At 46.4% G+C, this 41,431-nt stretch carries 35 protein-coding genes; 18 read left to right on the top strand and 17 right to left on the bottom strand.

What is annotated here, in order from left to right; translation table 11 throughout:
• Window positions 1–458 precede the first annotated feature (458 nt).
• Complete coding sequence (locus ACO0K1_RS16260; protein WP_423027589.1) at window positions 459–713, top strand: DUF1272 domain-containing protein; 255 nt, start codon at window positions 459–461, stop codon at window positions 711–713.
• A gap of 208 nt (window positions 714–921) precedes the next feature.
• On the opposite strand, the gene ACO0K1_RS16255 is transcribed toward ACO0K1_RS16260, so the two are convergent.
• Complete coding sequence (locus ACO0K1_RS16255; protein ID WP_423027587.1) at window positions 922–1,593, bottom strand: hypothetical protein; 672 nt, start codon at window positions 1,591–1,593, stop codon at window positions 922–924.
• Window positions 1,594–1,813: 220 nt separating this feature from the next.
• Here ACO0K1_RS16255 and ilvD point away from each other — a divergent pair, with 220 nt between their 5' ends.
• The gene (gene ilvD, locus ACO0K1_RS16250; RefSeq protein WP_423027585.1) at window positions 1,814–3,691 is read left to right on the top strand and encodes a dihydroxy-acid dehydratase; all 1,878 of its coding nucleotides are present in this window, start codon (window positions 1,814–1,816) and stop codon (window positions 3,689–3,691) included.
• Window positions 3,692–4,154: 463 nt separating this feature from the next.
• Window positions 4,155–4,787 (top strand): GTP cyclohydrolase II, encoded by a 633-nt coding sequence (gene ribA, locus ACO0K1_RS16245; RefSeq protein WP_423027583.1) that lies wholly within the window; start codon window positions 4,155–4,157, stop codon window positions 4,785–4,787.
• Window positions 4,788–4,910: 123 nt separating this feature from the next.
• Here ribA and ACO0K1_RS16240 read toward each other — a convergent pair whose 3' ends face one another.
• The 4 genes from ACO0K1_RS16240 to zwf form a co-directional block, all read right to left on the bottom strand.
• The gene (locus ACO0K1_RS16240; protein ID WP_423027581.1) at window positions 4,911–5,756 is read right to left on the bottom strand and encodes an HDOD domain-containing protein; all 846 of its coding nucleotides are present in this window, start codon (window positions 5,754–5,756) and stop codon (window positions 4,911–4,913) included.
• Between the two features lie 254 nt (window positions 5,757–6,010).
• The gene (locus ACO0K1_RS16235) at window positions 6,011–6,904 is read right to left on the bottom strand and encodes an SIS domain-containing protein (protein WP_423027579.1); all 894 of its coding nucleotides are present in this window, start codon (window positions 6,902–6,904) and stop codon (window positions 6,011–6,013) included.
• Window positions 6,905–7,014: 110 nt separating this feature from the next.
• Complete coding sequence (locus ACO0K1_RS16230; protein WP_423027577.1) at window positions 7,015–7,683, bottom strand: 6-phosphogluconolactonase; 669 nt, start codon at window positions 7,681–7,683, stop codon at window positions 7,015–7,017.
• A 15-nt stretch (window positions 7,684–7,698) separates the two neighbouring features.
• Entirely contained in the window at window positions 7,699–9,159 is a 1,461-nt protein-coding gene (zwf, locus tag ACO0K1_RS16225) for a glucose-6-phosphate dehydrogenase (RefSeq protein WP_423027575.1), read from the bottom strand.
• Window positions 9,160–9,510: 351 nt separating this feature from the next.
• Between zwf and edd the strand changes: the two genes are divergently transcribed.
• The 6 genes from edd (at window position 9,511) to ACO0K1_RS16195 (ending at window position 17,999) form a co-directional block, all read left to right on the top strand.
• The gene (gene edd / locus ACO0K1_RS16220; RefSeq protein ID WP_423027573.1) at window positions 9,511–11,352 is read left to right on the top strand and encodes a phosphogluconate dehydratase; all 1,842 of its coding nucleotides are present in this window, start codon (window positions 9,511–9,513) and stop codon (window positions 11,350–11,352) included.
• Between the two features lie 27 nt (window positions 11,353–11,379).
• Window positions 11,380–12,021: a bifunctional 4-hydroxy-2-oxoglutarate aldolase/2-dehydro-3-deoxy-phosphogluconate aldolase gene (eda, locus tag ACO0K1_RS16215; RefSeq protein WP_423027571.1), complete on the top strand. Its 642-nt coding sequence runs from the start codon at window positions 11,380–11,382 to the stop codon at window positions 12,019–12,021.
• A 131-nt stretch (window positions 12,022–12,152) separates the two neighbouring features.
• Window positions 12,153–13,787 (top strand): glucose-6-phosphate isomerase, encoded by a 1,635-nt coding sequence (gene pgi, locus ACO0K1_RS16210; RefSeq protein WP_423027569.1) that lies wholly within the window; start codon window positions 12,153–12,155, stop codon window positions 13,785–13,787.
• A gap of 295 nt (window positions 13,788–14,082) precedes the next feature.
• Window positions 14,083–16,869 (top strand): phosphoenolpyruvate carboxylase, encoded by a 2,787-nt coding sequence (ppc, locus tag ACO0K1_RS16205; protein ID WP_423027567.1) that lies wholly within the window; start codon window positions 14,083–14,085, stop codon window positions 16,867–16,869.
• Window positions 16,870–17,144: 275 nt separating this feature from the next.
• Complete coding sequence (locus ACO0K1_RS16200; protein ID WP_423027565.1) at window positions 17,145–17,360, top strand: YjfB family protein; 216 nt, start codon at window positions 17,145–17,147, stop codon at window positions 17,358–17,360.
• A 195-nt stretch (window positions 17,361–17,555) separates the two neighbouring features.
• Window positions 17,556–17,999: a hemerythrin domain-containing protein gene (locus ACO0K1_RS16195; protein ID WP_423027563.1), complete on the top strand. Its 444-nt coding sequence runs from the start codon at window positions 17,556–17,558 to the stop codon at window positions 17,997–17,999.
• 26 nt (window positions 18,000–18,025) lie between these two features.
• On the opposite strand, the gene ACO0K1_RS16190 is transcribed toward ACO0K1_RS16195, so the two are convergent.
• Window positions 18,026–18,244: an RNA-binding S4 domain-containing protein gene (locus ACO0K1_RS16190; protein ID WP_423027561.1), complete on the bottom strand. Its 219-nt coding sequence runs from the start codon at window positions 18,242–18,244 to the stop codon at window positions 18,026–18,028.
• A gap of 386 nt (window positions 18,245–18,630) precedes the next feature.
• Between ACO0K1_RS16190 and ACO0K1_RS16185 the strand changes: the two genes are divergently transcribed.
• The 4 genes from ACO0K1_RS16185 (at window position 18,631) to ACO0K1_RS16170 (ending at window position 21,193) form a co-directional block, all read left to right on the top strand.
• A complete protein-coding gene (locus ACO0K1_RS16185; RefSeq protein WP_423027559.1) occupies window positions 18,631–18,885 on the top strand; it encodes a DUF2282 domain-containing protein in 255 nt (84 codons plus the stop codon).
• A 34-nt stretch (window positions 18,886–18,919) separates the two neighbouring features.
• Window positions 18,920–19,795 carry a DUF692 domain-containing protein gene (locus ACO0K1_RS16180; RefSeq protein WP_423027557.1) on the top strand — a complete coding sequence of 292 codons (876 nt, stop codon included), beginning with the start codon at window positions 18,920–18,922 and terminating at the stop codon, window positions 19,793–19,795.
• On the top strand, window positions 19,795–20,592 hold the full coding sequence (locus tag ACO0K1_RS16175) for a putative DNA-binding domain-containing protein (RefSeq protein WP_423027555.1): 798 nt from the start codon (window positions 19,795–19,797) through the stop codon (window positions 20,590–20,592). The genes ACO0K1_RS16180 and ACO0K1_RS16175 overlap by 1 nt, the downstream gene beginning before the upstream one ends.
• A 139-nt stretch (window positions 20,593–20,731) precedes the next feature.
• Complete coding sequence (locus ACO0K1_RS16170) at window positions 20,732–21,193, top strand: DoxX family protein (RefSeq protein WP_423027553.1); 462 nt, start codon at window positions 20,732–20,734, stop codon at window positions 21,191–21,193.
• A gap of 26 nt (window positions 21,194–21,219) precedes the next feature.
• On the opposite strand, the gene ACO0K1_RS16165 is transcribed toward ACO0K1_RS16170, so the two are convergent.
• The 3 genes from ACO0K1_RS16165 to ACO0K1_RS16155 all read right to left on the bottom strand — a co-directional run bounded on the left by ACO0K1_RS16165 (window position 21,220) and on the right by ACO0K1_RS16155 (window position 26,273).
• Window positions 21,220–24,294 carry an ATP-binding protein gene (locus ACO0K1_RS16165; RefSeq protein WP_423027551.1) on the bottom strand — a complete coding sequence of 1,025 codons (3,075 nt, stop codon included), beginning with the start codon at window positions 24,292–24,294 and terminating at the stop codon, window positions 21,220–21,222.
• An 18-nt stretch (window positions 24,295–24,312) separates the two neighbouring features.
• Window positions 24,313–25,125, bottom strand: coding sequence for a substrate-binding periplasmic protein (locus ACO0K1_RS16160; RefSeq protein WP_423027549.1), 813 nt, complete (start codon window positions 25,123–25,125; stop codon window positions 24,313–24,315).
• Between the two features lie 332 nt (window positions 25,126–25,457).
• Window positions 25,458–26,273 carry a mechanosensitive ion channel family protein gene (locus ACO0K1_RS16155; RefSeq protein WP_423027547.1) on the bottom strand — a complete coding sequence of 272 codons (816 nt, stop codon included), beginning with the start codon at window positions 26,271–26,273 and terminating at the stop codon, window positions 25,458–25,460.
• Window positions 26,274–26,574: 301 nt separating this feature from the next.
• Between ACO0K1_RS16155 and ACO0K1_RS16150 the strand changes: the two genes are divergently transcribed.
• Window positions 26,575–27,075 (top strand): Dps family protein, encoded by a 501-nt coding sequence (locus ACO0K1_RS16150; RefSeq protein ID WP_423027545.1) that lies wholly within the window; start codon window positions 26,575–26,577, stop codon window positions 27,073–27,075.
• 22 nt (window positions 27,076–27,097) lie between these two features.
• Here the strand turns inward: ACO0K1_RS16150 and phnE are convergent, their stop codons facing one another.
• The 8 genes from phnE to prpR form a co-directional block, all read right to left on the bottom strand.
• Window positions 27,098–27,919 (bottom strand): phosphonate ABC transporter, permease protein PhnE, encoded by an 822-nt coding sequence (gene phnE, locus ACO0K1_RS16145; protein ID WP_423027542.1) that lies wholly within the window; start codon window positions 27,917–27,919, stop codon window positions 27,098–27,100.
• Window positions 27,916–28,761 (bottom strand): PhnE/PtxC family ABC transporter permease, encoded by an 846-nt coding sequence (locus tag ACO0K1_RS16140; protein WP_423027540.1) that lies wholly within the window; start codon window positions 28,759–28,761, stop codon window positions 27,916–27,918. The genes phnE and ACO0K1_RS16140 overlap by 4 nt, the downstream gene beginning before the upstream one ends.
• A 12-nt stretch (window positions 28,762–28,773) precedes the next feature.
• Window positions 28,774–29,643, bottom strand: a complete 870-nt coding sequence (locus ACO0K1_RS16135) for a phosphonate ABC transporter ATP-binding protein (RefSeq protein WP_423027591.1) — start codon at window positions 29,641–29,643, stop codon at window positions 28,774–28,776.
• Between the two features lie 8 nt (window positions 29,644–29,651).
• Window positions 29,652–30,548 (bottom strand): putative selenate ABC transporter substrate-binding protein, encoded by an 897-nt coding sequence (locus ACO0K1_RS16130; RefSeq protein ID WP_423027538.1) that lies wholly within the window; start codon window positions 30,546–30,548, stop codon window positions 29,652–29,654.
• A 123-nt stretch (window positions 30,549–30,671) separates the two neighbouring features.
• Complete coding sequence (locus tag ACO0K1_RS16125) at window positions 30,672–31,676, bottom strand: diguanylate cyclase (RefSeq protein ID WP_423027536.1); 1,005 nt, start codon at window positions 31,674–31,676, stop codon at window positions 30,672–30,674.
• Window positions 31,676–32,287, bottom strand: a complete 612-nt coding sequence (locus tag ACO0K1_RS16120; RefSeq protein WP_423027534.1) for a chemotaxis protein CheC — start codon at window positions 32,285–32,287, stop codon at window positions 31,676–31,678. Before ACO0K1_RS16120 ends, ACO0K1_RS16125 begins: the two co-directional genes overlap by 1 nt.
• Complete coding sequence (locus ACO0K1_RS16115) at window positions 32,287–32,649, bottom strand: response regulator transcription factor (protein WP_423027532.1); 363 nt, start codon at window positions 32,647–32,649, stop codon at window positions 32,287–32,289. The genes ACO0K1_RS16120 and ACO0K1_RS16115 overlap by 1 nt, the downstream gene beginning before the upstream one ends.
• A gap of 99 nt (window positions 32,650–32,748) precedes the next feature.
• Window positions 32,749–34,386 (bottom strand): propionate catabolism operon regulatory protein PrpR, encoded by a 1,638-nt coding sequence (gene prpR / locus ACO0K1_RS16110; RefSeq protein WP_423027530.1) that lies wholly within the window; start codon window positions 34,384–34,386, stop codon window positions 32,749–32,751.
• A gap of 391 nt (window positions 34,387–34,777) precedes the next feature.
• Between prpR and prpB the strand changes: the two genes are divergently transcribed.
• The 4 genes from prpB to prpF all read left to right on the top strand — a co-directional run bounded on the left by prpB (window position 34,778) and on the right by prpF (window position 41,295).
• Window positions 34,778–35,668 carry a methylisocitrate lyase gene (gene prpB, locus ACO0K1_RS16105; protein WP_423027528.1) on the top strand — a complete coding sequence of 297 codons (891 nt, stop codon included), beginning with the start codon at window positions 34,778–34,780 and terminating at the stop codon, window positions 35,666–35,668.
• Window positions 35,669–35,880: 212 nt separating this feature from the next.
• Window positions 35,881–37,035, top strand: coding sequence for a bifunctional 2-methylcitrate synthase/citrate synthase (gene prpC, locus ACO0K1_RS16100; RefSeq protein ID WP_423027526.1), 1,155 nt, complete (start codon window positions 35,881–35,883; stop codon window positions 37,033–37,035).
• A 225-nt stretch (window positions 37,036–37,260) separates the two neighbouring features.
• Window positions 37,261–39,855: a Fe/S-dependent 2-methylisocitrate dehydratase AcnD gene (gene acnD, locus ACO0K1_RS16095; protein ID WP_423027524.1), complete on the top strand. Its 2,595-nt coding sequence runs from the start codon at window positions 37,261–37,263 to the stop codon at window positions 39,853–39,855.
• 249 nt (window positions 39,856–40,104) lie between these two features.
• Window positions 40,105–41,295 carry a 2-methylaconitate cis-trans isomerase PrpF gene (prpF, locus tag ACO0K1_RS16090; RefSeq protein WP_423027522.1) on the top strand — a complete coding sequence of 397 codons (1,191 nt, stop codon included), beginning with the start codon at window positions 40,105–40,107 and terminating at the stop codon, window positions 41,293–41,295.
• The last annotated feature ends 136 nt before the right edge of the window (window positions 41,296–41,431 follow it).

Here is a 41,431-nt window from a genome sequence, read left to right as displayed (position 1 = left end):
TTGGGTGAGATGTGTGTAGTTCATTATGCAATTTCGACTGGCCGGTCAAAAAGGCACAAATGCTATCGCATCTTGCCCTCATTAACCGGTACCGTTCATAAATTGCACTTCATCCTAGAATTCGCCCGATTAAATAAAATATGAAATATGAAATTTGAAACACGATTTTAGGCAAAATACTAAGAAAGACTTGTCAGCGATATGAAGCGTCTTGTGCTTATGTATCTTGGATTCCAGCCACATCACTGTAATTTGGTTCAGAGCGCTTGTATTTCCGAATGTCCTAGCCCCTGATTTGCCAATCAGGAACCTGTTCTGCAATAGTATCCTCCGGATACTTTAGCCCCGTTGATTTTTGACTTCGTGACTTTGATTCAAAATGACGATTTGCGTGGCTATCGAAGGCAAACCTTTAAGCGGCTTTGAACTACTTTTTATGACTTTGTGGGAGATTTAAAATGCTCGAACTCAGACCCAACTGCGAATGCTGTGACACCGACCTTCATGCTGATTCTACCGACGCCAGAATTTGTACCTTTGAATGTACTTTTTGCGCGACCTGTTCTGAAGAAATACTTCATAATATCTGCCCCAATTGCGGTGGCGAGTTACTGCAAAGACCCAGGCGTCCATTAACTAAACTGCAGTCATCGCCGGCATCTACAAAGCGGGTATACAACCCTGAGTTGCAGAAAAAATTTCGTCAAAATTAGAGAGCAAGAAGTGAAATATTAGCCAGTTCTCATCAGATTTTTTGCTGTTTTTGTGAATTCGAATGACAAGAAAAACGTCTGATAAGAATTCTTATACCCGATCTAAATGCGTTCTTCGTGGCGCGCTGCCCCAGTGCCCCAATGCCCCAATGTATGTTTTCAATTTCATCATCATGGCATGAGCCAACGAGGGCTAATTCATTGGGTGTTATTGTGCCCAGCTTGAATCACTCAAATGTTCGTCCATGGCTTTCTCGGGTGCACATTCTTTTGAAAAGTAAGCGCCTGCCATTCCGCCACTTTTGCCGCGGCGCTGGTATTCGCCAAGATAGTAATTTTGCGCATTTGTTTTTGCGATGGAATCGGGAACTCCCAGTATTTTTGCTGCACGATAATTTCTTTGTACTGCCTGGCATTCAGTTTTTGCTTCATCGTATTCGCCGCGTACATGCATACTTTCATGAGTCAAAATATTGAGGCTGACGATCTCTTCTCGATTTGCTTTATCGGGATGATCCAGATAAGCACCCAGACGTTTGCACCATGGATACTGGAAAACAATGTACCCGGTTTTTGGATCTGCATGGCCTGCGGCCAAATAGTTGGTGTCGAGAAAGGTATCAAAGATGGTGTTGCAGTGCACCTTGGCGGGGTGAAAATCAGCGATTTCGGTGGCCTTCACCGAGAGGAATCGTTCAAAACGCCAGTCCTGAAATGGTGTCCAGGCAAATGCTAAAGTAAGACTCGTGTAGAGCACTAAAAGGGGTATTGATATATTTTTAGAAAGAGGTCGATCGTAACCTGTCGGCGTGATAATCGTGCTGAACAATTCGCGTAGTCCCATCCAACAAAAAAACAAGGAGCCGACTAGCCAAAGCATATTTTGCTCTCCCTTATTCAGTTTTCTGGGGGAATTTGATTATAGAACTTTGCGTGAATTTCAGCGACGATATTAATTGATATGTAAAAAGTATGAATAAGTGACTATATTCATATTTGACATATGATTATTTGCAAGGCAAAGTAAGCCATTATTACTTTATTGCTCAATATTGCTCAAGATTGCTCAATGTTGAGCAAAGCTAAAACAGGAGTCACACATGCCCGTCTATCGTTCACGTACTACCACCCATGGCCGCAATATGGCAGGTGCACGCGCTTTATGGCGCGCCACCGGCATGAAAGATGGTGATTTCGATAAACCTATCGTTGCCGTCGTAAATTCTTTTACGCAATTTGTACCAGGTCACGTGCATTTAAAAGATCTAGGGCAAATGGTTGCACGTGAAATTGAAGCTGCTGGTGGCGTTGCTAAAGAATTTAATACTATTGCGGTGGATGACGGTATCGCGATGGGACACGGTGGGATGTTGTATTCGTTGCCATCAAGAGAATTGATCGCAGATTCGGTTGAATACATGGTCAATGCGCATTGTGCTGATGCGATGGTGTGTATCTCTAATTGCGACAAAATTACGCCTGGCATGTTAATGGCGGCAATGCGCTTGAATATTCCGGTGGTGTTCGTCTCGGGTGGTCCGATGGAAGCGGGTAAGGTATTAGAAACGCTACATCCCAAACAAACTGGCGAACAAAAAATCATGAAAATCGATTTGGTCGATGCCATGATTAAAGCGGGTGACAGTAAAGTCAGCGATGAAGAAATAGGACGTATAGAACGCTCTGCCTGCCCAACTTGCGGGTCATGTTCGGGCATGTTTACGGCCAACTCCATGAATTGTCTGACTGAAGCATTGGGTTTGTCTTTACCAGGAAATGGCACCATTTTGGCTACGCATGCTGATCGTAAAGAATTGTTTTTGCGCGCAGGTCGCCTGATTGTGGAATTGGCTAAACGTCATTACGAACAAGATGATTATTCAGTCTTGCCACGTACCATTGCGAACAAGGCGACCTTTGAAAATGCCATGGCGTTGGATGTGTCGATGGGGGGCTCAACAAATACAGTCCTGCATTTGCTGGCGGCAGCGCATGAAGCAGGTGTTGATTTTACGATGGCGGATATTGACCGAATTTCGCGCAAGGTGCCGTGTCTGTGTAAGGTCGCGCCAATGACAGATAAATACCACATTGAAGATGTGCACCGTGCTGGTGGCATTATTTCTATTTTGGGTGAATTGGCGCGTGCTGGCTTGTTGGACACCTCCAGACCGACAGTGCATAGCGCTAGTATGGCTGACGCGATTGCACAAAATGACATCGCCGTATCGAATGATGAAGCGGTAAAAACACTGTTTTTAGCGGCACCTGGTGGCGTGCCGACGCAAACTGCATTTTCGCAAAATAAACGTTTTGATAGCCTTGATACGGACCGGGTTGCGGGTTGTATTCGCGATAAAGCGCACGCCTATTCACAAGATGGTGGTTTGGCTGTGTTATACGGCAATCTGGCAGAAAAAGGTTGTATTGTGAAAACCGCTGGTGTCGATGAAAGCATTTTGAAGTTCACCGGTAAAGCGCGCGTATTTGAAAGCCAGGATGCGGCCGTGGAAGCGATTTTGGGCGATACGGTACATGAAGGCGATGTCGTGATTATCCGTTACGAGGGGCCCAAAGGCGGACCAGGTATGCAAGAGATGCTGTACCCGACTTCGTATATCAAATCCAAAGGTTTAGGCAAAGCGTGCGCTCTATTTACTGACGGTCGTTTCTCGGGTGGATCATCCGGTTTGGTGATTGGTCATGCATCACCAGAAGCCGCGGAAGGCGGTGCGATCGGATTGGTGGAAGAGGGCGATATCATTGAAATCGATATCCCTGAGCGCCGTATTCATTTGAAGGTTACCGATGCTGTTTTGGCTGCACGACGTGTTGCGATGGATGCCCGTGGCGACGATGCTTGGCAACCTGTAAATCGTGATCGCTATGTATCTCAGGCCTTACAAGCCTATGCCGCATTGGCCACCTCGGCGGATCGCGGTGCAGTAAGGGATATTACGCAATTGAAACGGAAATAAGTCTTGGCGTTGTAGCTGTCGTCAACCTTCTCCCTTGACCGGGAGAAGGTGAGGAATGGGCAGCTTGAGCAATGGAATATAAGTTCGCCAGGACGGTGAAAACCTTTGTTGATGCCATTTTTTGAAAAAATTGGCTATTACACACCCGCCTTACAAAAAATCTCCTGCAAAGTCTGCTTCTCGTCGGACAGGTGTAAGCCTCCAAGCCAGAGCGTAAAACCCGCGTGTGATGTCCTTAATTGCCCGTATGGAGCGGTCTCGTGCTCGATATTAGAGCTAAGTGTCAAGCAAACCAGTAAGTTTTTCGCAGGTCGTTTATACTTCTCGTTTTGGTGATACACTTTTTTATCATCTTTACCATTTTTAATTCCAACAGCATCCTCTTTCAGGCGTACCGTATTGCACTTTTGTCAGTGCGCTGGCGACCAAAAGGCCTGTTAAAAAAAGAATTCGCGAGAACAGTATGTCAAGCAACAACCCACCTGCTGAAAATAATGCGCAGGTTTTGGAATTTGTCGATTCCTGCCAATTACCTACCACTTGGGCCAATTTTCGGATGCATGCGTTCGTCGAGCCTGCAACGGGAAAAGAACACATTGCTTTGACGCTGGGTGACGTTGCTGATGGTGAGCCCGTATTGGCGCGCATTCATTCTGAATGTTTGACGGGAGACGCCTTGTTTAGTCAGCGTTGTGATTGTGGTCCGCAATTGGAAATGGCACTGCAAAAAATTGCCCTGGAAGGACGTGGCGTTTTATTGTATTTGCGACAGGAAGGTCGCGGCATTGGCTTGCTCAACAAAGTGCGAGCCTATCATTTGCAAGATGGCGGTGCTGATACTGTTGAGGCCAATCAATTATTAGGATTTGCAGCAGATTTGCGCAATTATGGGCTATGCGACCCTATGCTTAAGCATCTTGGGGTGCATTCTTTGCGTTTAATGACGAACAATCCACGCAAGCTGGCGGCAATGGCAGGCCTGAATGTGAATGTGGCAGAACATGTGCCGTTGATTATCGAACGTAATCAATACAATAATCGTTATCTCAATACCAAAGCGAGTAAGTTAGGACATTTGATTCAGCCCGATTTGTAAACTATGTCGTATTTAAAAAGCAGAAAAATTTGAACTGACCCCATTAGCTGGTCGGTTTAATTCCGGGGCTGATTGGGGTTGATCGGGGCTGATTGCGTTTGATTGCGTTTGATTGCGTTTGATTTAATACGCGTCGACATTTTCTTGCAATGCGTTAAATTCCTTACTCGCTTCCGCTAAGACCCCATCCAGCGATTCCTGCGTCAGGCCGAGACTTTCCCAGGAAAGGAAGGTGATTTCTGGCGTGCTGTGATCTGGTGCGCCAGTAATATTCAGGGCATGAGTAATGCCATTCGCGACGTGGACGATGGTTGCCAGAAATCCCAGGCTTGGTTTTTCAGGCTGATGATGCCCGGCGATGGCGTTGGTCATTTGTTCAGAGAAATTCCATTGTCGTGCAAGCGCCTCCCCGACTGCGGCGTGGTTTATCCCGATGACCTGTCTTTCAGCCTCGTACTGAGTGCATTGATGCTCTGCTTGCCAGGCGATGACTTGTTCATAATCGCTACTATGATAAGTCACTAACACAAGGGTACCGATGTCATGCAATAAGCCTGCGGTAAAGGCGACATCCTGATTGCAATTTAAACGACGTGCCAATAATTTGGCAACAATTGCGACCACATTTGAATGTTTCCAAAAATCTTTATGACTGAAACCCCGACAGTTATTTTCTGGAAAACAACCAGTCAAAGAGGCTGTAACAATAATCTGGCGTACGGTATCGAGACCAAGTAAGGAAATCGCCTGTTGTATCGTCGTCACCTTGATCATCGTAGAGTAATACGCCGAATTGGCATAGCGCAAAGTTTTTGCCGTTAATGCAATATCATGTGTGACTTTTCTGGCCAACTCATGGGTATCAACATTTTCTTTGTCGATATTATTGAGGATTTCCATCACCACGGCGGGTAAGGTCGGTAAATCTTTTACTTCTTCGACGATTTGTTGTATCGCAATGATCGACATGTCTTGCTCCTTGATTTGCGCATTTTGTGCTTTTTTGACTGATGAATTTGAATATCATTTGTCGCATGTCTTAGTATTGCCTAAAACGCGCGTCAGGAATGCGATGTTCGATGTTTTTGTAGTTTTTATACCATGTTGTTGATGGCGTGTTGCAGAGAATGCAGTGGGTGCAGTGGGTGCAGTGTGATGCGGGCGGTATCCCGGGTGACAGCAAGTGCCAGAGAGTGTCGGTGAGTGCCGCCTTCGGGGTGAGATTAAACTTTTGAATCGATGCGCTTCTCGCTGATGCTGATTTTTGCGCGCTCTAACATATCAATGGCTGCCGGCCCCCGCAATAAGGTTACGGCAACGGCAAGGGCATCAATGTAGGTCAGATGTGCCAGGCGAGATGTCATCGGGGTATAGATATCGGGATCTTCTTCGACATCGACGCTGATATGGACATCGGCATAGTCTGCTAAAGCGCCACCACTCGCGCACAATACCAGAACTTTAGCACCTGCTTGTTTTGCGAGTTGCACGCTATTGATGAGGTCGCGCGTCCGACCAGTGCGTGAAAAGGCGACAACAACGCAATCACTATTGAGCAGAGAGGCGGACTGCGCTTGTAAATGGGCATCGCAAAATACGGTGGTTGGAATGCCGAAACGGAAAAATTTGAGTTGCGCGTCAATCGCTAGCGCACCCGAATAGCCGAGGCCGTAACATTCAATACGTCGCGCGCGCGCCAATAAATTGACAGCAGCTTCAAAGCTTGCAGTATTCGCGTTATTGCGGGCCTCCATCAAAGTGGCGATGGTACGATCAAAGACTTTGGGGAGGACGTCGCGTACATGGTCGGCTTGATTGACGTCTAAATGCAGGTAAGGAATGCCAGTTGCCAAACTTTTGGCGAATGCGAGTTTGAAGCTTTTAAATCCATCAAAACCCAGACTTTGTGAGAAGCGTGCCACGGTTGGTTCGCTGACATCACATGCTTGGGCGAGCACGCGAATTGACATTTCGAGTGCGTCGTGCGGCTTTTGCAATAAAAATTCCGCGACCTGACGTTCTGCGCGACTTAAGGCTGTACTCGCTGTACGAATACGTGCCAAAAGCCCTTTCTCAGAAGGCGATGCTGATTTGGTGTCAGAAAAAGGATTAGCCATAGTGTACGTTTCGCGATCAGGACTGGTTCATAAAATAAGCGGCTCTATACAATGATGTACCAGCCCTGATGTGTTTGTTGATGCAAACTCACTGTCAACGACAATCGTAATCAAGGGCACCAAAAAACATCAATGGCGCAACTTGCTTCGCGGATGAGTGCGGCTACAGGCAAATTTTCTTGTAGCGCGTTTTCTAACACTTGTCGTTTTTCAGCGCCAGTAATGACCAGCCAGATCCGTTCCGTATTGAGCAAGCGTGGCAAGGATAATGACATGCGGCTCTGACGCGTTTGCGGGTGCACGGCTGCCAGACAAGTCAAATGATCATGCTGCGTGGGGGCTCCGGGAAACAAAGACGCAATATGACCATCCGCTCCCATCCCTAACAACACCGCACTAAATGGATGCGGTAGTTGTGTTTGGAGGCGATCGTCAATCGCGTCTGTCGCAACCTCAGGCGAGGTGCTGGCGTTTTTTAAAGAAACCAGTGTCCAGCTTTTTTGTGGCCCTGATTGCTGCAGGCTGCGACGGAATAAACCTTCATTGCTTTGTTGGTCAGCATCGCTGACCCAACGTTCATCGGTGGCAACCAGTTTGATCGGGTTTTGATTTTTGGCTTGAACAAGTAAAGTGTCGAGTCGTTGATAGATAGGTGCCGGTGTGGAACCTCCTGCTAACGCAAAACTTGATCCCGTCGGTGATGATTGAATAATACTTAACCACTGCTGGCTAAGTGCATCCGTAAGGTCACTGAAATTGTCGAATGTATGATAATTCATGTTAGCCATTGTCGATTAATTCTCTACGTATTCTTCGCCCCACGCTGCACCGTGTTGCGCAAGTAAAAAGCTTGACGCAGAAGGTCCCCAACTGCCGGCGATGTATGATTTTAAGCCTTCGTGATCGTTCTGCCATGCACTCATAATAGGGTCAATCCATGCCCACGCAGCACCTAATTCATCGTCACGTACGAAGAGTGTCAGATCGCCATGCATAGCGTCCAGTAACAGTCGTTCATAGGATTCAACGCGGCGAGAATTCGATGCTTCGGCAAAATCCAGATTCAATGCGACATCAGACAACCGGATGCCTTCGCCTGGTTCCTTTGCTTTCATAAACAATTGCACGCTTTCTTCAGGTTGTAGCGAAATGACCAGGCGATTGGATCGCATAGGGCCTTGTGCCTGACCAAAAATTGAGTACGGAATTGGTTTGAAATTGATCGTGATTTCTGCACTGCGTGTCGCCATGCGTTTGCCGGTGCGCAGATAAAATGGTACGCCAGCCCAACGCCAGTTATCGATTTCGGCGCGGATTGCGACAAATGTTTCGGTACGGGTTGCTGCTGGAACGCCAGGTTCCGCTTGATAACCGATGACTGGCTGGCCGTCCACGGCACCAGCGCGATATTGGCCGCGTACCGTTTTTTTGCTGACTTCGTCCGGTGTAAATTTATGCAGGGCGCGTAACACTTTTACTTTTTCATCGCGAATTGCATCCGGATTGGCATTCACCGGTGGTTCCATGGCGACGATGGAAACCAATTGCAATAAATGGTTTTGTACCATATCGCGCAAAGCACCAGTGTGGTCATAAAAGTCACCACGAGATTCAACACCAACTTGTTCTGAAATAGAAATTTGTACATCCTGAACCCAAGAGCGGTTCCACAAGGGTTCGAGGAATGAATTGGCAAAACGCAGTGCCAATAAGTTTTGCACCATTTCTTTACCAAGGTAATGATCAATACGATAGATTTGATTTTCGTTCAAATAAGTTCGCAATGATTGATTGATTTCTTTCGCCGATTGCGCATCGCGGCCGAGCGGTTTTTCGACCACAACACGGGCATTACCTTCAACTAATCCGTGTTTGGATAATTGTTCCACCACCGGAATAAAAATATCTGGCCCGGTTGCCAGATAAAACAATGTGGCGTTGGTTTCAGAAGTATTGAGTGATGACTTTAATGCTTCGAAATCTTCCGGTACCCGCGCATCAATTTTGGTGTAATGGGTTAGTTCCAGGAATGCAGCGACTTTCTCAGACGTAGAGCCACTTACTTTTGCAGCATATTCAGCAACACTGCTGCCAACTCGTGAACGATAATCTTCGTCGGTCAAACGTTCACGCGCAGCACCGATAAATTTGAAATCTTTATCTAGCCTGCCATTGACAAATGCGCTGTATAACGCGGGAATGATCTTGCGCTTTGCCAGATCGCCTGTGCCGCCAAATAAGACAAAAGTGGTCATGCTGACTCCGTGATGTTTTTCGAGTTTTCTATTCCGAATTTAATTTTCAACGTGTCCAAATGCAGCGGGAAGGGAACCGGTTTATTTGTTCACGTTTTATTCAAATTCCTTGAAGGTACGCTTTAAAAGTAAGAAATTTAAATTTTCGAGCAATTTAATTATGCCAGAAAAACTTCAAAAATGTAGTTTCATTACGATAAATTTGATTGTTTTGCATAAAAAAACAGCTTTTTAATAAAATTCTGAAAGTTTGTTACGGAAACTTCCTGAATTATGCTATCTTTCACGCTATCGAATAAGTATCTTTGACACGCTTTATTATTTCAGCCCATCAGGGTAACAGGTGAGTTTATGACGACATCTCCTTCCGTAGCGCTGCATCCGGTAATCAACCAGGTGACCCAGCGTATTATCGAGCGCAGCAAACATCTTCGCAGCGCTTATCTTTCTCAGTTAGAAAAAATGCGTGGTCGCGGTCCGCGCCGGGCAAGTTTGTCTTGCGCTAACCAGGCGCATGCGAATGCCGCCATGGATAGCGGGACAAAAATCTGGCTCAATCAGGCACAAAAGCCCAATATCGGGATCGTGACAGCTTACAACGATATGTTGTCAGCACATCAACCTTACGAATCGTATCCGCAGCAAATCCGTCAAACTGCATTGCGCTTTGGTGCCACTGCGCAGGTAGCCGGTGCCGTGCCAGCGATGTGTGACGGTGTAACACAAGGGCGTCCAGGCATGGAGCTCTCTTTGTTTTCACGCGATGTAATTGCGCAAGCCACGGCAGTTGCGCTCACGCATGATGCATTTGATGCCACACTTTGCCTTGGTATTTGCGACAAAATCGTCCCGGGCTTATTGATTGGCGCATTGGCGTTTGGTCATTTGCCGACCATCTTTGTTCCAGCTGGCCCTATGGGTTCTGGTTTGTCGAACAAAGAAAAAGCCGCAGTACGGGAACGTTACGCGCAAGGTAAAGCGACCAAAGAAGAATTGCTGGCGGCTGAGAGCGCTGCTTATCACAGCGCCGGTACATGTACATTTTATGGCACTGCGAATAGTAATCAGATGCTACTCGAAGCGATGGGCTTACATTTGCCAGGCGCCGCATTTGTACATCCATCTGATCCTTTGCGTGGAGTATTGACCGATGCAGCGGTTGAGCGCGTTCTTCAAATGACGGAGCAGAGTGGTAATTACAAACCGATCGGTCAGCTAGTCAATGAAAAAACCATCGTTAATGCTGTTATCGCATTATTGGCAACAGGTGGCTCTACGAATCATACGATCCATTGGATCGCAGTAGCGCGTGCCGCTGGCATTTTGATTGATTGGCAGGATTTTGATGAGTTGTCCGCCGTCATTCCATTGTTGACGCGGATTTATCCAAATGGTTCGGCAGACGTTAACGCGTTTGAAGAGGCGGGCGGCCCGACGTTTGTCATCCGTGAATTGTTGTCCGCTGGGCTGATGCATGGCGATGTGATGACAGTGTACGGTGACCACGGACTGCATTCACATACGGCGCGCCCTGTATTGACTGAAACTAATCAGGTTCAATGGCAAGCTTTGCCGGCGCAATCAACCGATACGTCCGTTGTACGTAACGTGACTGAGCCATTTGCTGCGACTGGTGGTCTGCGTTTATTGCAAGGCAATCTCGGTCGTGCGATCGTTAAAGCCTCCGCGGTACCGGAAGAAGCATGGATAGTGAAGGCTCCTGCCAAGATATTTGAATCCCAGGATGCCCTGGTGAAAGCATACAAGGCCGGTGAGCTCAATATGGATTTTGTCGCCGTGGTGATTTTCCAGGGTCCAAAGGCCAATGGTATGCCAGAGTTGCATCAGTTCACGCCAATTTTGGGGAGTTTGATGTCGGCCGGTTATAAAGTCGCTTTGGTAACGGACGGTCGCATGTCTGGGGCTTCTGGTCGCATTCCGGCGGCGTTGCACGTGAGCCCGGAAGTGGCGCAAGGTGGTCCATTAGGGAAGGTACGTGATGGCGATTTAGTTGAACTCAATGTCCATACGGGTGAGTTGCGTGCCTTGGTTGATGAGCAAGAGTGGGATCAGCGTGCGGTCAGAGAATTGAGTAAAGAACCAACCTTTGGCTATGGTCGTGATTTGTTTGCTGCGCAACGCCGCGTCGTTACTGCACCAGAACACGGTGCATCAACGCTGTTTATTGATTAATTACTGAATAATTTTGGAGACATTACTATGAGTTTCAGCAAGCAAAGCATCATCACACAACTTGAACAACTGCGCGTATTGCCAATTCTGGTGACGGATGATGTTGATCAAGCGATTCGCTGCGTAACAACTCTCGCTGAAAATGGTTTGCCAGCAGTCGAAATTACATTGCGCACACCAAATGCGATGACTGTCTTACGCGAAGTCGTCAAAGCCTGCCCAACTGTGACGGTCGGCGCAGGTACTATTTTGACGCAAGCACAATTGGATGCTGTTAAAGAAACCGGTGCGGCGTTTGGCATTAGCCCTGGCATCACACCAGCGTTGGCGAAAGCGGCTGCGGAATCTGGCTTGCCCTATTTCCCTGGCGTCGGCGGCGCGAGTGATTTGATGCTGGCTTTGGAACATGGGTTTGACGTGGTAAAGCTGTTCCCTTCCGATATCGTTGGTAGCACCAAAATGGCAAAGGCCTTGGGTGGTCCATTCCCGGATGTACGTTTCTGTTTGACGGGTGGTGTGACCGTGGAATCAACCCCAAGCTTGCTGCAACAATTTAATGTTTTGTGTGTTGGTGGTTCTTGGATGTGCCCTGCGTCGCTGATTAATGCGGGCGACTGGACTGCAATCGCTCAACTTGCAGCCGCAGCAGCACAGGCCGCGAAGAAGTAATTTATTCGGGAATATACTAGGGTGGAGTATTTTAAGAGACGCCAGTTTTTATATGGATATATGCCAGTATAAATGGCCATACTCCCTCTTTTTCGCAAATAATCAAAATTTCAAAGTGTAAAAGCAAGATCATGGCTACTTCTGTTTCCCGTACTCCGCTCTGGTGTTTGTTGCAGCAACGTGCAACGAATTTACCTAATTTGAAAGAATTATTTCGTGCTGATCCACAGCGCTTCACGCATTTTTCGGCGTCAGCATGTGGCATTCTGCTCGATTATTCTAAGCAGCGCATTGATACGACTGCGAAACTGAATTTGCTGGCATTAGCACGGCAACAGGATGTGGAATCGCGACGCGATGCCATGTTGCGTGGTGAGGCAATTAATCACACAGAAAACCGAGCTGTCTTGCATACGGTCTTGCGCTTGCCTAAAGGCGAATCATTTGATTTGAATGGTGTCAACATCGCTGCCGATGTGCACCAGGTGTTAGCGCAAATGCGCACTTTTAGCGATGCTGTGCGTGAAGGTCGTTGGCTCGGTTATACCGGCAAGGCGATTCGCACTATCGTAAATATTGGTATTGGCGGTTCTGATCTCGGGCCACAAATGGCTTGCATCGCTCTGGCGCCATGGTCGCAAAAAAATCTGTCCTTGCATTTTGTCTCCAACGTAGATGGTCGTCATGTAGCCGATGCGCTTGCCAACGCGGACCCTGAAACCACCTTGTTCGTGGTGGCCTCAAAAACCTTTACGACCATGGAAACCCTGACCAATGCGCGTACTGCCCGCGACTGGATGTTGGCGCATGGTTGTCCTGTGGATCAAATTCGTCAGCATTTTGTGGCCTTGAGTACGAATGTGAAAGCCGCTTCAGAATTCGGGATTGCCCCTGAAAACGTATTCCCATTCTGGAACTGGGCCGGGGGGCGTTACTCGATGTGGAGTGCGATCGGCCTGTCGATTGCGTTGTATGTCGGAGCAGATCGTTTTGAAGAAATGTTGGCCGGCGCACATGAAATGGATTTGCATTTTGCGCAGGCGCCTTTAGAACAAAATTTACCTGTATTGATGGCCTTGATCGGGGTGTGGAATATCAACTTCCTTGGCCTGCAAGCGTTGTCCATCGCTCCTTATCATCAGCGAATGACCCGTCTGCCAGCGTATTTGCAGCAATTGGAAATGGAAAGCAACGGTAAGTCTGTCACGCGTGAAGGTCATCGGGTTGATTACACGACGTCCCCTATTTTATTTGGTGAGGCGGGTACCAACGGGCAGCACGCGTATTTCCAATTACTGCATCAAGGTGCAACGATTATTCCGACGGATTTCATTGTCGTTGCAGATGATGATGCTGGTTTGCCGGGTCACAATCAAGCCTTGCTGGCGAATTGTTTTGCACAATCCAAAGCGATGGCATGGGGAAAAAGTCTGGATGAAGTGCGCGCTGAATTGGGCGACTTGCCAGAGAAAATGCTGGCGCCACGCGTGTTTGAAGGCAATCGTCCAACCTCAACAGTATTGCTCAACGAACTGACACCACGTTCACTCGGTGCCTTGATCGCTTTGTATGAACATAAAGTGTTTGTACAGTCGGTAATTTGGGATATCAATGCGTTTGATCAATGGGGTGTTGAATTAGGTAAGTCATTGGCGCAGCAATTGATCAGTCTTGACCCCGCAGCCGTCAAAGAAGAATACGATAGCTCGACGAAAGGTTTGCTCTTGGCTGTCAAGCGCAGTCAAAAATATAAAAACGCAGCATAGTGTCAATCAGTTGTAGCTGTCGGCGATTGATGTAGAAAAATATCATCACACTGAAGTTCTGGCATCAAAAGGTAGTCTGAAAAAACTACCTTTTGAGACTGTGCTCGTCTTGCTCGTCGTGCTCCTCTTGTTCGTTTGTTGCTGCCGTGTGAATTGTTGTATGTAAGCCTCATGTCAATTCCTTGTTTTATCCTGTTTTTATTGAGAGTTCAAGGCGTGTAATTACCTTCAAGACGGCAATGCATCAAGATTTTTCATCTTTCTTTGTTTACTCATACCGTAGAATTTCGTCAGCATGAATACTCACCTCCATCCCCAACTTAAAATGAACGATAAAGACGACGATAAAGACCAAAGTTTGCGTGAAGACATCCGCCGACTGGGACGCCTGCTAGGTGATACTGTAAGAAATCAGCACGGCGATGAAGTATTTGATCTGATTGAGCAAGTACGACAAAACTCAATTCGCTTTCGACGCGACGCTGACGAAGCCGCACGGACTGAATTAGAAACGACGCTTGATGGTCTGACCAACGACCAGACCACGCAAGTGATTCGTGCTTTCAGTTATTTTTCGCATTTGGTGAATCTGGCGGAGGATCAGCATCATATTCGTCGTACCCGTGCTCATCAGATCGCTGGTTCAGCACCACGCGCAGGTAGTCTGGCGCATACGATTGAGGCCTTGTACAACACTGGTCATAGTACGCAACAACTGCTTGATTTTTTTCAGACTGCGCAAGTTGCACCTGTGTTGACCGCCCATCCGACTGAAGTGCAGCGAAAAAGTATTTTGAACTGCCAGATGGTGATTACCCGCTTGTTGGATGAGCGCGATCGTATGCAGTTAACCCCGGAAGAGGCCGAGGCGAATGAAGAAGCCTTAGGGCGCGCAGTCTTGACGCTGTGGCAAACACGGATGCTGCGCACCTCCAAATTATCGGTGCTCGATGAAGTTGAAAATGGTCTGAGTTTTTACGATTACACGTTCTTACGTGAATTGCCGCAGTTGTATGCCGGGCTAGAGGATTTGTTGGTCAGTAAAGATGCCTCATTTAAACAAACGGAATTGCCTAGTTTTATGAAAATGGGCAGCTGGATCGGTGGTGATCGTGATGGCAATCCATTCGTGACAGCCACGATTCTCGAAAAAACGTTGGCAATGCAAAGCACCTGTGCATTTAAGTTTTATCTTGATGAACTGCATACGCTGGGTTCGCAATTGTCAATGGCGACGTTGCTAGTCAACGTATCCAATGATTTGCAGGCCCTCGCGCAACGTTCGCCAGACCATTCTCCGCATCGATCTGACGAGCCATATCGTTTGGCTGTTAGCGGTATCTATGCGCGCGTTGCAGCAACTTATACGCAATTACTGGGTTTGTTGCCAGCGATTCCACCGAGTGGTGACGCCGCGGTTTATGCAACTGCCGAAGAGCTTGCCGCCGATCTTGATATCATCCACCAATCTTTGCTGGAAAATGGCTCGGCAGCGATCACACGTGGCCGTTTGCGTCATCTGCGTCGGGCAGTGCGCGTGTTTGGCTTCCATTTGGCGCCGGTGGATCTGCGCCAGAATTCCGACGTGCATGAACGTGTTGTTGCTGAATTATTGAAGGCGGCAAATCCTGAGATTCGTTATTTGGAAATGACAGAAGATCAGCGTATTGATGCTTTGATTGTGGAAATTAGTTCTGCCCGCCCATTGGCTTCACCTTATTTGGTGTATTCCGAAGAAACACAATCCGAATTGGCAATTTATCGCGCAGCCGCAACAGCTAAAAAACGTTATGGTGATGGCGCTGTACCGAATTGTATTATCTCGAAAACAGATGGTGTCTCGGACATGCTGGAGTTGGCTCTGCTACTCAAAGAATCCGGTTTGCTGCATCCGGCAGAAGGTCGTCTGGATGTGAATATTATTCCCCTGTTTGAAACCATAGGTGACTTGCAAAATAGTGCGCCAGTGATGGATAGACTGTTTGCTATTCCCGCCTATGCTCGTTTGTTGACTAGCCGCAACAATGCACAAGAAGTCATGTTGGGTTACTCCGATAGTAACAAAGATGGCGGGTTCCTGACTTCCGGTTGGGAATTGTACAAAGCAGAATTGGATCTGGTACAAGTGTTTGCTCGACACCAGGTTCGACTACGCTTGTTCCATGGCCGTGGTGGTTCGGTTGGTCGCGGCGGTGGTCCAAGCTATCAGGCGATTCTTGCGCAGCCGGCAGGTGCAGTGCAAGGGCAAATTCGTTTGACTGAGCAAGGCGAAGTGATTACGGCCAAATACGGTAACCCGGAAGTAGGGCGCCGAAATCTGGAGGTTTTGGCAGCGGCAACGATGGAAGCTAGTTTGTTGTCGCACACCGAGCAGCCGCCACGCCCGGAATTCATATCCGCGATGGAAGAACTATCTGCACATGCATTCCAGGCTTACCGCGATCTGGTGTATGAAACAGAAGGCTTTGAACAATACTTTTGGGAATCAACGGTGATTTCAGAAATCGCAGGGCTGAATATCGGTAGTCGTCCTGCTTCCCGGAAAAAATCGACGGCCATTGAAGATTTACGTGCCATTCCGTGGGTATTCAGTTGGTCGCAATGTCGCTTAATGTTACCTGGTTGGTTTGGTTTTGGCGTTGCGGTTCAGCATTATCTGAAAGCCCATCCAGAAAACGGCCTGCAAACCCTGCAAGCCATGTTTAAGGAATGGTCATTCTTTTCGACTGTATTGTCGAACATGGAAATGGTGTTGGCAAAGAGTGATATCGGAATCGCTAGTCGCTATGCTCAATTGGTGAAAGATGATGCGTTGCGCTCACGTATTTTCCCGCGTATTGAGGCTGAACATGCGCTGACGATCGATGTCTTGAAAGCAATATCAGGTCAGGATGAGTTGCTGGCCGCCAATCCTTTGTTGGCACGTTCTATTCGTAATCGCTTCCCTTATCTGTCGCCATTGAACCACGTTCAGGTGGAGTTGCTGGAGCGTTTCCGAAATGGCGACGAGGATGAACGGGTACGGCGCGGTATTCATTTGTCAATTAATGGTATCGCTGCCGGTTTGCGGAATAGCGGCTAAGTTTTTCGTATCGCGTGCCAAAAAGAACCGCATGACTGTGAGGTCTGCGGTTTTTTTACGTCGTTAGATTCATTGTGAGTCACATTAACATTTAAGTAAGGCTGAGTGTCTTTATTTTCATTAAAGCAATATTCGTAGGTAAATAATAATGAATTTTTTTAAGTCGTTGCGTGAAAACCAGAGTATTTAAATAAAAATCAAAAAATCTCCGTAGTAAACTAAAGAACCACCAAATCTCTGCCGTTAATGAAGACAGATAGATAAGGGGAATTGTCATGGATGTTACCGGCATTGCTAATTTAGCATCAACTCTGGCTCAAGTTGGAACAAGCCAAGCGGTGAATATCGCGGTTCTAAAAAAAGCCAATGATCTTCAAACAGAAAATGCGACCGCTCTAATCGCTGCGATTCCGGATAATACGCCCGCGTCGAGCGCACCAGCGTCAAATCTGCCCACGCATCTTGGGCGTCATGTCAATACGACGGCTTGATAATATTTTGATAATGAATGTGAGCCTATCCTTTTTGGTTTGAATTATTCAGAGTAAAGCTTCGTTCAAATTTAGCAAATCTGAGAAGAAAAGCGCACTTATGTGCGCTTTTTTGTGTCCGGAATGATTTTCAGCAAGCAAATTTTTTACTGATCAGCCATAATCTTGGCACTTTTATTGCGTTAGGAAAGAAAAATGAGCCAAGATTCATGGGGTTGGTCTGATCGACTGAGTTTAAGTTATGGGCCAATGGATGAAACACACAAGGAATTTGTCACGTTTTGTGCAGCTCTCTCTGACGATAATCCAGCGACCTTTGTACAAAGATTAGACGCCTTGATAGAACACTCAATCGCCCATTTTGAGCAAGAAAACAAATGGATGGTTGACAATAATTTTCCGCCGGCAGGATGTCACAAGCAAGAGCATGACGCTGTGTTGGAAGTGATGCAAGAAGTGCGGCAGCGCTTTTTGAATGGTGACGTTGATCTGGCACCTAGACTCGCGGAAGAGTTACCGCATTGGTTTGAGCATCACGTCGACACTATGGATAATATGTTGGCACGATTTATGGCTGCAAATGAAGAGAGTATGACAACATCTGCAACCCAAGGTGCAGAAAATTCTCTTCCAGCGTAATCGAGACCGCTACGTTAAATAAATACTTACTCTGCAGTGACGGTGATTTCAATATCACCTAGCTGCACGACCTGACCAGCACGAATTTTTGCAGTTTTTCGCAACTCTTGCAGACCATCGACAGAAACATCGCCGCTCGCTACGATCATTTTTCCAGCGCCGCCACTCTCACAAAGTCCGACTAACTTGAGTAGTTGGTTTAATTCTACAAATTCACCTTGTAAGCTGAATTCCAATTTTTGCATGATAGCTCCGACTTGAGAGTCCAAAAAAAGGGCGAAGAATACACTAAAAAGACGAATAACGTTGAGATGTTTTCTGGCTATTGCTACTAATAGCATGAGCAGTCAATGTGGTCATGGTTTTTAGTATGTTTTTTTTCATCAATGCAACTTAATATCAATGTCTGTCAGATGTCCAGTAAATTGGTTAAAGTAACATACTGCTTGAAAACTGCATCGATTCTAGTAGGATGGGGTGTTCAATGCGTCATCGCTAGCGAAGTACTTTTAAAAGTTTTGTTGAACAAAATTTTTTGATGTAGTGTGTAAGTTTATACGTTGTTGTCCGACTATAGATGGTAGTTAAGCAGTTCTTAAATGAAATCCCTTACTTATTTACGGAGAAACAAATGAATAACAAAGCAATGATCGCAGTAGCACTGGCAGGTTTGGTTGGTTCTTCAATGGCAATGGCTGCAGATGCACCAAAAACAGAAAAATGCTACGGCGTTGCAAAGGCAGGTCAAAATGACTGCGCGACCAAAAATGGTACTCATTCTTGTGCCGGTCAAGGTAAAAAAGATAACGATCCAAATGAATGGAAAAAAGTGCCAGCCGGTACATGCGAAAAATCAGGTGGAAAACTCGAGGCACCTAAAGCTTAATGTTCGTTTAGCTCAAAATACTTAGGCATATTTAATGCTCAATGCCTATCCGCAGCAGCCCCATTTTCCTATGTCTGGAATAGGTGTGGGGCTGCGCACGCCACATTACCGTGATTTTCTGGAGCAATCCATTGCTGTCGATTGGATCGAGGTTCACGCTGAAAATTATTTCGGTGAGGGCGGATATGATTTGTATGTCCTGAAAGAATTACGACAACAATTTCCCGTCAGCGTGCATGGCGTTGGTCTGGGACTTGGTTCGGCTCGAGGATACCGCCAGGCGCATATTGAAAAATTAAAACATCTGGTCGATAGGATTTCGCCAGCTTTGGTGTCAGAGCACCTATGTTGGGGTGCTGTTGCGGGCCGTAGTTTGAATGATTTGCTGCCGATACCAATGATGCAATCAACATTGGATTTAATCTGTGACCGTGTTGATGACTTGCAAAATCAATTGCAACGGCAAGTACTGATTGAAAATGTTTCAAGTTACGTTCGCTATATTCAAGATGAAATGTCGGAGGCAGAATTTTTAGCGAAATTAGTAAAACGTACAGGTTGTGGCGTATTGTTGGATATTAATAATTTATACATCAATCAGATCAACCATGGTGAAGATGCCATGGCTGCGTTACAGCATATGGCAGCGTTACCTGCGGGCAGTATTGGCGAAATACATTTGGCTGGCTACCTTGCTACTGAAGACTGTTTGGTTGATAACCACGGTAGTTGCGTAAGTGATCCTGTGTGGCATTTGTTTTCTAGCGCATGTTCTCTGCTCGGCAGTGACATCCCTGTCATGATTGAATGGGATACTGATATTCCTCCACTACCTGTCTTGCTTGATGAAGTTAAAAAGGCACGTCAGTGGCGAGCCGGGTTAAAAGATGAAATCCTGGTGCCTCTTTGATGAAAAAAAAATTAGAACTTGACCAGTTGCAGCAGATTTTTTCATCGGCGCTCTTGGAACCACATTCTTCCGAATTACTTTTTTCAAACCTGTTGCCTTCACCCAGACTCGCAGAGCGCTTTTCCTTCTATCGAGGTAATCTCAGTGGCATCTGGTATGCCGCCCTGCGAAACGCTTATCCCGTGCTGCTGCAGCTGGTCGGCGAGGCGTTTTTTGAGGGGATGGCAAAAGCCTATGGCCATGCACATCCATCGCAATCAGGCGATTTAAACCAATTTGGTGAGTATTTGGGGCAATTCCTTGAGAGTAGCGACGTAGATGCCGACTATCCTTATTTTGCTGATGTTGCGCGTTTAGAGTGGCAATTGCATCGTGCTTATTATGCTGCAGACGCCGATCAGTTGAGCTTGAAAGCAGCGTTGGTTGCGGTCGAACAGTCTGGTCTTGATATGGCGTCTGCTTGTTTGATCCCACATCCTGCCGTTTCACTGTATCAATCCAACTCGAGTAGTGTGGAAATTTGGCTTAGTCATCAACAAACAGAGGCGCCGGTTTTTCCGGATGAGCTCAAAAAAGAAAATTTTGGCTTGATTAGTCGTTCTCATTGGCAAGCGTCTGTCGTGCTGTTATCCAAAGCAGAATTTGTGGGTCTGCAAGCATTGTTTCAAGGCGTTACCCTGGGTGATGCTCTAGAGCTTGCAATGAATGAGGACACTACATTTGATGTTGGCAATGCACTCCAACATTGGTTTTCTGTTGGGACATTTACGCAGATAAATTTTTGCGAGCAAGTGTAAGAATCGCTTCATTCTGTTCGACTATATCTTCGTATTTCATATTACTTGCGCAATTGAAGGTTTTCAGGTTATCCGACGTTTTAACCTTTACCGAACGACCTTGCGTGAGCCGTCCAATTTAATAACGAAGGAGAATCCAATGAAACTATTTTTACATATTCATGCTTTAAGCCAACAATTTGATGAGCAGATACAACGTTGGGGTGGAAGTTTGCTCTGTCTAGGTTTGCGTTTTTTTATCGGCTGGCAATTTTTTAAGGCAGGATTGGTAAAAGTATCTGATTGGTCTGCGACGCTTTCTTTGTTTCAAGAAGAATATAAAGTTCCGGTTTTACCACCTGAATTAGCAGCCTTGATGGGAGCAGGTGGCGAATTATTTTTTCCACTTTTACTCGCGTTGGGTTTGCTTTCCCGGCCTGCAGCGCTTGGATTATTTTTTGTGAACGCGATGGCAGTTATTTCTTATCCACAGCTGTTCCAATTCGAATGTCCTGCGGCAATTAATGATCATTTTTATTGGGGTATATCGTTGCTGGTGTTGGTCGCATTTGGGCCAGGAAAGTGCAGCATTGACGATTGGTTAAAATCCAGACGTTCGTGAACTTGTTTGTTGCAATTGCTTTGAGATCAGAGAGAATGTAGATAGATCTCAAAGCTTTCCAGGGACGAAATCAAAGAGACATGCAGTTCTGGGATCTGGCTCATATCTGACTCTTTTCCTGCAGTCTCCAGATACTCACCGATGATCGCGATAGTTGGTACACCTAAATTTGCACTTGCTCCTTTAATTTGATGGCCTATCGCTTTGATCTCATCGTAATTGCTCACATCGATCGCGGTTTGTAAGTCGCTAATGAGTGGCCGGATTGTTTCCACGTACATATTCAAGATTTCCAGGTGTGCTTCTTTGTCGTCGCCAAGCATATCAACGAGACGAGCGTGGTCGACCATTGCTTCTTTTTCTGACACAGCAGGACGGTTTTCTGGCGCAGTCGTCAGACTATTGGTAGCGCTTATATCAAGTGAATTTGAATTTGAATTTGAATTTGCATTTGCATTTGCATTTGCATTGGCATTTTGATTTACAACTGTCGTCGTTTCATTGCTGTAAAGGTGTCGATGTAAGGCTGTTTTTAATTCAGTTTTGGTAATCGGCTTGGATAAGTAGTCATCCATTCCAGCAGCCAGACAATGTGGTTTCTCTTCGCGCATTGCGTTGGCGGTAAGCGCGATAATCGGCAAATGTTTACCCGATTTTTTTTCCTCTTCACGAATGCGTCGGGTCGATGCAAAACCATCCATGACTGGCATATGGCAATCCATTAACACCAATGCATATTGGCCTGTGGCGGCCATGATGGCGCCCTCAGCGCCGTTATTGGCAACGTCGAATGTAAAGCCTAGTTGTTCCAACATGGTCGTTGCAACTTTTTGATTTATCAAGTTATCTTCAACAACAAGGATTTTTTCTTTTCTTACGATCGTCATCGGCTCAGCGTTAAAGAGCACTTTTCCTTGTTTGGGAGGGGGGCTCCAGATTTGATTGATGTCGCTTTCGTGCTGAATCCTTGTAAATAGTTGATCGTATTTGAGTGGTAGTGGAAGCCACTCAACAAAATCGAGGGTGTATAAAATTGATAACTCAGCAATATTATTGTTATCATGCGTACCAAGCACGATAATGCGGGTATGACTAAACTGTTGTTGAAGAGTCAGACCAAAATTGACATCGTTAGCTGCAGTGATTCTTGGATCGATAAAGCAAACAGTATTTGTTTGATTTTTAAGCAGGTATTCAAATAAGTCTCTGGTTGTTGTGACGGTCAAGGGAAGGATGCCGTAGGAGCTCAGATATGTTTTTAAACATGCTGATAATGCGTCGTTGCGACAAAATAGGACAACGTTGATATTGTTCGCTTGTTGATGGCGCAGAGATATTGGGTTTTCGTTGCAATTTTCCAGCGGGATTTCAAACCAAAAACGACTACCTTTGCCAACTTCACTGTCAACCCCGATCTCGCCATTCATTAATTCAACCAACCGTTTGCAAATTGATAGGCCTAGACCAGTTCCGCCAAAACGACGCGTTATCGAATTGTCCGCTTGTATGAATGGCATAAATAAGGTTGGCAGCACGTCGGCACTGATTCCGATGCCGTTATCAATGATCTCAAAACGAATCAGGTTGGTATTAAATGTGGCTTCCTTTATGATTGCTCTGACGACGATTTCACCATTTTCGGTGAATTTAATTGCATTTCCAATCAGATTCAATAATATTTGGCGAATCCGACCAGGGTCTGAGTACACTAGTTCGGGAATGCTGGGATCAACAAACGTAATGAGTCTTATACGTTTTCTGTTGGCGCGTTCTACTAATAATTCTGCGCTGGCTTCGACTACACCTAGCAAATCGCATTCTGTTTGTTCGATCTGCATTTTCCCAGCCTCAATTTTTGAGAAATCTAAAATGTCATTAATGATGGCTAGTAATGCACTGGCAGATTCATCAATGACTTTGGTAAATTCTCGTTGCTTAGGGTTGAGATTACTGTCGAGTAGCAAATTGGTCATGCCTATCACACCATTCATTGGTGTGCGGATTTCATGACTCATTGTAGAAAGGAAGGCACTTTTCGCATGGTTGGCTTGCTCAGCCCTGATCTTCGATAGTTCTAATTCCGCTTCAAAGTGATCGCGTATACGCATTAGCCAGGTCAACAGTGCTGCGCAAACCATCACGAAACATGCGAGGGCAATACCAGTCCATTTAAGACTCAGTGAGCTGTCATACCACTGGTCAATTGCATATGTCTCTGACATCGCGCTAATGGCAACAATTGGGTATAGATGTGGAGTGCGGAAATTAATCGTATAGGTATCGTTTGCGGAAAAACTATCTTCCTGCGTCAATGAAATGACCCCATATTCGGTGTCATTTTGTAAGGCTGAAAAAATGGCGAGGTTGGGGTACGACTGCCCCAATATAAAATGTTCATTCTGCGTCGTGCTGAGAACTTTTCCACTGTAATCAAAAATAGCGACAAAATTAGTCTTTGCTCCCAACATGGTGTTGAAGTCGGTCAGCAAATATTTTGGATTAACCAGAGTGAGCATGATGTAATCTTTATTTTGCACTCTGACTTGCTTTGCAAACGGCAGACAATGGACCGAACTTTGTGGATTTTCCTTGGCAATGCCTTCAGCATCCAGTTCGTTAAGATCCCGTATAAAAACTGGTCTCCCAGCTTCCAGAGTTGTGCTTAGCTCGTCTTTAAAGCCGAGCCATTTCATGCTGATGTGTTTGTTGAGGACTTGTTGATTTGAACTTGCTAAGACATCACCGTTTCTACTGATGATCGATATGGAGCGCAGGTGCGTTGAGTTATTGACGGTGGCTTCAATGATGCGATGGACTTCATTATTATCGATGTCACTATTTGAAGATTGCCCGCTGTTGTTCAGAATCCCAGTGATGACGTTGAGAGAGTTGTCAATGGAAGACAGGGTTCTGGTTAAGTGGCTTTCCAGCATTTTTGCCAGCAACTCACCCTGAATATTGCTTTCATCGATGGCAAGTGCCTTATCTCGATCCAGCAAATAGTTAGTACCAAACAAAATAGCGATGCTAAAAACAACACCAAAAATCATCCATAAAGGAAACTTGCGAAAGATGCGAATGATTTTGGTGTTGATGGGCATTCTGTTTGGTTTGGTTTTCTAATTGGTGACGACAATCGGGTCTAGTTTGTGCTTGGTTGCAATAGTTTTTAAGCGGCCATCTTTTTTCATTTTATCAATAAACGAGTTAATGCGAGCTAAAAATTCAGGTTCACCTGGCGCGACTGCATAAGCATAGTCCGTCAAGTTAAAAGGTTTGCTTGGTCCAACGACGCGAGCCCAATCCGTGGTCTCTAGCATGCGCCGACTATATGGGAAATCTGTCATGAATGCATCAGCGCGACCGGATTCAACTTCTTGTTCACGTGTCAGTGGCGGGGTTACCACCAGCAATTTGGCGGATTTCAGGCTATTTTGCATGATGGATACCATCAGGGTACCGTCTTGCACTGCAATAATGCGACCTGGTTTGTCAATATCCTGCCAGGTTTGAATGGCTTCGTTTGATTTCGTGGTGATCGCGTAAATATCACTGCGTAAATAAGCTTGTGAAAATTCCAGTTTTGCTTTTCGTGGCGGCGTCACGCCTACGGCATGCATAGCGATATCACATTTGTTTTTTAGTAAGTTATCGATTAGTTCTGGAAATGAACTATCGACATATTTGACCTTTACACCAAGTTCTTTTTCCAATTCGATAGAAATATCGATGTCGATTCCTGTCAATGTTTTTGTTTTAGGATTTCTGAACGTGATGCCATAGTAGTCTGGCCAGATGCAAACCCGCAGTTCTTTGGATTGCAGGACTTGTTGGAGCTTATTCTTTTGGTTATTAGACTGTGCAGATGCCGATAAATGGAGGGTGCCTAACAATAAGGCTGACAGAAAAAAAACTGAGCGAGCGCATTTCATGGTGTGTTTCCTTATAGGTTCACATGAATAGCTAAATTCCGTACGCTTGCGTTACCATATTTAAGAACAGCACGATGGCAAGCTTGCGTAAATCTTTCATATATTGATGTGAGTGCTTCTTCGATGAGTTTATTGTGGGCAATAAACATCAATATGTGCAATTAAACTATCGTTAAATCCTGAGCTTGGGTGGCTTTTTTTTGTTGTAAGGTAACAAATGGCTGTTAGAACGTTTATTCTTTGTTAAAAATGGGGTGGAAGGAATTCCACCCCATGAATGTCGAGTTGTCGCATCGACACTTAAAAATGCGCATCCTCACGCTGATGCAACATTAGTTGTGATTTTGATGGATGGCGACTTGATAAACGGCTGGAACTGGCCATCCTGCTTCAGCACATGCTGCTGCAATGGCTTTGTTCGTATCAAAATAAACTTGCCAGTAATCCTTGTTGTTGCAGTAAGGTCGGACGGCTATCAGGCTTCCGGCAGCATTAAATTCTAAAATCTCAATTGTTGGCGCTGGTGTTGTTGTAATGTTAGCGACCTTCGACACGTGCTTTTGCAAAGCTTCGATGGCTTCCAGAGGATTAACACCGTTTGCAATTTGACATTTCAAATCTACGCGTCGGTGCGGGTTCGCAGAGAAGTTAATGAGATTATCAGAGAATATTTTGCTATTTCCAACATAGACGCGCAAATTGTCGCCAGTCGTCATGGTTGTTGAAAATAGGCCGATTTCTGTGACTTCACCAGTTTGACCACCAGCACTGATGGCATCACCGACCTTAAATGGTCGCAGTATGACTAAAAAAATCCCGGCTGCAAAATTAGACAGTAAGCCAGACCAGGCAACACCGATCGCAACGCCACCTGCAGCGATCAAGGCAGCGAATGAGGTTGTCTGTATCCCGCATACATCGAGGATCGCCATGACCAGCGCAATGCGCAATGCGACGCGTAAAGAGGATTCGCTGTAACTGATCAGCGTTGGATCTACTTTGCGCATTGTCATTGCACGGCGAAGCAAATTCGTCAGCATACCAATGGCAATGCCACCTATGATCCAAATGGCGACTGCAGCTAAGATTTTTTGCCCAAAGGAAAACAGGTAAACGTTAAATAATTGCTCGAGATTAATGGTTGGCATATGCATCCCTAAATTGGTGTTTGGAGATGATCAATATCGGTTTTTGTGGATTTATTGTCAATACAAAATATGTAAAGCATTGATAAAAATGGTTAATTTTCTGACCACGAGTACTCTTTAGCGTTGCAGGTTATTTTAAATAATTATTGTCATAATTTATTAAAAAGTCCTGGTTTATTGGTAATAACTATTGATTGAATAGATAAATGTCATTGGAAAAACACAGTATTCAAGCGCAAACTATCCTTTGAATCACACGAACTGTTGTGAAAAAAGACGCGATGTAGACAAGGAGCTAGACATGGAAACGACAAAAAATACTCGCCGCCAGGCAGCGATAGATATTGGTATTAACGATGCCGACCGTGCACAAATTGCGCAAGGCTTGTCGGCTTTGTTGGCTGACAGTTATACCCTTTATTTGATGACACACAATTTCCATTGGAATGTGACTGGGCCGCACTTTAATGCACTGCATACGATGTTTATGGCGCAATATACGGAGCAGTGGAACGCGTTAGATCTGATTGCCGAACGTATCCGTTCTTTGGGACATCATGCGCCTGGCACGTACAAAGAATTTGTCCGTTTATCGTCGATTCAAGAGGCCGAGGGAGCTCCCAAAGCGATGGAGATGGTCGAGTACCTTGTGAAAGCGCAAGAAGCGACCGCAAAAACCGCACGTCATTTATTTGGTTTTGTTGCCGAGGTGAATGACCAACCTACAGCGGATTTGTTGACGCAGCGCTTGCAAGTGCATGAAAAAAATGCGTGGATGCTGAGAAGTATGCTTGAGGATTAACTTCAAGTTGTAAAAGCGTCGTCTAATTCACCAGACGGCGTCGAATGGCAAAACTGAGGGCGTCAACCATTGCAACTAAAATCAGCATTGCAATAATCACTGTGGCTGCCGTCGACATTTGGAAAAGGGACAAATGATACTTTAACATTTGTCCCAGGCCACCAGCACCGACCACGCCCAATATCGCTGCTGCACGGATATTGTTCTCCCAACGATACAAGGTGTAAGACATCATTTGAGGCAGGCCTTGCGGCAAGCTCGCATACAGAAACGTGTTAATTGTTCCGCTACCGTTAATGCGTAATGTCGATGTGCAAGCGCTTGGTTGATTGTCTAGCGCTTCTGCAAATAAACGCCCCAACACGCCGGTCGTGTGGGCTGCTAGCGCAATCGTTCCGGCAAAAGGCCCTAATCCTGCCGCGATCAGCATGATTGATGCCCAGACTAATTCAGGGATGGCACGGCAAATGTTAAACAGCAGGGCACTGGCGTATTTTGTAAGATAGCGCAGCCGACCAGTGCCTGGTACGACAAGCATGATTGCAAGAATCGCTGCAATCCCCGTGCCAAGCGCTGACATCGCCAGTGTTTCTAAGGTCGCAAAAAAGATTTTGTTTAGCATCGTTGGGCTCAGGTCTGGCGGCGCAAAACCGGCTAAAAACTCTTGCATGTTGCGCAGCGCGTCAGCGCTCAACAGATCTTTCCAATTCAGTTTCAGACTGACGAAACTCGCTATAATTAACGTTGCCAACAAGAACAAGACAAGCGCTGTCTTCAACCGGATTAATGCCGGGGCAGGTGGCAACCCGGTGACCTCGGTTGCTCTTGAGATCAGTTGGCTCATTTTAAATTCCTGCGGAAAAATTGGCTGAGTCCATCTGCGACGCCAACTAAGGCAACGAACACCATCAGCATTGTTGAAACCTCGCCGCCGGCAAGCATTTTCAAGGATTCATCCATACGCTGACCAAGTCCGCCAGCCCCCACAAACCCCATAATAACTGATCCCCGGATTGCACATTCCCAACGATAGATCGTATAGGAAATGAGTTCAGGGGCAGCGTTTGGCAGGGTGCCATAAAAGAATACGTTTAAGCGCGAGCTGCCATTTTCTAGCAATACTTTAGTTGCTTCCGGGTCACATGACTCGATAATTTCGGCGTACACTTTTCCTAACATGCCGCTATACGTCAGAAAGATTGCCAGTACGCCAGCAGTGGGCCCAAGACCGACAATGCGTACAAATAATAATGCCCAGACTAATTCTGGAACGCTCCGCAATAGCACCAAAGTCCAGCGTACGCATTGCCTGATCATATAGGCAAGCCAATGTGTACGATGTGTTCCTAATCGAGAAATTGACAATTGTTCGTTGACAATCAAGGTCATGGGAATTGCTGCAATGATTGCCAGAACGATGCCTACTGTCGCCATTGCGATGGTTTGCCAGGTTGCCACTAAGACTATTTGCAAAAACTCAGCATCATGTGCTGGTGGGAAAAAATGTCCCAAAAATTGGGCGGTTGCTGACAGACTTTGTGCGTCTATCAATACCCACGGTTTAAGTTCAGTAACAACCAATGCAGGTGCAAGCAGAACAAGGAAGAGAATCCCCAACGTGATCCGATAACGCCACGCTGGGTCGGGCGGTATGGTTGATTGTGGCGACGTCAGAGTAGCTTGCATGGGGCTGCCTGGTTAGAAGCAACGCGGGGCAACTGCGATGGCGTCGGCGTCGGTGTTGCTGAGAGTTGGGCTGCCAGTGGCTGCGGATATTTTTGAGCTCGCATTTTGATATAAGTCAGCGATCATTTGATCGTTGACGTGTTTGCTGTCAAAGAATATTTGACCATCGCGTAAGCCAATAATGCGAGTGAAGTTGCTGCGTGCAAGTTCGACATGATGAAGGCTGCAAATCAAGCTCGCGTTGCGTTCACGTGCCTCTTGTTGGAGCGTTTCGAGGGTTTGACTGGCTAATAATGGATCAAGTGCCGATAAGGGTTCGTCGACAAGCAGTAAGTGTGCATCCGAGAGTAGCAAGCGAGCCAAACCACAACGCTGGCGTTCACCACCAGAAAGCTGATCAACGCGCACATATAATTTATCCTCTAAGTGAAAGCGGGATAATGCATGGAATGCCGCAGCTGGGTCGATAGGTTTAACTAAATTTCTGAGTGCTTTGGCGATCGACCAGTGCGGTAAGTTTCCAGCCAATACCGTCGTGACCACGCGTTGCCGGGGCGGTAATGGTGGTGTTTGTGGTGCAAGAAATAAACGTCGCCGTAGGCGATGGCGTGCTTTATGCGAAAGCTGCCACGGCGATATGCCATTCATAAAAAAGCCGCCCGAGCTCGGTCGAATTGCACAGGCGAGGGTGTGAAGTAGTGTCGTTTTGCCCGCTCCCGATGGACCAATAATGGCAATCTGTTCTCCTTGTGCGATATCAATATTTATATCGCACAAGGCAAATTGTTGCGTCGTTTGTGATGCTTCAGCGATTCCTGCCGACGGCGACGATGTGCCATCGGCAGGATGTTTGACGTAGATCTGTTGCAGACGGACGTGCATTTGCTGCATTATTTCAGTAGTCCCGCGTTGTGGGCTGCTGCTTCAATAGCTTTGTAATTTTCTGCTTTTGTTGGAATAAAACGCTTAGTCCGCTGCAGTTCCAAAATTTCTTTGTCTTGTGGCTGATTGATATTCAAACTTAAAAATGCGTCAGTAATTTTTTTCTGCATGTCTGCCGGCATGTCGGCGCGGACTGACCAGTTGTAGTCAAAGTAGCCTGGTGTCGTGAAAAAAACATGGACTTGTTTCGTGTCGACTTTGTTTTGTGAAATCAACTTTTCCCAGACCGAGATATTCAATGCCCCAGCATCGACTTTGCCACCTGCTACCGCAGCAACGGTGGCATCGTGCGCACCAGAGAATGCAATACGCTTTAGATCGGTATCTGGATTGATTTTTGCTGCCAGCAAGAAAGAACGTGGCATCAAGTGTCCGGATGTAGAAGACTCCGATCCAAATGTGAATGTTTTTCCTTTTAAGTCTTCGAGTTTGTTAATGTCGTTCTTTGTGGTGATAAATACGGATTGAAATTTTTCGTCTTCTTCACGCTGCACCAGTGGTACGACTTGACCTTTGCTACGGACATTGGCTTGTACAAAAGTGAAGCCGCCAAACCAGACCATGTCCAATTTATGATTAATTAAACCCTCAACGGATGCAGCGTAATCAGTCACTGGGATAAATTCTACTTTGAGTCCTAATTTTTTTTCCAGATAGGCACCTAAAGGTTTGAATTTGCGTTGCAATTCGGTAGGAGCTTCGTCAGGAATAGCTGAGACACGTAGAACCTGCATCGGTGCGTTGTTTTGCTGTGCGATGCTCAGAGTCGAGAAGCTACTTAAACCTAGCACGGCGGTGGTAAAGAAGACGTTAAAAAGTCGTCGCGACACATTTTTTTTAGACATAATGCAAGATCCCATATGAAGGTTGGCGATTGAGTGGTTGCTTGATTCTTGTAGTGTAATGTTGAGCTTGCTTAGCTTAACATTTTATCCGTGAAGATGCTGGATTCGCGATGCGCCGGTGGATTAAGATTTGTCGTCAGAATGTGGATTCGGAGACGATTCCTGTGTTGGTTGTGGATTCAGGAAAAAAGACATGTTTCTACCATTCCTTTTTGCACGGTAAAGCGCAGCGTCGGCAGTAGTCAATAGGATATTTGGTTCGCTTGCGTCGTTACCGGGTAGTGTGCTGTATCCAATGCTGATGCTCACTTGTTGGGCGATTTGCGATTTTACGTGCGGAATATTCAGATCCCATATGGCCTGGCGAAGTTTTTCTGCAAATTGACTCGCGGCTTCTTGATTCATATGGGGTAGCATCAGTACGAATTCTTCACCGCCAAACCGCGCAACAACATCACTAGCGCGCTGCAATTGCTTCTTTAAAGTACTTGCAACCTGAATTAATGCATGGTCGCCGGCAACGTGGCCATAGTGGTCATTGAATTCTTTGAAGAAATCGATATCCACCATAAACACAGACAATGGTGTGTTTTGCCTTAGTGTGTGGCCAAGCGCCATTTTGTAATGTTCATCAAAGAAGCGTCGATTATAAAGGCCGGTCAACCCATCTGTGGTCGCTTCCTTTTTGAGTAATTCTGAATGACTACGGAGAATTTTTTCGCGTTTAATAGAGGTCGTTGAATCGCTGATCTGAATCAGGCAGAAACGTTCCTCAGCAATGGTAATGGGTGTCAGGGAGATCGACTGGTGAATACGTTTGCCAGTTTGCTCCAGTCCACGTTCATATAGCGCTAAAGGGGAACGATGAAGAGCGTTTGAGAGTACTACCGGTAAGCCATAATTGATCGTATTCGAAACCGCCGAGATAAATGAGGGGCTCGGCGCTTCAGAAAATGCCTCAGTGATATTTTTAGTTAAGGCTTCACCCGTTTTAACGCCGCTATGTTTTACGACCCAATCATTCCATAATGTGACCTGTTGTTGCCCATTAACAAGTATCAATCCTAAATTGATTGAATTGAAAATTTCTCCCATCGCATCTGGCGACGGTGGCAATAACCTAGGCATTAAATTGCTCCCAGAAAACGCTCTATTTGTGAGACCAATTCTCGCAGTGAAGTTGAACTCAGAACAAAGATCAGGTGTCCTTCGGAATGGCGTTTTTCTATCGCCAGGTCGATATGTAAGAGTAAAAGATATGGCTCATCGTCTTCGGTGGACACGCGTTGAAAGATATCTTCAATGGTCGCAACCGTATAATCAGGAAGTGAGCAATTCATAGGAATGTTGAGCATATCCGCCATCGCGGAAAGGCACGCATTGAGAATGATATTGCCCAATTCGCACATCGCCTCTTGCTCGAATTCCGCTAAATCTTCGATGCTAATTTGCGACCCCATCATGTCGCGTACAATCTCCAGAGCATGGGCTTCTGTAAAAAGTAAGATCGCCTCTGCTTCAAATGCACCTGTAAAGGTTTGGTGTACTGCGCCAAAACGCTCACTATCGAGTCCCATCACGGCTTTATCAATCTCTGAAGACTTACGAATCTCGACTGATGGAACGGACAGTCGAACTTCATCACCAACAATCTCCGAGAGACTTGCCGCCGCTCTGCCGGCACCGACATTGAAGACTTCACTCAATGCGTCCAGATGAAGTTCATTTAATGAAATCATTATTCACTCATGAAGTAATTAACAACGATGGCGATCGATTTTTCTGTCACCGGCTTGGCGACAAAAATTGACCCCAAAGAGTTTGCGCGAGTTTGCATCGCATCCTGGACATTGGCAGAGAAAATAGCGATACGTAGGTGTGAATTAGATTGCAATATTTGCTCTGCTGCGTCGGTACCTAACATGCCAGGCATGTTGATGTCCATGGTGCAAAAGTCGATGGCTTGTTCAGCGGCGATTTTTATCGCATCTTCCCCGCAGCCTGCCTCGACGATTTCCCATTCAGGGTGTACTGCTTTAATGTGCGCGCGTATGACCATACGCGAAACTTTACTGTCATCAACGATAAGAAGTTTTTTCATGATTTTTATTGCAATGCAAGTTGACGATAATATTTATGATAATACGTATTGCCGACATTTTACTCCACTGAAATTAATTTTTTTATGTTAAATCATCAATTATTGTTTCTTGAGTTTCCGCCAGAGTGTGGTGCGGCTGATTCCTAAATGAGAGGCAACGGCTTCGCGGTTATGATTGTATTTGTCCATTAATTTCTCTATGGAAATATTTTCTTCTTCTGTTTTTTTTATTAATGTATCAATTGCTAAGTTTGCCACGAAATGAGGTGACTTGGTATTGTTCATGACGGTTGATGAAGCAATTTCCGGCAATATTTTTTTTGCAAACCCTATATTTAATGCTTGCAACGGTTCTGCGCTTAAAAATAGGCCTAGGCGTTCCATCATGTTACGCATTTCGCGTACGTTGCCTGGCCAGTTGTAGTCCTCAAATACGACGCGACATGACTGTAACTCTGCATGTAAATTGAGGTGAGGTCGGGCACCCAGATTCGCTAAAGCATGTTTGAGACTCCATTCAGCAAGCGGCAAGATATCTTCAACCCTGTCTCTTAGTGGTGGTAGTTGCAGTCTTAAAATAGCAAGTCGGTAAAAAAGATCGGATCTGAAACTCCCGGCGTGAATTCTGGTATCGAGGTCGCAATGGGTAGCGCTGATAATCCGGACGTCAACAGGAATGGGACGTACACCACCAACCCGGACAATTTCACGTTCTTCCAGAACCCGTAATAAGCGGCTTTGAAGACTGAGTGGCATCTCGCCAATTTCATCCAAAAATAGGGTGCCCCGATGGGCAGCCTCAAACAATCCTGCATGGCCACCGCGCCGTGCGCCGGTAAACGCGCCTTCCTCATAACCAAATAACTCTGATTCAAGGAGAGATTCTGCAATCGCGCCGCAGTTAACTGCCACAAATGGGTGGCGTGCTCGCGGGCTTTCTCTGTGGATCGCTTGCGCAGCGAGTTCCTTGCCGGTGCCGGTTTCCCCTTGGAGTAAAACAGTTGCCGGAGAGCGGGCATAAAGGGTGATTGCCTGCCGGACTGCTTGCATCGCTGTTGAGGCGCCCCGTAAATCGCGAATGTCATGGCGCGCACGCAGTGCGTCAGTGGCGGGGTGGCGGCGCCCCCTCGCGGATTCTAATTGTGTCAATCTGGCAAGTTCAAGCGCATCGTCAAATGCTTGCCGTATTGAGCTTGCAGAATACATGAAGATACCTGTCAGGCCAGCCTCTTCTGCCAGGTCAGTAATTAAGCCTGCGCCGACGATTGCTTTAATGCCATTTGCTTTGAGTTCGCTGATTTGTGCTCTTGCGTCTTCTTCGGTAACGTAAGTTCGTTGTTCGATATTGAAACCAAATGTCGTTTTGAAGTCGGCCAGTTCTGGCATCGTTTCTTGATAGGTGATGATGCCTATTTCTGGCGATACCTTACGCGCTCGCGCCAAGCCTTGCATTACGTCAAAGCCACTGGCTTTTGCAATGACTACGGGTACCGGAAGGCGGTTTTTCAGGTAGGCACCGTTTGAACCAGCTGCAATTACGGCATCGCAGCGTTCGGTTTGTAAGCGTTCGCGAATATGCTGTACTGCTTCTTCAAAACCCATATAGAGCGGCACAATATCCGCATTGGCATCGTACTCCACCATGATGTCGCGAAACATATCAAATAATCTTGATATGGAGACGGTCCAGATCACTGGTTTATCTTGTGTTTCGCGTTGCGGTGTGATCGGTTTCATGGGGCTTAAAGAGTTGGTCGTCCGGTATCATGTTTGGACCGTTTGATGTCAAGCGGTGCACTCGCCATGTTTAGTTATGTTTTGAGAAATGTTTCAATGATTGTTTCAATGATTGTTTCAAAGATGTTTCAAAATTGGTTCAATGAATAGATTTGAAACGCCATTATGAAACATTACCATGACTTTCCGCAACAACTGATCGCCTGTTCGTCAGATTTAAGTCCTTGATTTTTATGAATCTACGGCTAATCTACCGCCCAGTGTGTATCACTTGGCACGCTGATTGCATTACGAGTAGTGAATTCTGTTCAATAAATCAGGCTTAAGTGATCGTGTTACTCGCGTACTGACATGAAACTGACGCCCCACTCACCTGAAAGATAACCACGACATGAGCAATTATTCCGCTGGTGCAGCCTTCCGTAAGGCAATGCAAGAAGAATCCCCGTTACAAGTAGTCGGTGCCATTAATGCCAATCATGCTTTGTTGGCAAAACGGGCTGGCTTTAAAGCGATTTACTTATCTGGCGGCGGTGTGGCAGCAGGTTCGCTGGGATTGCCAGATTTGGGCATTTCCAATCTGGACGACGTTTTGACTGATGTGCGCCGTATTACGGACGTATGTGATTTGCCTTTGTTAGTCGATGTTGATACGGGTTTTGGTTCTTCCGCATTTAATGTTGCACGCACCGTGAAATCAATGATTAAGTTCGGTGCAGCAGCGATGCACATCGAAGATCAGGTCGGCGCGAAACGTTGTGGTCATCGTCCTGGTAAAGAAATCGTCTCCAAACAAGAGATGGTAGATAGGATCAAAGCTGCTGTCGATGCGCGTACGGATGAAAATTTTGTCATTATGGCACGTACGGATGCATTAGCCGTTGAAGGTCTCGATGCCGCAATCGAGCGCGCACAGCTCTGCGTGGAAGCGGGCGCCGATATGATTTTCCCGGAAGCGATTACACAGCTGGAGATGTATAAACAATTTGCGAATGCGGTCAAAGTACCAATTTTGGCCAATATCACCGAATTCGGTTCCACCCCTTTGTACACAGTCGATGAATTGAAAGCCGCAGACGTTGGATTGGTTTTGTATCCATTGTCAGCTTTCCGCGCGATGAATAAAGCGGCTGAGAATGTGTACACGGCGATCCGTCGTGATGGAACTCAAAAGAATGTGGTCGACACCATGCAAACCCGCATGGAATTATATGATCGCATTAATTACCATGATTTCGAACAAAAGCTCGATGCGTTATTCGCGCAGCAAAAAGTAAAATAATTTTTGTCGATTGCGAAGCACACATCAAAAACAGGGAGCGATGATGTTTGTTTTGCATGAGAGAATTTAATAAATATTGTTTAGCCGTTGCGCCAAAGTGCAAAAGCAGACGCCGATTAAATATTAAAGCCGACTATTTTTTGGGTTTTATCTGCGTCTTATCCGAGTTGCATTTCTGTGTTGAGCGGTTTATTTAAAATCTGGAGAAGACCATGACCACTGAAACTACGAGCACTTTTAAACCAAAAAAATCCGTCGCTCTGTCCGGCGTGACAGCAGGTAATACGGCCCTTTGTACTGTCGGGAAAACCGGCAATGATTTGCACTATCGTGGTTACGATATTCTGGATGTGGCAGATGCCTGCGAATTTGAAGAAATTGCCCATTTGTTAGTCCATGGGAAGTTGCCAAATGCCGCCGAATTGCAGGCCTATAAAACAACCCTAAAAGCCCTGCGTGGATTGCCAGCAAATTTAAAAGCGGCATTAGAAACCTTGCCTGCGTCATCCCATCCTATGGATGTAATGCGTACAGGTGTATCCGTGCTGGGTTGCACCTTGCCAGAAAAAGACGATCACAATCTGCCTGGCGCGCGTGACATCGCCGATCGTTTAATGGCTTCTTTGGGTTCGATGCTTTTGTACTGGTATCACTTCAGTCACAATGGGAAACGGATTGAGACCGAAACTGACGATGATTCGATTGGCGGACATTTCCTGCACTTGTTGCACGGTAAAAAGCCCGGCAAATCGTGGGAAGATGCGATGCATACGTCGTTGATCCTGTACGCAGAACACGAATTTAATGCGTCCACTTTTACTGGACGTGTTATTGCTGGCACGGGTTCGGATATGCATTCCTCGATCACAGGTGCGATTGGCGCCTTGCGGGGTCCTAAGCACGGTGGAGCGAACGAAGTTGCATTCGAAATCCAAAAGCGTTATGACAATCCTGATGAAGCAGAAGCCGATATCAAAAAACGCGTAGAAAACAAAGAAGTTGTGATTGGCTTTGGACATCCGGTGTATACAATTTCTGATCCACGTAACAAAGTCATTAAAGAAGTTGCACGTAATCTTTCCGTTGAAGCAGGTTCAACAAAAATGTTCGATATCGCAGAGCGTTTAGAAACCGTTATGTGGGATATCAAAAAAATGTTCCCGAATCTGGATTGGTTCTCTGCAGTTTCCTACCATATGATGGGGGTACCGACAGCGATGTTCACCCCACTGTTCGTCATTGCCCGCACATCTGGCTGGGCTGCGCACATCATTGAACAACGTATCGATAATAAAATTATCCGTCCTAGCGCTAATTATGTGGGTCCGGAAGATTTGACTTTCGTCCCTCTGAAAGACCGTAAATAAGACTTGAAGGCAAGAAAAGAATCGTCTTCGCAATAAGGAAAGATGGTTGGCGGACAATCGGAGCTCGAACCTAGGAGCTCGAATCTCGTAGCTCGAATCTCGTAGCTAGTAGCTAGTGGCTACTAGATCGAGAGCAGAGTGTCCGTCGCCTTTTGTGCCGACCCCATTCTTTTCATTTCACTTTAATTTGCTGCAAAAAATGCTTCAACACCGGGCGACTACATCATGAATACACAATTCCGTAAATCCTTACCTGGTACCCAGCTAGATTACTTTGACGCCCGTGCGGCTGTCGATGCAATTAAGCCAGGTGCATTCGATACCTTGCCATACACATCTAGGGTATTGGCCGAAAATTTGGTGCGACGCTGCGATCCGGCGACGCTGACAGATTCATTAAAACAGCTGATAGAACGTAAGCGTGAATTGGACTTTCCGTGGTTCCCGGCGCGTGTGGTTTGTCATGATATTCTCGGTCAAACCGCATTGGTTGATCTGGCTGGTTTACGTGATGCGATTGCTGATCAGGGCGGTGATCCGGCGCAGGTGAATCCGGTAGTTCCAGTACAGTTGATTGTTGACCATTCATTGGCGGTTGAGTGCGGTGGATTTGATCCAGATGCGTTTGAAAAAAATCGCGCAATTGAAGATCGCCGTAATGAAGATCGCTTCCATTTCATTAACTGGACTAAGCAAGCATTTAAAAATGTGGACGTGATCCCACCAGGGAATGGCATCATGCACCAAATTAATCTGGAACGGATGTCGCCCGTGATTCATTCACAAAAAGGCGTGGCATTCCCGGATACTCTGGTCGGCACTGACAGCCATACGCCGCACGTGGATGCTTTAGGTGTTATCGCGATTGGCGTGGGTGGACTGGAAGCTGAAAACGTCATGCTTGGCCGCGCGTCGTGGATGCGTTTGCCAGACATTATTGGTGTGGAATTGAGCGGTAAGCCACAACCTGGTATCACTGCGACCGATGTGGTACTGGCATTGACGGAATTTTTACGTAAATCCAAAGTGGTCGGCGCCTATCTCGAGTTTTATGGCGTCGGAGCAGCTGCATTAACCTTGGGTGATCGAGCAACGATTTCAAACATGGCGCCAGAATATGGCGCGACGGCAGCGATGTTCAGTATCGATCAGCAAACGATCGATTATCTGAAACTAACTGGTCGTGAAGATGCGCAAGTCGCTTTAGTGGAAACCTACGCTAAAACAGCCGGTTTGTGGTCTGATACTTTGCACAAAGTGGAATACGAGCGTGTGTTAACGTTCGATCTGTCCACGGTCGTCAGAAACATGGCAGGTCCTTCTAACCCACATGCACGGGTGGCGACGTCAGATTTGGCTGCTAAAGGAATCGCTGGTGCGTGGGAAGACGTGCCAGGTCAAATGCCAGATGGCGCAGTGATTATTGCGGCAATTACCAGTTGCACGAATACCTCCAATCCACGCAATGTAATTGCAGCAGCACTGTTGGCGAGAAATGCCAATCGTTTGGGTCTTACTCGCAAGCCTTGGGTTAAGTCTTCCTTGGCGCCGGGCTCGAAGGCAGTTACGCTGTATCTGGAAGAAGCCGGTTTGATGACCGATCTGGAAAAACTTGGATTTGGTGTTGTTGCTTATGCGTGTACCTCATGCAATGGTATGTCTGGTGCCTTGGATCCGGTCATACAACAAGAAATTATTGATCGTGATTTGTATGCGACGGCTGTTTTATCCGGTAACCGTAACTTTGATGGACGTATTCATCCTTATGCAAAGCAAGCATTCCTGGCATCCCCACCATTAGTGGTTGCTTATGCGATTGCGGGAACCATCCGTTTTGATATTGAGAAAGACGTCCTCGCCGTTGTTGATGGCAAGGAAATTCGTCTCAAAGACATCTGGCCTGCTGACGAAGAAATTGATGCAATCGTCAAATCTAGCGTAAAACCAGAAATGTTCCGTAAAGTCTACGAGCCGATGTTTGCGATACAAGCTGCGGCAACCGATACAGTGAGCCCATTGTATGACTGGCGTCCTCAAACCACCTATATTCGCCGCCCACCGTATTGGGAAGGCGCCCTGGCAGGTGAACGTACGATGCAGGGAATGCGTGCATTGGCAGTATTAGGTGACAATATTACGACGGATCATTTGTCGCCATCAAACGCGATTATGCTTGATAGCGCAGCGGGCGAGTATCTGGCAAAAATGGGATTGCCTGAAGAAGATTTCAATTCGTATGCGACACATCGTGGCGATCATTTGACAGCGCAACGTGCGACGTTCGCTAACCCGACATTGAAAAATGAAATGGTCCGTGATGCTGAAGGCAAAGTCAGAGCCGGTTCTTTAGCGCGGATTGAACCAGAAGGTAAAGTGACCCGTATGTGGGAGGCGATCGAGACCTATATGGAGCGCAAGCAACCATTGATCATCGTCGCTGGCGCAGATTACGGTCAAGGTTCGTCGCGTGATTGGGCGGCCAAAGGTGTGCGCCTTGCCGGCGTTGAAGTGATTGCAGCAGAAGGTTTTGAACGGATTCATCGGACTAATTTGATTGGTATGGGCGTTTTGCCGCTGGAATTTAAACCAGGTGTCAATCGCCTGACGTTGAACCTCGACGGGTCTGAAACCTATGACGTTATTGGTGAGCGTCAAGCGCGTAAAGATCTGACTATGGTCATTCACCGTAAAAATGGTGAACGCCTTGAAGTGCCGATGACGTGCCGTCTGGATACCGCCGAAGAAGCGTCGATCTATGAGGCGGGTGGCGTCTTACAAAGGTTTGCTCAAGATTTTTTAGAGTCAACGAAAGCTGCATGATTTTTTAATCTGTTCAACGGAAACACGCAGACACAGACTCGCAGACATGCAGAGCATCAGAGGTGACGGGAAAAAATACGACTCATTTTTTATGAGGATGTGTGTTTTAGTTTTTCTTGAAATTGACAAGAGTTTGGTCAGGTCAAACTTTCACCTCGTCTCTTTTTATGTCTCTGTGCCTTTATGTTGAGCAGGTTTAAGGTTTTAAAGTTTTTAGGTTCAAAGTTTTTAAAATACGAAAGATGAACAATGACGCATCCAGCTCAAATTAAAATTCCAGCGACATACATCCGTGGTGGTACCAGCAAGGGTGTATTTTTCCGCTTGCAGGACTTGCCTCTGGCAGCGCAAGTCCCTGGTGCTGTTCGTGATGCGATTTTGTTGCGCGTCATTGGTAGCCCAGATCCTTATGGTAAGCAAATAGACGGTATGGGTGGTGCGACTTCGTCCACCAGTAAAACCGTGATTCTGTCTAAAAGCAGCAAACCAGATCACGATGTCGATTATCTATTTGGGCAGGTCGCGATCGATAAAGCGTTTGTTGATTGGAGTGGGAATTGCGGTAACTTATCGGCGGCGGTTGGTTCATTTGCGGTCAGTGCTGGTTTGGTTGATGCGACGCGCATTCCTCAAAATGGTGTTGTCGTAGTCCGTATTTGGCAAGCAAATATCAGTAAAACGATCATTGCACATGTGCCTATCAGCAATGGTGAAGTACAGGAAACGGGTGATTTTGAGCTTGATGGCGTCACCTTTCCGGCGGCAGAGGTTCAGTTGGAGTTTATGGACCCAGCGGCAGATGAAGAGAGTGCGGGCGGATCAATGTTCCCGACTGGTAACTTGATCGATGAATTAGACGTGCCTGGCGTTGGTGTTTTAAAAGCTACCATGATCAATGCAGGTATCCCTACCATTTTCGTCAATGCGGATGCAATAGGTTATCTGGGTACGGAATTGCAGGATACGATCAACGGCGACAACAAAGCCCTGGCAATGTTTGAAACTATTCGCGCGCATGGTGCCTTGCGTATGGGCCTCATCAAACATATCGATGACGCTGCCAAACGTCAGCATACGCCGAAGGTTGCCTTCGTCGCGCCACCAGCAGACTACGTTTCTTCAAGTGGTAAGCCCGTCGCCGCCGCTGACGTTGATTTGCTTGTCCGTGCCATGTCTATGGGCAAATTGCATCATGCCATGATGGGTACGGCGGCGGTTGCCATTGGAACCGCAGCAGCGATTCCCGGCACTTTGGTGAATATTGCTGCCGGTGGCGGCGAGCGCAGCGCGGTTCGTTTTGGACATCCGTCAGGAACTCTGCGAGTCGGTGCTGAAGCAACCCAAATCAATGGCGAATGGGTGGTTAAAAAGGCAATTATGAGCCGAAGCGCACGTGTACTTATGGAAGGGTGGGTGCGTATTCCCGGTGATAGCTTCTGATTTTTAAATAAATCGCGAGTTCAACTATGAAGTGCAACTGAAGATAAATGGTTAAAGGTGGGAAGATGCAGTAGCATCCGGCCTTCCAGACCTCCAAGTCAAAGTTGCCCGAAATGACATACACACATCTTACCCA

The sequence above is a fragment of the Undibacterium sp. SXout20W genome (genome assembly GCF_049340285.1).
In the GTDB taxonomy this organism is placed as follows: domain Bacteria; phylum Pseudomonadota; class Gammaproteobacteria; order Burkholderiales; family Burkholderiaceae_D; genus Undibacterium.
This window is presented reverse-complemented; position numbering and strand designations above follow the sequence as displayed.

What these genes read in the sequence shown, in the direction of transcription:
- ACO0K1_RS16260 (WP_423027589.1), top strand. Translation starts at nt 459, where the DNA reads ATGCTCGAACTCAGACCCAACTGCGAATGCTGTGACACCGACCTTCAT.
- ACO0K1_RS16255 (WP_423027587.1), bottom strand. Translation starts at nt 1,593, where the DNA reads ATGCTTTGGCTAGTCGGCTCCTTGTTTTTTTGTTGGATGGGACTACGC.
- ilvD (WP_423027585.1), top strand. Translation starts at nt 1,814, where the DNA reads ATGCCCGTCTATCGTTCACGTACTACCACCCATGGCCGCAATATGGCA.
- ribA (WP_423027583.1), top strand. Translation starts at nt 4,155, where the DNA reads ATGTCAAGCAACAACCCACCTGCTGAAAATAATGCGCAGGTTTTGGAA.
- ACO0K1_RS16240 (WP_423027581.1), bottom strand. Translation starts at nt 5,756, where the DNA reads ATGTCGATCATTGCGATACAACAAATCGTCGAAGAAGTAAAAGATTTA.
- ACO0K1_RS16235 (WP_423027579.1), bottom strand. Translation starts at nt 6,904, where the DNA reads ATGGCTAATCCTTTTTCTGACACCAAATCAGCATCGCCTTCTGAGAAA.
- ACO0K1_RS16230 (WP_423027577.1), bottom strand. Translation starts at nt 7,683, where the DNA reads ATGAATTATCATACATTCGACAATTTCAGTGACCTTACGGATGCACTT.
- zwf (WP_423027575.1), bottom strand. Translation starts at nt 9,159, where the DNA reads ATGACCACTTTTGTCTTATTTGGCGGCACAGGCGATCTGGCAAAGCGC.
- edd (WP_423027573.1), top strand. Translation starts at nt 9,511, where the DNA reads ATGACGACATCTCCTTCCGTAGCGCTGCATCCGGTAATCAACCAGGTG.
- eda (WP_423027571.1), top strand. Translation starts at nt 11,380, where the DNA reads ATGAGTTTCAGCAAGCAAAGCATCATCACACAACTTGAACAACTGCGC.
- pgi (WP_423027569.1), top strand. Translation starts at nt 12,153, where the DNA reads ATGGCTACTTCTGTTTCCCGTACTCCGCTCTGGTGTTTGTTGCAGCAA.
- ppc (WP_423027567.1), top strand. Translation starts at nt 14,083, where the DNA reads ATGAATACTCACCTCCATCCCCAACTTAAAATGAACGATAAAGACGAC.
- ACO0K1_RS16200 (WP_423027565.1), top strand. Translation starts at nt 17,145, where the DNA reads ATGGATGTTACCGGCATTGCTAATTTAGCATCAACTCTGGCTCAAGTT.
- ACO0K1_RS16195 (WP_423027563.1), top strand. Translation starts at nt 17,556, where the DNA reads ATGAGCCAAGATTCATGGGGTTGGTCTGATCGACTGAGTTTAAGTTAT.
- ACO0K1_RS16190 (WP_423027561.1), bottom strand. Translation starts at nt 18,244, where the DNA reads ATGCAAAAATTGGAATTCAGCTTACAAGGTGAATTTGTAGAATTAAAC.
- ACO0K1_RS16185 (WP_423027559.1), top strand. Translation starts at nt 18,631, where the DNA reads ATGAATAACAAAGCAATGATCGCAGTAGCACTGGCAGGTTTGGTTGGT.
- ACO0K1_RS16180 (WP_423027557.1), top strand. Translation starts at nt 18,920, where the DNA reads ATGCTCAATGCCTATCCGCAGCAGCCCCATTTTCCTATGTCTGGAATA.
- ACO0K1_RS16175 (WP_423027555.1), top strand. Translation starts at nt 19,795, where the DNA reads ATGAAAAAAAAATTAGAACTTGACCAGTTGCAGCAGATTTTTTCATCG.
- ACO0K1_RS16170 (WP_423027553.1), top strand. Translation starts at nt 20,732, where the DNA reads ATGAAACTATTTTTACATATTCATGCTTTAAGCCAACAATTTGATGAG.
- ACO0K1_RS16165 (WP_423027551.1), bottom strand. Translation starts at nt 24,294, where the DNA reads ATGCCCATCAACACCAAAATCATTCGCATCTTTCGCAAGTTTCCTTTA.
- ACO0K1_RS16160 (WP_423027549.1), bottom strand. Translation starts at nt 25,125, where the DNA reads ATGAAATGCGCTCGCTCAGTTTTTTTTCTGTCAGCCTTATTGTTAGGC.
- ACO0K1_RS16155 (WP_423027547.1), bottom strand. Translation starts at nt 26,273, where the DNA reads ATGCCAACCATTAATCTCGAGCAATTATTTAACGTTTACCTGTTTTCC.
- ACO0K1_RS16150 (WP_423027545.1), top strand. Translation starts at nt 26,575, where the DNA reads ATGGAAACGACAAAAAATACTCGCCGCCAGGCAGCGATAGATATTGGT.
- phnE (WP_423027542.1), bottom strand. Translation starts at nt 27,919, where the DNA reads ATGAGCCAACTGATCTCAAGAGCAACCGAGGTCACCGGGTTGCCACCT.
- ACO0K1_RS16140 (WP_423027540.1), bottom strand. Translation starts at nt 28,761, where the DNA reads ATGCAAGCTACTCTGACGTCGCCACAATCAACCATACCGCCCGACCCA.
- ACO0K1_RS16135 (WP_423027591.1), bottom strand. Translation starts at nt 29,643, where the DNA reads ATGCACGTCCGTCTGCAACAGATCTACGTCAAACATCCTGCCGATGGC.
- ACO0K1_RS16130 (WP_423027538.1), bottom strand. Translation starts at nt 30,548, where the DNA reads ATGTCTAAAAAAAATGTGTCGCGACGACTTTTTAACGTCTTCTTTACC.
- ACO0K1_RS16125 (WP_423027536.1), bottom strand. Translation starts at nt 31,676, where the DNA reads ATGCCTAGGTTATTGCCACCGTCGCCAGATGCGATGGGAGAAATTTTC.
- ACO0K1_RS16120 (WP_423027534.1), bottom strand. Translation starts at nt 32,287, where the DNA reads ATGATTTCATTAAATGAACTTCATCTGGACGCATTGAGTGAAGTCTTC.
- ACO0K1_RS16115 (WP_423027532.1), bottom strand. Translation starts at nt 32,649, where the DNA reads ATGAAAAAACTTCTTATCGTTGATGACAGTAAAGTTTCGCGTATGGTC.
- prpR (WP_423027530.1), bottom strand. Translation starts at nt 34,386, where the DNA reads ATGAAACCGATCACACCGCAACGCGAAACACAAGATAAACCAGTGATC.
- prpB (WP_423027528.1), top strand. Translation starts at nt 34,778, where the DNA reads ATGAGCAATTATTCCGCTGGTGCAGCCTTCCGTAAGGCAATGCAAGAA.
- prpC (WP_423027526.1), top strand. Translation starts at nt 35,881, where the DNA reads ATGACCACTGAAACTACGAGCACTTTTAAACCAAAAAAATCCGTCGCT.
- acnD (WP_423027524.1), top strand. Translation starts at nt 37,261, where the DNA reads ATGAATACACAATTCCGTAAATCCTTACCTGGTACCCAGCTAGATTAC.
- prpF (WP_423027522.1), top strand. Translation starts at nt 40,105, where the DNA reads ATGACGCATCCAGCTCAAATTAAAATTCCAGCGACATACATCCGTGGT.